Consider the following 57,671-nt stretch of genomic DNA (forward strand, 5'->3'; position numbering starts at 1 on the left):
TCGCGTCAAACTACTCGCGCCGGGTCATTCAGGCAAGCGGAATTCACCTTTTGCTGGTGCAAAAAAGGTGGTACTGTGCGCGCCTGTCCGGTGGTCACAATAAAGAGAGTCAGATGATGGAATGCCGTCCGGATTGTGGGGCGTGTTGTATTGCCCCTTCTATTTCCAGCCCCATCCCCGGTATGCCGCAGGGAAAACCGGCAAACGTCAGGTGCGCCCAGCTCTCGGATGATAACCTCTGCCGCCTTTTTGGCTCCCGCCTTCGCCCCAATGTCTGTCGCAGCCTCAAACCATCGCAGGAAATGTGCTTAACGAATCGCGACGAGGCGATAACCTGGCTTATTGATCTTGAAGCGCAGACCGCGCCCTAAACATCCTTAATGCGCGTCAGACAGACCATGGTGGCGATAATCATCACCAGTGCAAACCAGAAAACGGCATGGTAGTTCCAGATTTCAGCGGCAATGCCCGCCAGCGATCCGGCGATAATCCAGCCGACGCGGATGGTATTGGTATAGAGCGTGGTGGCTGAACCTGCCTGACCTGGCATCAGATCCTGAAAATAGAGCATACCGATGCCACCAAGAATACCGATATAGATTGCGTTCAGCAGTTGTAAACCTAATAGCACAACAGGAGCGTGCGCGACCAGCATTCCTGCGTAAAAGCAAAAACCGGCAGCGACCGCAATACACATCAGCAGGCGTTTACCCAGACGCTTTGCGAAGTATCCAGCAATCAGCATTGTTGGGATTTCCAGCCCGGCCGCTGTTCCCATCATCACGCCTGCCAGTTTCTCCGGCAGATGCAGCTCATTAATAATAAAAAGTGGCATATTAATGATATACAGGCTGTTGGTACCCCACATTAAGGTACAAATAACAAACAGCAACAGGGTATCGCGACGGTTGCGGCGCGGTGCTTCCAGCGTACCGGTCGTCAGCGTGGTCTCTTTGCGCATGGACGGTAAAAAAAACCACACTATCGCGCCGCAAACGACAAACGCCACGGCGGCGCTGAGATACATCACCGTAAAGCTGAAGCCCATCGCCAACGCATAAGCCAGCGGCGGACCGATCACCCACGCAAGTGAAACCTGGGCGCGCAGTATGGAGCTGAACATCACTGCTTCACGGCCTGTGCGATCGGCATGTTCACGGGCCAGGGCAAACATTTGCGGGTTGGCGGTCGACCCAAAGCTGCTGAGAAACACCCCGACAAACAGCAAAATAAAGTAGTTACGATTCCAGGCAAATAACACGCACGCCAGCATCCCCAGCGCACAGCAGAAGACGATCAGCTTTTTACGATCGCCCTTTTTATCTGAACGTCCCGCCAGGAACTGGCTCACCAGGATGCCGATCACCGCACTGCCGGTAAAAAAGAAACCGACCATTCCCGGGCGCGCGTGGACTTCATCGGTCAGAAAAAGGCTCAGCGTGGGGGTCTGTAGCGCACCGGCGATACCGGTGAGAAAGGCAACAATAAGGAAAGCCGTAGACGTCAGGTCAAACGTTTTTGGCGAGGCGGCAGCGGGGGTGTTGTGCATGTTTTGATATCAGTAGTGTGACGAGACGCGGAGTTTACGCCGCCTGGCGAGAAATAAACAGATGACCAAATCAAAATCGGCATGAAAAATCAAAATGGCATTTCACTCTGTTAATGCTGGTAGCTGACGCTGCTGAACCTTAAGCGAAATAGCACTGTATTGACTTCAGCAACTGACTGTCAATGAGGCAAAAATGTGCATTGCTTCTAAATTTTGCGATCAAAAATGCAACTTTTCTTGCGTGCTGAAGCAGAAAGCGCAAGACTTCTTGAAACGTTTCAGCGCTGTCGAGTTTCAGTTGAGGGAACCGTATAGCGTCTTTTTTCTCATGTAAGCTGAATCGTTTCAATTCAGCAGGAGAGGAGAACCATGTTTCAGTTATCCGTTCAGGACATTCATCCGGGCGAGCAGGCCGGAGATAAACAGGAAGCCATCCGTCAGGTTGCCGCTGCGTTAGTGCAGGCTGGTAACGTCGCGGACGGTTACGTAGACGGTATGCTTGCTCGTGAGCAGCAGACATCCACTTTTCTCGGTAACGGGATTGCGATTCCGCATGGTACCACCGATACCCGCGATCGGGTGCTGAAAACCGGCGTTCAGGTTTTTCAGTTCCCGCAGGGTGTAACCTGGGGTGAGGGGCAGGTGGCTTATGTGGCGATTGGGATCGCCGCCAGCTCAGATGAGCACCTTGGCCTGCTGCGTCAGCTAACGCACGTGCTGAGCGATGACTCGGTGGCTGAACAGCTTAAGTCAGCAACGACGGCTGAAGAACTGCGTGCGTTGCTGATGGGCGAAAAGCAGAGCGAGCAGCTGAAACTCGACAACGACACGCTGCTGCTGGATGTCGTCGCGACCGATTTAGTGACGTTGCAGGCGTTGAACGCAGCTCGCCTGAAAGAGGCCGGCGCAGTAGATGCGGCGTTTGTCGCGAATGTGATTAACGAACAACCGATGAACCTGGGGCAGGGGGTCTGGTTAAGCGACAGTGCTGAAGGCAATCTGCGCAGCGCCGTGGCGGTGAGCCGCGCGGCAAATGCTTTTGATGTACAAGGCGAAAAAGCGGCTCTGCTGGTGACCGTTGCCATGGCGGATGATCAGCCTGTCGCAGTGCTGAAGCGTCTGGGCGACCTGTTGCTGGAGACGAAAGCTGACCGTCTGCTGAACGCCGACGCGGCCACCGTTCTGGCGCTGTTAACCAGCGATGACGCACTGACTGATGATGTGCTGAACGCCGAGTTTGTGGTTCGCAATGAGCACGGCCTGCATGCCCGTCCGGGGACCATGCTGGTCAATACGATTAAACAATTCAACAGTGAAATTACCGTGGCAAACCTTGATGGAACCGGCAAACCGGCAAATGGACGTAGTCTGATGAAAGTGGTGGCTCTGGGCGTGAAGAAAGGACATCGCCTGCGCTTTACGGCGCAGGGGGCTGATGCTGAACAGGCGCTGAAAGCGATTGGCGATGCCATCGCTGCCGGTCTTGGGGAGGGCGCGTAATGAGCAGACGTGTTGCGACCATCACGCTAAACCCGGCCTACGATCTGGTGGGGTTCTGTCCTGAAATTGAGCGCGGTGAAGTTAACCTGGTGAAAACGACCGGTCTGCATGCGGCGGGGAAAGGGATTAACGTGGCCAAAGTGCTGAAGGACCTCGGGATCGACGTGACGGTCGGCGGGTTCCTCGGCAAGGATAACCAGGACGGGTTTCAGCAGTTGTTCAGCGAACTGGGAATTGCTAACCGTTTTCAGGTGGTGCAGGGGCGTACCCGCATCAACGTCAAGCTGACGGAAAAAGATGGCGAAGTCACTGACTTCAACTTCTCTGGTTTTGAGGTTACGCCTGCCGACTGGGAGCGTTTTGTTAATGATTCCCTGAGCTGGCTGGGTCAATTCGACATGGTGTGCGTCAGCGGCAGTCTGCCATCCGGCGTGAGTCCGGAAGCATTTACCGACTGGATGACGCGCCTGCGCAGTCAGTGTCCATGCATTATCTTTGATAGTAGTCGTGAAGCTCTGGTGGCCGGACTGAAAGCCGCACCGTGGCTGGTGAAACCGAACCGCCGAGAACTGGAAATCTGGGCCGGCCGCAAACTGCCGGAAATGAAAGATGTGATTGAGGCGGCGCATGCGTTACGTGAACAAGGTATCGCGCATGTGGTGATCTCCCTGGGGGCAGAAGGTGCGCTGTGGGTGAACGCTTCAGGAGAATGGCTTGCCAAACCGCCTTCGGTGGATGTGGTCAGCACCGTGGGCGCCGGGGATTCGATGGTTGGCGGCCTGATTTACGGTCTGCTGATGCGCGAATCGAGCGAACATACGCTGCGTCTGGCGACAGCTGTCGCTGCGCTGGCAGTCAGTCAAAGCAATGTCGGTATTACCGATCGTCCTCAGTTGGCCGCAATGATGGCGCGTGTCGACTTACAACCGTTTAACTGACAGCAGGAGAGGCATAATGAAAACGCTGCTGATTATTGACGCTAACCTCGGGCAGGCTCGCGCTTACATGGCGAAAACTCTGCTCGGTGCGGCGGCACATAAAGCAAATCTGGATATCATCGACAATCCAAATGACGCTGAACTGGCGATCGTATTGGCCGATGCTATCCCTAATGACAACGCGTTGAACGGCAAAAAAGTCTGGCTGGGTGATATTGCCCGGGCGGTGGCGCACCCTGAGTTGTTTCTTAGTGAAGCCAGGGGGCACGCAAAGCCTTACAGCGCACCGGCTGTTGCCGCTCCTGTTGCCACGACCAGCGGTCCCAAGCGTGTCGTTGCCGTGACGGCGTGCCCGACCGGCGTTGCGCATACCTTTATGGCAGCGGAAGCCATCGAAACCGAAGCGAAAAAACGCGGCTGGTGGGTAAAAGTCGAAACTCGTGGTTCTGTGGGCGCTGGCAATGCCATCACCCCGGAAGAAGTGGCGCAGGCGGATCTGGTGATTGTGGCGGCAGACATTGAAGTGGATCTGGCGAAATTTGCCGGTAAACCCATGTACCGTACCTCTACCGGTCTGGCACTGAAGAAAACCGTGCAGGAACTGGATAACGCGGTGGCGCAAGCCGTGGTATATGAGCCAACAGGCAAAGCGCAGACGGCGGCGAATGAAGGAAAAAAAGAGAGTGCAGGCGCGTATCGTCACCTGCTGACGGGCGTGTCGTATATGTTGCCGATGGTGGTTGCTGGCGGTCTGTGTATCGCGCTCTCCTTTGCCTTTGGTATCGAAGCGTTCAAAGTCGAAGGGACGCTGGCGGCAGCGCTGATGCAGATTGGCGGCGGTTCAGCCTTTGCGCTGATGGTGCCGGTTCTGGCAGGATACATTGCCTTTTCGATTGCTGACCGTCCGGGTCTGACGCCGGGTCTTATCGGCGGTATGCTCGCCGTCAGCACGGGTTCAGGCTTTATTGGCGGGATCATTGCGGGCTTCCTTGCAGGCTATGTGGCGAAGGGCATCAGCACGAAACTGAAGCTGCCACAGAGTATGGAAGCGCTGAAACCGATCCTGATTATTCCGCTGATCTCCAGCCTTGTGGTGGGTCTGGCGATGATCTACCTCATCGGTAAACCGGTCGCCGGGATCCTCGAAGGGTTAACGCACTGGCTGCAAACCATGGGCACGGCGAATGCGGTGCTGCTGGGCGCGATCCTCGGCGGGATGATGTGTACCGACATGGGTGGGCCGGTTAACAAAGCGGCATACGCGTTTGGCGTCGGTTTGCTGAGTACACAAACGTATGCGCCAATGGCGGCCATTATGGCGGCAGGCATGGTGCCACCGCTGGCGCTGGGTCTGGCAACCATTGTTGCGCGTCGTAAGTTCGACAAGGCGCAGCAGGAAGGGGGGAAAGCGGCGCTGGTACTGGGCCTGTGCTTTATCACCGAAGGGGCCATTCCCTTCGCTGCGCGCGATCCAATGCGTGTTCTGCCATGCTGTATCGTTGGCGGCGCGCTGACGGGGGCGATCTCAATGGCGGTTGGGGCGAAACTGATGGCACCGCATGGTGGTCTGTTTGTTCTGCTGATCCCTGGGGCGATTACCCCGGTGTTGGGATACCTGCTCGCCATTGTCGCCGGTACGCTGGTCGCGGGGCTGGCCTATGCCTTCCTGAAACGTCCGGAAGAGGACGCTGTCGCCAAAGCGGCATAATCTCACCACTTCACACCAGGGCAGAGATTTCTCTGCCCTTTTTTTGTTTTCGTTTTGTGTCCTTCCTCGCAATTTTTTTCTCTCCTGCAAACTGTATCTATAAAAAATTGTGATTCTGTTCATATCTGGCGGCTTTTGCCCTTGCCAGTGCGTTTACTTTCAAAAAAACAAGCTTACTATAAACACATGTTTGAATATAAACATGTGCTCTAATAAGTCGTTTGAGCCGTGAATAGTCTTAACAATCTCAATGTCATGGTATTTTCGTACCAGGAGATGTGCTATGCGCGAAAAGGAATACATCATCACGATTGGTTCCGCCAATATGGACGTTGCAGGATATTCGCATGCTTCCTTAAATTATGCGGACTCAAATCCGGGGAAAATTAAATTTACGCCTGGCGGAGTCGGTCGCAATATCGCCCACAATCTTGCTCTGCTCGGGAAAAATTCCTGGTTAATGACCGCAGTTGGCAATGATTTCTATGGGCAATCATTATTGGCGCAGACGAATCAGTCGGGCGTGCATGTGGATAATTGCCTGATTGTTGAGGGTGAGAACACCTCAAGTTATTTATCGCTGCTCGATAATACCGGTGAAATGCTGGTGGCAATCAATGATATGAGCATTACCGAACATATTTCGGCGGCGTTTCTGGCGCAGCATCTCGATTTTATCCGCGGTGCTCGTGTCATTGTGGCGGACTGTAACATTAGTGAGCAGACGCTGGCCTGGTTACTGGATAACGTGGGAGCTGTACCGGTGTTTGTTGACCCGGTATCAGCGTGGAAATGCGTTAAGATCCGCGAGCGTCTGGCCCAAATTCACACCCTCAAACCCAACCGTCTTGAAGCGGAAACCCTCAGCGGTATTGCGCTTTCAGGGCGCGAAGATGTCGCGAAAGTTGCCGCCTGGTTCCATGAGCGAGGGCTGCATCGCCTGGTTCTCAGTATGGGAGGCGATGGGGTTTATTACAGTGAAAAGGATGGCGACAGCGGCTGGTCGCTACCGATAAAAACCCATGTGGTTAACGTCACCGGAGCGGGAGATGCCATGATGGCGGGACTCGCTTCCTGCTGGGTCGAAGGCATGCCCTTCATTGATTCTATTCGATTTGCGCAGGGTTGTTCTTCCATGGCGCTGGCCAGTGAATATACCAACAACCCTGAATTATCTGTTGCGAACGTTAAAACCCTTGTGGAGAACACAGAATGTCTGAATTAACGCTTTCCTCTGAATTACTGCATATTTCGCCAGAAGTACAGGACGCTATTAACAGTAAAAAACCGATTGTTGCGCTTGAATCGACAATTATTTCTCACGGTATGCCTTTTCCACAAAATGCGCAGACGGCAATTGAAGTCGAAGAAACCATTCGTAAACACGGTGCCGTGCCGGCAACCATTGCTATTATTGGCGGAGTAATGAAAGTCGGCTTGAGTAAAGAAGAAATTGAATTATTAGGTCGCGAAGGACATAGCGTGACGAAAGTCAGTCGTCGTGATTTACCGTTTGTGGTCGCCGCAGGAAAAAATGGCGCGACCACTGTCGCTTCAACCATGATTATTGCCGCCCTTGCCGGTATTCATGTTTTTGCCACCGGGGGTATTGGCGGCGTTCATCGCGGGGCTGAACATACGTTTGATATTTCCGCCGATCTTCAGGAACTGGCGCATACCAATGTGACCGTGGTTTGTGCCGGCGCGAAATCTATTCTCGATTTAGGTTTAACCACGGAATATTTAGAAACGTTCGGCGTGCCATTAATTGGCTATCAGACCACTTCTTTACCGGCATTTTTCTGCCGTACCAGTCCGTTTGAAGTCAGCATTCGTCTCGACAGTGCAAAAGAAATTGCCCGTGCGATGGCAGTGAAATGGCAAACCGGCCTGAACGGCGGTCTGGTGGTTGCCAATCCAATCCCGGAAACCTATGCCATGGCGGAAGAGAAAATCAACGCGGCAATTGACCAGGCTGTCCGGGAAGCCGAAGAGCAGGGCGTTATCGGTAAAGAGAGCACGCCATTCCTGTTGGCGCGCGTGGCTGAATTAACCGGAGGCGACAGCCTGAAGTCCAACATTCAACTGGTGTTTAACAACGCCGTACTGGCCTGCGAGATCGCGAAGGAATATCAACGCCTCGCCTGATCTCAACGAACGGGCAGTTTGTGGTCGCCCGAAACCACCAAAACCTGGCTTCGCGCCGGGTTTCCTGGCATGAAGGGAAATCATTATGGATATAATGAGAAGTGTTGTGGGTATGGCGGTATTGCTGGTGATCGCATACTTACTGTCAGTGAATAAAAAACGCATCAGCTTACGTACCGTGGGCGCCGCGTTGGTACTGCAAATCGCGATTGGCGGGATCATGCTCTATTTCCCGCCGGGAAAATGGCTGGTAGAGCAGGCCGCGCTGGGCGTACATAAGGTCATGTCTTATAGTGACGCGGGCAGTGCCTTTATTTTTGGCTCTCTGGTTGGGCCAAAAATGGATGTGCTGTTTGATGGCGCTGGCTTTATCTTCGCCTTCCGCGTGCTCCCCGCGATCATTTTTGTCACCGCGCTTATCAGCCTGCTGTACTACATTGGCGTGATGGGTCTGTTGATTCGCATTCTGGGTGGGATTTTCCAGAAAGCCCTGAATATCAGTAAGATTGAATCGTTTGTTGCGGTCACGACGATTTTCCTTGGTCAGAATGAGATCCCGGCGATCGTGAAGCCGTTTATTGACCGTCTGAATCGCAATGAACTGTTTACTGCGATCTGTAGCGGGATGGCCTCGATTGCGGGTTCAATGATGATTGGCTATGCCGGTATGGGCGTGCCGATTGATTATCTGCTGGCAGCCTCGCTGATGGCGATTCCAGGTGGGATCCTGTTTGCCCGTATTTTGAGTCCGGCAACAGAAGCGTCAAAAGTCACTTTCGAAAACCTCTCTTTCACCGAGACGCCACCCAAAAGCATTATCGAAGCTGCGGCAAGCGGTGCGATGACAGGGCTGAAAATTGCCGCTGGTGTGGCAACGGTGGTAATGGCATTTGTCGCGATTATCGCGCTGATTAACGGCATTATCGGCGGAATTGGCGGCTGGTTCGGCTATGGACAGGCGACGCTAGAAGGGATCTTCGGCTGGGTGTTAGCCCCGCTGGCGTGGATCATGGGCGTTGACTGGAGTGATGCCACCCTGGCAGGGAGCCTGATTGGGCAGAAGCTGGCGATCAACGAATTTGTCGCTTACCTTAACCTCTCGCCTTACCTGCAGGATGGCGGCACCCTGGATGTGAAAACCATCGCCATCATTTCTTTTGCGCTGTGTGGGTTTGCCAACTTTGGTTCTATCGGCGTGGTGGTTGGGGCGTTCTCCGCCATTTCACCTCAGCGCGCGCCGGAAATCGCCCAGTTGGGTATGCGGGCACTTGCAGCCGCTACGCTCTCTAACCTGATGAGTGCGACCATTGCCGGATTCTTTATCGGTTTAGCGTAGCCATTGAGATTGCCGGATGGCGACGCTGTGCGTCTTATCCGGCCTACAGGGATAGGTCCTGTAGGCCGCGTCGCCTTCCAGTATTGCGTTCAGTTCTGGCTTGTTTTTAACAGATACTGCGCGTTATCAGCGGAAAGGGTGGGATTGTTGATACTGACGCTGGCGCGTGACAGGGCCGCACAGGCCATTGCGAAATTCGCGCTTTCACGAAACGCGCTTCCTTCCAGAAAGCAGTAGATTAGCCCGGCCATAAAGCCGTCGTCGGCGCCGAAGCTGTCGACCACCGTATGAACAGGCGGCGTGAGTAGGAACTGTTCGCCGTCTTTCTCGCTACAGAAGACGGATTCATCTTCCAGACAGACAAAAATCTGCTGAATCCCCTGCTGGTGTAGGGTGTTCACTGCATTGCGTCGTTCGGCATCGCTGTTGATAGGATGACCCGATAAGATCTCCAGCTCTTTTTGCGTCGGTTTCAGCGTATGGATGCGCGTAAACCAGGTTTTCACCTTCTCCGCCTTAAACTCGGAAACGGTATCAATAAATACCGGGATGTCATCGGCCACCGTAAAGACCCATTCGATGGCTTCAGGTGTCAGGTTACAGTCCGCCAGAACCACACCGGCGTGGCGGATTAAATCCCGCGAGCTGTTCAGTAACTGCGGCGTGAGCTGTTGCAGGATGTGGGTATCGTTAATCGCCAGCACGGTCTCTTCCTGCTGGTTGGCGATGGAGAGATACGTTGAGGTGTTATGTCCGTGCAGGCGAATGCAACTGGAGATATTGACGCCAGCCTGACGCGTTTGTTCCAGCAGCGTCTCGCCATAAAAATCACTGCCCACAGCGGAAATCAGATGTACATCGCGCCCCAGCAGGGCGAGGTTATGGGCAATATTGCGTCCAACGCCGCCCGCTGAACAGTGGATACTGCCCGGATTGGATGCGGCTTGCGGGTAGTGGATATCCGCCATCCCGCGAATATCCATGTTAATTGCGCCCACCACCACGCAATAGGCCTGCTCGGTGAGGATGTAACCTTTCCCTTTGATTGCCCCTTTACGCATCAGGTCCATGATGTGCGCGGCAACGCGAGAACGGCTGATCTGCAAAATATCGGCAATTTCGTTTTGCTGAATCAGCGGGTTGCGACGCAGAATTTTGAGTATCTGTTTTTCCCTGTCGTTCATGATTACGCAACCGCCTTTTCTGTCTGTTGCGCTTTCAGCCAGGCAATTTCTTCTGCCCAGATGTCGGGATTGATGGTTTCCAGCACCAGCGGGATACCGTCAAAACGGGCGTCCTGCATGATCCAGCGGAACGCATCGTGACCAATGTTGCCTTCACCCAGACTGTGGTGGCGGTCGACCCGACTGCCAAAGGCACTTTTGGCATCGTTCAGGTGCATACCGCGCAGATACTGGAAGCCAACGATACGCTCGAATTCGGCAAAGGTTTTTTCGCATTCAGCGGCGGAACGCAAGTCGTAACCCGCAGCGAAAGCGTGGCAGGTGTCGATGCAAACGCCGACGCGTGATTTGTCTTCTACGCCGTCGATGATGGCGGCAAGGTGCTCAAATTTGAATCCGAGATTGCTACCCTGACCGGCGGTATTTTCAATCACCGCGGTCACGCCTTCCGTCCGGGCGAGAGCGATGTTGATAGACTCGGCAATCTTCGCCAGACATGCGTCTTCCGATATTTGCATCAGGTGGCTGCCCGGATGGAAGTTAAGCAGGGACAGGCCGAGTTGTTCGCAGCGCTGCATTTCATCAAGAAACGCTTCGCGGGACTTTTCCAGCGCCTCGTTAACCGGGTGGCCCAGGTTGATCAGATAACTGTCATGCGGCAGGATCTGAGCAGCCGTGAAATGGTATTTCTCACAGGCGGCTTTAAAGTCATCGATGATTTGCGCGGTAAGAGGGGCGGCGCGCCATTGACGCTGATTTTTGGTAAAGAGTGCAAACGCGGTTGCCTCTATTTCAGCGGCGCGTATTGCGGCATTTGCCAACCCGCCAGCTGCGCTGACGTGTGCTCCGATGTATTTCATTAAAGACTCCTGTTAACCCGCCAGATTTGGCCTGGAGGATTTGTGTATCCGGAAATTGAATCTTGCCAATCATAGCGGGTTAACAGGGGCAGGATGTAGCGAATTATGCAATAACGTGCTGGACCAGGACGTTAATCACGCCACCGCCGACAATCAGCCAGATGAACAGCACCAGTGCCATCAACAGCGGTTTCGCCCCGGCTTTCTTCAGCGCGCTGACATGAGTCGTCAGCCCCAGAGCCGCCATTGCCATGGCCAGCAGTACCGTATCCAGTGTGACCAGCATGTTCACCACCGCCTGCGGTAACAGGTGGAACGAGTTGAAAATGGCGACCACAATGAACAGGATGGCAAACCACGGAATGGTGATTTTGCTTTTTTCCCCATCGCTGGCAGGTGACAATTGCTTAACGCGAGCGGCCATAAAGATGAGGAACGGAGCCAGCATCATGACGCGCAGCATTTTGGCAATCACTGCCGCGTTTTCGGCGTCCGGGTTAATCGCATGTCCCGCAGCAACGACCTGGGCGACTTCATGCATGGTAGAGCCAATGAAGATGCCGTAGGTTTCCGGGCTAAACCAGTGCGTCAGCAGCGGATACATCGCCGGATAGAGGAAAATCGCCAGCGTACCGAAGATCACCACGGTAGCGACGGCGACCGTGACTTTACTTGCTTCGGCTTTCACAACCGGTTCCGTCGCCAGTACCGCCGCCGCGCCGCAAATGCTGCTACCCGCGCCGATAAGCCAGCTGGTCTGGCGATCCAGCCCAAAGACTTTTTGCCCCAGAAAGCAGGCCAGCATAAAGGTGCTCGACAGCGTCAGGATATCGATCAGAATACCACTGACGCCTACGTCGGCAATTTGCGCGAAGGTGAGGCGAAAGCCGTAGAGGATGATCCCCAGGCGCAGTAAATGTTGTTTGGCAAACAGCACGCCGCCGTCACAGCTTTTCCAGATCTGGGGATAAACGGTGTTACCTGTCACCATCCCCAACAAAATCGCTAAGGTGAGGGCGCTGAACCCGGCACCTGCCACGGCGGGAATGGACCCGCCCCATAAGGCAACTCCGGTAATCACTGCACTCAGGGCAAGCCCCGGAATAAAATGCCACACTGTTCGACGATGATTCGTTAAGGTGAGTTCTGTCATTGCCTTCTCCTCTTTTATGGGCAAAAGGTTACGGCGAACTGGTTTAAAAATAAAATTGATTATATATTTATAATTAATCTTTATAAGTGGTAAGCGAACATGCACATCACCCTGCGACAGCTTGAAGTTTTCACCGAAGTTTTGAAAAGCGGCTCTACGACACAGGCATCGGTGATGCTGGCGCTGTCGCAGTCGGCGGTCAGCGCGGCGCTGACCGATCTGGAAGGTCAACTGGGCGTTCAGCTTTTCGATCGCGTAGGCAAACGGCTGGTGGTGAATGAACATGGGCGCTTGCTCTACCCGCGAGCGCTGGCGTTGCTGGAGCAGGCGGTGGAGATTGAGCAGTTGTTCCGCGAAGACAACGGCGCGATCCGCGTGTATGCCAGTAGCACCATAGGCAACTACATCCTTCCGGGGGTAATTGCCCGTTATCGTCGCGATTTCCCCGCGCTCCCGCTGGAACTCAGCGTCGGCAACAGCCAGGACGTAATAACGGCAGTGCTCGATTTTCGTGTCGACATTGGGCTTATCGAAGGGCCGTGCCACAATACAGAAATCATTTCAGAGCCGTGGCTGGAAGATGAACTGGTGGTATTCGCCGCGCCATCCTCGCCGCTCGCGCAGGGACCGGTGACGCTTGAACAACTCGCATCCGCCCCCTGGATCCTGCGCGAACGCGGTTCCGGTACGCGTGAAATTGTGGATTATCTGCTGTTGTCGCATTTACCCAAATTTGAAATGGCGATGGAACTGGGAAACTCCGAAGCCATCAAACATGCCGTGCGTCATGGGCTGGGCATTAGCTGCCTGTCGCGCCGGGTGATTGATGAACAACTCCAGGCGGGAACGCTGAGCGAAGTCGCGGTGCCGCTTCCGCGTCTGGTGCGTACGCTCTGGCGGATCCATCATCGCCAGAAACACCTCTCTAATGCGCTCCAGCGCTTCCTGAGTTATTGCGAATAAAGCCTCTGGAAACCAATCGCCTGAGGGGGGCCAGGTCCTGGGGGACAGTAAGTTCACCATTCTCTGCTATTACTTATAATCCGCGACCAGTCATGAAGGTCTCTTATAACAGCGCATTTGTGCCAGAAGGAGAGCGTTTCGTCTGTTACAATCGCGCCTCATTTTTTGAATGGATAGCATTTTCACATGGTTTCCGAAACTAAAACCACAGAAGCGCCCGCGTTACGTCGCGAACTGAAGGCGCGTCACCTGACGATGATCGCAATTGGCGGTTCTATCGGTACAGGTCTTTTCGTGGCATCTGGCGCCACCATTTCCGCAGCGGGTCCAGGCGGTGCGCTGTTTTCCTATATTCTGATTGGCCTGATGGTGTATTTCCTGATGACCAGTCTTGGCGAACTGGCGGCGTATATGCCGGTGTCCGGTTCGTTTGCGACCTATGGTCAAAACTACGTTGAAGAAGGCTTTGGTTTCGCGCTGGGCTGGAACTACTGGTACAACTGGGCGGTGACTATTGCTGTGGACCTCGTGGCGGCACAACTGGTGATGAGCTGGTGGTTCCCTGATACCCCAGGCTGGATCTGGAGTGCGCTGTTCCTCGGCGTGATTTTCCTGCTGAACTACATCTCGGTCAGAGGTTTTGGTGAAGCGGAATATTGGTTCTCACTGATCAAAGTGGCGACCGTGATTATCTTTATCATTGTCGGCGTCATGATGATCGTCGGTATCTTCAAAGGCGCTCAACCGGTGGGCTGGAGCAACTGGACGACGGGTGATGCGCCGTTTGCCGGTGGTTTTGCGGCGATGATTGGCGTGGCGATGATTGTCGGTTTCTCCTTCCAGGGGACAGAGCTCATCGGTATTGCTGCCGGTGAATCTGAAGATCCGGAGAAGAACATACCGCGTGCGGTGCGTCAGGTGTTCTGGCGAATCCTGCTGTTCTATGTCTTTGCGATTCTGATTATCAGCCTGATCATCCCGTACACCGATCCGAGCCTGCTGCGTAACGATGTGAAAGACATCAGCGTCAGCCCGTTCACGCTGGTCTTCCAGCATGCCGGTCTGCTCTCTGCGGCGGCGGTGATGAATGCGGTGATCCTGACGGCGGTGCTGTCGGCGGGTAACTCCGGGATGTACGCCTCAACCCGTATGCTTTACACCCTGGCCTGCGACGGCAAAGCCCCGCGTATTTTCGCGAAGCTGTCTCGCGGCGGTGTTCCGCGTAATGCGTTGTACGCCACGACGGTGATTGCCGGTCTGTGCTTCCTGACCTCAATGTTCGGTAACCAGACGGTTTACCTGTGGCTTCTGAACACCTCCGGGATGACAGGATTTATCGCCTGGCTGGGGATTGCCATCAGTCACTATCGTTTCCGTCGTGGGTATGTTCTGCAGGGGCATGACGTGAAGGATCTGCCGTATCGTTCCGGTTTCTTCCCACTGGGACCCATCTTCGCGTTTGTTCTGTGTCTGATCATTACGCTGGGCCAGAACTACGAAGCGTTCCTGAAAGACACCATTGACTGGGGCGGCGTGGCGGCAACCTATATTGGTATCCCGCTGTTCCTGATTATCTGGTTCGGCTATAAGTTCACCCGTGGGACGCACTTCGTCCGTTACAGTGAAATGCACTTCCCGGAACGCGTGAAGAAATAGTCATAAGCGCGTGAATGAAGCGATAAAAAAGCCTCCATTGCGGAGGCTTTTTGTTGGGGGAGACTCAGAAGTTGTACGTCAGACCTACCGTGTAGCGACGACCATCAAGGATGGTGTCGTAGGTATCGTAATCAATCTGTTTATCCAGCACGTTATACACCCCGGCTGTCACCAGCAGGTTTTTATTTGCGTTGTAACGCAGACCGACATCTACCTGCGTATAGGACGGTGTACCTTGCGACATTGAGGTACGGCTCAGGTATTCAGACGTTTTACCGCGGAAGTTCAAACGGCTCCAGACGCCGACGGTCTCCGTCGCCTGCCAGTCCAGCGTGGTGTTAAACATATGCTTTGGCATTTTGTTTAACGGTTTGCCCTCGAACTGACCGCTTTTCTGTTCTGACTCGGTATAGGTGTAGTTGGCCGTCCAGTTAAGGTCGCGGGTTATCTTCCAGCCGAATGTCGATTCCACGCCGCGCATGTTGGCTTTATCAACGTTCACACGGTCGCTGACAAAATCATAGCTTTCGCTGCCAATCGTACAGGCCGGATCGGCGCTGCTGTTACAGCGGCGAACTTCGGTGATCTTGTCTTTGAAATCGGTGTTGAACAGGGTAATACCGGCGTTGAGGTTGTCGCCGTTATCCCACAGCAGTCCCAGCTCTTCGCTCAGGCTCTTTTCCGGTTTCAGGTCCGGGTTGCCGACGATGATGCCATTCAGCCGACCGCCACCGGTGACTTGCCCCCAGCTTGCGGAGGATTGACGCAGATCGGGTGCGCGGTAGCCTGCGGAGACGCCGCCTTTCAAGGTCCATTGATCGTTCAGATGCCAGACGCCATAGCCGCGCGGCGTCCAGTTGTCGCCGTAGTTTTCGTCTTTATCCATGCGGATCCCGCCGGTCAGGGTGAAGCTATCGGTCATCGCCCATTCATCTTCTGCAAACAGTGCCCAGCTCCAGCGGGTCAGCTTATTCAGACCGTCAGCCGCTTCCAGCTGGTTACCGTTATCGCGAAGTTTTTCGTAACGATACTGACCGCCCAGCGTCAGGGTATGAGCGCCGAGGAAAATCTGGTTCTGGTTATTGAAGATCGTGTTGTACGACTTCATCTCACGGCCTGGGTTGTTGGTCTCTTCCTGCTGGATATAGCTGGTACTGTTGAAATCATCGTAATAGCCGCTGTGCGTTAACGAGTACGTCGTGTGCTCATAGCGGTTTTCACTTTTCGTGTTTGGCTTGCAGGTGCCATTCCGGCAGGTCTCTGCGGCCATGGATTTGCCCGGCGTACTGTCTCGGTCCTGCAATTCACGAGCGATATCAAAATCGATGTCGTTTTTATCATCGGGCGTAAAGTTAAGGGTCAGACCGCCGTTACGCAGGCGCTGCTCATTGTAACCGTTGAGGATCTGATCTTCTGCGCGGCGAGAAAGCAACCCTGTAACTTTCGCGCCCAGCAAACCGTCGATCAGCGGACCCGAGGCATAGGCGTTAGTCTGGAACAGATCGCCGGAGTCGCTGTTTTCCTGGAAGGTAGCATCGCCGTGCAGAGAGCCTGTCCAGCCTTTGGTGTTAGAGACTTTTTTGGTGATCACGTTAATCACGCCGCCCATTGCATCGGAGCCGTACAGTGAAGACATCGGGCCACGGATAACCTCGATACGCTCGATGGACTCCAGCGGCGGCAGCCAGCCCTGCTCAATCCCAGAATTATCGCTGTTCGGACGCGTACCGCGGGTGCTGATGCGTTTACCGTTCACCAGGAACAGCGTGTATTGTGACGCCATCCCGCGGATGCTGATATCACTGCTGCTGCCGCCGCCGGTGACGACCACGCCTGGCACATCTTTCAGCGCGTCGGTGACGTCACGGTAAGCTTTGTCTTCAATTTGTTGTTTGGAAATAACCGAAATCGAAGCCGGGGCATTCTGGATTTTCTGCTCAAATCCCGTCGCGGTAACCACAACGGTATCCTGATCGGCAGCATGAACGAGCGATGGGAGGCATGCCGCGCTGATTACGACAGCTATAGCCTTAACGTGAGGTATGGTCATTTTGTCATTCCATTAAACGAGTAAAAACCGCGTGTCATGTAAAAGGCCATGACAACTGTATGTGTTTGTCTTTTAAGAACTCTTAGCGGTAAAGAAGCGGGAGAAATTGTACAAAAGAATGAATATTTGTAAATACTAATGATAATTGAAATCATTTGCGTTTGTTTGAGTTGAAAGGGAAAACCTTTTAAGTCAATAAGATAGAGGAACGTAAATGTGAGGAAAAAATGAAGAAATGATGGAGGTGTGGACAAGACAAAGGAGGGCACATTGCCCTCCTGCGGTTATTTCATCAAATGTTCGGCATGGAAGCGCAGATGATCCTCAATGAATGAGGCAATAAAGTAATAGCTGTGATCGTAACCAGGCTGAATACGCAACGTCATCGGCCATGCGGTCTGGCGTGCGGCTTCAGCCAGAACGGCAGGTTGGAGCTGATCGGCCAGAAACTGATCGCTGTCGCCCTGGTCAATCAGGGTAGGGATGGCGTCTTCCGGCTGGCTGGCGTACATCAATGCACAACTGTCCCATTGGGCCCAGGTGGCGCGATCCTCGCCCAGATAGGCGAGAAATGCTTTTTCGCCCCACGGGACGCGGCACGGGTTGACGATGGGGGCGAAAGCGGAAACGCTGGTGTATTGACCCGGATTTTTCAACGCCATGATCAGCGCACCGTGGCCACCCATGGAATGCCCAGCGATAGCGCAGCGCTCGCTGACGTTAAAATGCGTCTGAATCAGCGACGGGAGTTCGTCCCGCACATAGTCATACATGCGGAAATGCGCAGCCCAGGGGGGCTGGGTCGCATTGAGATAAAAACCGGCCCCCTGACCCAGATCATAACTCTCATCGTTGGCGATTTGTTCGCCGCGCGGGCTGGTATCCGGCATGACTAAAACGATACCCAGTTCCGCCGCGATACGTTGCGCACCCGCTTTGGTGGTAAAGTTTTCATCATTACAGGTTAACCCGGACAGCCAGTACAGAACCGGCGGAGGCGTCGTATCGCGAGGGGGAGGGAGAAAAATGCTGAACGTCATTGCACAGTTCAGCGTGGTGGAGTCGTGACGCCAGCGTTGCTGCCAGCCTTCAAAACAGCGGTGCTCTTCGAGCATTTCCATGCGTGGCTCCTTGTTGTGTTGAACCTGTATGTGTTCGCAATCTCCCCATAATACAGATAATTCATGGCACTGTGAGTAACTTTCACTTCCGCATCGTGCAGACTTGCTTCATCATCAAGAACACGTCGATGTAACCCTTCCCGTCGCCTTTTGCGAAACACGGTTTGAAAGGCAACGGCGATTTCAATAATTATCGTTGTGAATACTGGATTATGTGCGCGGCCTCACGCACAATAATCAGGCTGTCAACAGCCTACAAACTTTGCCCCACGTAGGGCAGAGGCGCCACACCTGCAGGAGAAGAATAAATGTCATCACTCAGTAAAGAAGCGGCCCTGGTTCATGAGGCGCTGGTAGCGCGAGGGCTGGAAACGCCGCTGCGCCCGCCCGTGCATGAGATGGATAACGAAACGCGCAAACGTCTTATCTCAGGCCATATGACCGAGATCATGCAGTTGCTGAATCTCGACCTGAGCGATGACAGCCTGATGGAAACGCCGCATCGCATCGCCAAAATGTATGTTGATGAGATTTTCTCGGGCCTGGATTACGCCAATTTCCCGAAAATCACCGTCATTGAAAACAAAATGAAAGTCGATGAGATGGTCACTGTGCGCGACATCACCCTGACCAGCACCTGTGAACACCATTTTGTGACCATTGATGGTAAAGCCACCGTGGCCTATATCCCGAAAGAGTCGGTGATTGGTTTGTCGAAGATCAACCGCATCGTCCAGTTTTTTGCCCAACGTCCGCAAGTACAGGAGCGTCTGACGCAACAGATCCTGACCGCGCTGCAGACTCTGCTGGGAACCAATAACGTGGCCGTATCAATTGATGCGGTGCATTACTGCGTGAAAGCGCGCGGTATTCGCGATGCCACCAGTGCGACCACCACCACCTCGCTGGGCGGTCTGTTCAAATCGAGCCAGAATACGCGTCAGGAGTTTTTGCGCGCTGTCCGTCATCACAACTGATTAAGGCAGGAGCTATGGAGCGTAATGTCACGCTGGATTTTGTCCGTGGCGTCGCCATCCTCGGCATCCTGTTGTTGAATATGAGCGCCTTTGGTCTGCCAAAGGCGGCCTACCTCAATCCTGCCTGGTATGGAAATATCACCGCTTCAGATGCCTGGACATGGGCCATTCTGGATCTGTTTGCGCAGGTCAAATTCCTCACGCTGTTTGCACTGCTGTTCGGCGCGGGCCTGCAAATGCTGCTGCCACGCGGTAAGCGCTGGATCCAGTCTCGTCTGACCCTGCTGGTGCTGCTCGGTTTTATTCATGCTTTGCTGTTCTGGGATGGCGATATTCTGCTGGCCTATGGGCTGGTGGGGCTGATCTGCTGGCGACTGGTTCGTGATGCGCCGTCGGTGAAAAGCCTGTTTAACACCGGGATGTTGCTCTATCTGGTCGGCATTGGCGTTTTGCTATTGCTTGGCGCGATCTCCGGCAGTGAAACAAACCGCGCATGGACGCCGGATGCTTCAGCTTTACTGTATGAAAAATTCTGGAAAGTTAATGGCGGTATCGAAGCAATCAGCAATCGGGTGGAAGGATTATCAAACAGTCTGCTAGCGCTCGGCGCTCAGTATGGCTGGCAACTGGCGGGGATGATGTTGCTCGGAGCCGCACTGATGCGCAGTGGCTGGCTGAAAGGGCAATTTCGTCTTGCGCATTACCGGCGCAGCGGCTTTTTGCTGATCGTCGTGGGTTTGTTGATTAACCTGCCTGCCGTGGTCGCGCAGTGGCAACTGGACTGGAACTATCGCTGGTGCGCGTTCTTGTTGCAGGCCCCGCGTGAGCTCAGCGCACCGTTTCAGACGCTCGGCTATACCGCGCTGATGTTTGGTTACTGGCCACAGCTAAGCCGTAGTAAAATCGTGTTTGCGATTGCCTGCGTCGGGCGAATGGCGCTGACGAATTACCTGCTACAAACCCTGATTTGTACCACGCTGTTTTATCAATTTGGGTTATTTATGCAATTTGACCGACTGGAACTGCTGTTGTTTGTTGTCCCGGTGTGGCTGGCAAACCTGCTTTTCTCGGCGATCTGGCTGCGATTCTTTCCTCAGGGCCCGGTGGAGTGGCTCTGGCGGCAATTAACCCTGCGTGCGTCAGGGGCATTATTGTCCCATACATCCAGATAACGATCTGGATCACAATCATTAACAAAATGGATGTAAGCGCTTTCATCGCTGTGACCGCACTCACGTAGTCCTTTTCCCTCCGCTGACAAAATAGCCGCCAGTTATGCAGCGAGTGGCTGCAATTCCAGACAGGATAGTGAATATGATCACCATTCGTGATGTGGCGCGTCAGGCAGGCGTATCCGTGGCGACGGTTTCCCGCGTATTAAATAACAGCGCGCTGGTTAGTCCCGATACGCGCGAGGCGGTAATGAAGGCGGTGACGCTGCTGGGCTATCGTCCAAACGCCAATGCCCAGGCACTGGCCACGCAGGTTAGTGAAACCATTGGCGTAGTGGTGATGGACGTATCCGATGCGTTTTTTGGCGCGCTGGTGAAAGCGGTGGATCTGGTCGCTCAACAGCATCAAAAATATGTGCTGATTGGCAACAGCTATCATGAAGCCGAAAAGGAGCGTCACGCCATTGAGGTGTTGATCCGCCAGCGCTGCAACGCGCTGATCGTTCACTCCAAAGCGTTAAGCGACCGGGAACTGGGTGAGTTTATGGATCAGATCCCCGGTATGGTGCTGATCAACCGCATTGTCCCGGGCTACGCCCACCGCTGCGTCTGTCTGGACAATATCAGCGGCGCGAAAATGGCGACCCGTATGTTATTGAATAACGGTCATCAGCGCATTGGCTATCTGGCTTCCAGCCACCGCATTGAAGATGACGTCATGCGCCGGGAAGGGTGGAGCAGTGCGCTTAAGGAGCAAGGCATTGTTCCCCCGGAAAGCTGGATAGGCATCGGTTCGCCGGATATGCAGGGCGGTGAAGCGGCAATGGTTGAGCTGCTCGGGCGCAACTTACAGCTAAGCGCCGTGTTTGCCTATAACGACAATATGGCCGCCGGCGCACTGACGGCGTTGAAGGACAACGGTATCTCCATTCCGTTACACCTTTCAATCATTGGTTTCGACGATATTCCCATCGCCCGTTACACCGATCCCCAGTTGACAACGGTGCGCTATCCCATTGCTTCTATGGCAAAACTGGCGACAGAACTTGCCTTGCAGGGGGCCGCCGGAACGCTGGATTTATTCGCAACCCACTGCTTCATGCCGACCCTCGTTCGGCGTCATTCGGTTGCCATGCGACAGAATGCGGCGGCGATCACTAACTTATGATTTCGCTGGATGTAACCGCTTTCAATATGTGAGTAAATTCACAGTATCTTAACATTGTCGTCGCTATGATGGCACCGCTTGTCGCACTGTAACTACGATGTAACTGTGAGTAATCACTTTTACCGAGGTAAAAGCGCTTTAAGCGAAATTAAAGCCTATTTCTGGAGCGTTACCGGGCAAGGAAGAGAGATTTTTTAAAATGAGCTTCGGCGTTCGCATAACACTTTATTAACGTTTTGTCCCGCCGGGCATTTATCTTACGTACTACCCTGCATAATAAAACCGGAGTTACCATGAATAAGAAGGTGTTGACCCTTTCTGCCGTTATGGCAAGCATGTTATTCGGCGCGGCTGCGCACGCTGCTGATACTCGCATCGGTGTGACAATCTACAAATATGACGATAACTTTATGTCCGTGGTGCGTAAGGCTATCGAAGCAGACGCGAAAACGGCGCCAGATGTTCAACTGCTGATGAACGACTCGCAGAACGACCAGTCCAAACAAAACGATCAGATCGACGTGCTGCTGGCAAAAGGCGTGAAAGCGCTGGCCATCAACCTGGTTGACCCGGCGGCTGCCGGTACGGTTATCGAAAAAGCACGCGGTCAGAATGTGCCCGTGGTCTTCTTTAACAAAGAACCATCCCGCAAAGCCCTGGACAGCTATGACAAGGCTTACTACGTCGGTACTGACTCCAAAGAATCCGGTATTATCCAGGGCGATCTGATTGCCAAACACTGGGCGGCAAACCAGGGCTGGGATCTGAACAAAGACGGTCAGATTCAGTTCGTACTGCTGAAAGGCGAGCCGGGTCATCCGGATGCTGAAGCGCGCACTACTTACGTTATCAAAGAGCTGAACGACAAAGGCATCAAAACCGAGCAGCTGCAGTTAGATACCGCCATGTGGGACACCGCAATGGCGAAGGACAAAATGGATGCGTGGCTTTCCGGTCCGAACGCTAACAAAATTGAAGTGGTTATTGCCAACAACGATGCGATGGCGATGGGTGCCGTTGAAGCGCTGAAAGCGCACAACAAAACCAGCGTACCGGTATTTGGCGTCGATGCGCTGCCAGAAGCGCTGGCACTGGTGAAATCCGGCGCACTGGCGGGTACCGTGCTCAACGATGCGAACAACCAGGCAAAAGCGACCTTTGATCTGGCGAAAAACCTTGCCGATGGCAAGGGTGCCGCTGATGGAACTGAGTGGAAAATCGACAATAAAATCGTCCGCGTTCCTTACGTTGGCGTTGATAAAGATAACCTGGCCGAGTTCACCAAGAAGTAAGTTTGTGGGGCGCGATATTATCGCGCCCTTTCATCACGCACTCTGCGAGGCCAACAAGGTATAATTATGGTCAGCACAACTACTCAGCCGTCAGGCGAATTCTTGTTGGAAATGAGCGGCATCAACAAGTCTTTTCCCGGCGTTAAGGCACTTGATAATGTTAATTTAAAAGTCCGCCCACATTCGATTCATGCATTAATGGGAGAGAATGGTGCAGGAAAATCGACGCTATTAAAATGTCTTTTTGGGATCTATCAAAAAGATTCTGGCAGCATCTTATTTCAGGGTAAAGAAATCGATTTTCATTCAGCCAAAGAAGCGCTGGAGAATGGTATTTCAATGGTACACCAGGAGTTAAACCTGGTATTACAACGTTCCGTTATGGACAACATGTGGCTGGGCCGTTATCCCACTAAAGGCATGTTTGTCGATCAGGAAAAAATGTACCGCGATACCAAAGCAATTTTTGACGAGCTGGATATTGATATCGATCCGCGTGCGCGTGTCGGGACATTATCCGTGTCGCAAATGCAAATGATCGAAATTGCTAAAGCGTTCTCGTATAACGCGAAAATTGTGATTATGGATGAACCGACCTCCTCATTAACCGAAAAAGAGGTCAACCACCTTTTCACGATTATTCGTAAGCTGAAAGAACGCGGCTGCGGTATTGTCTATATTTCCCACAAAATGGAAGAAATTTTCCAGTTATGTGATGAGATTACCGTACTGCGCGACGGACAGTGGATTGCAACGCAACCGCTGGAAGGGCTGGATATGGACAAGATCATCGCCATGATGGTCGGTCGTTCCCTGAACCAGCGATTCCCGGATAAAGTTAACAAGCCGGGTGAAGTCATTCTGGAAGTGCGTAACCTGACCTCGCTGCGCCAGCCGTCGATCCGTGATGTTTCTTTTGATTTGCATAAAGGCGAGATCCTCGGCATCGCAGGACTGGTCGGCGCTAAGCGCACTGACATCGTGGAAACGCTGTTTGGTATCCGTGAGAAATCATCGGGTACGATTACGCTGCACGGCAAAAAGATTAATAACCACAGTGCGAATGAAGCCATTAACCACGGTTTCGCGCTGGTCACAGAAGAGCGTCGTTCCACCGGGATTTATGCTTATCTGGATATTGGTTTCAACTCCTTAATTTCCAATATTCAGAATTACAAAAATAAAGTTGGTCTGTTAGATAACTCGCGTATGAAAAGCGATACCCAATGGGTCATTGATTCCATGCGGGTTAAAACGCCAGGTCACAAGACGCAAATTGGTTCGCTTTCGGGTGGTAACCAGCAGAAGGTGGTTATTGGTCGCTGGCTGCTGACGCAACCGGAAATTTTAATGCTCGACGAACCCACCCGAGGGATCGACGTCGGTGCGAAGTTTGAAATTTATCAGTTAATTGCGGAACTGGCGAAGAAAGGTAAGGGGATCATTATTATCTCCTCCGAAATGCCGGAATTGTTAGGGATAACAGATCGTATTCTGGTCATGAGCAACGGCCTCGTTTCTGGAATTGTTGATACAAAAACGACAACGCAAAACGAAATTCTGCGTCTTGCGTCTTTGCACCTTTAAGATCAGGGGCTCCTCATGAGTGCGTTAAATAAGAAAAGTTTTCTTACTTATCTGAAAGAGGGCGGTATTTACGTCGTTCTTTTAGTCTTGCTGGCCATTATTATTTTCCAGGATCCCACGTTCTTAAGTCTGCTTAACTTAAGTAATATTCTGACTCAGTCTTCTGTGCGTATTATTATTGCACTTGGGGTTGCCGGTCTGATTGTCACCCAAGGGACAGACCTGTCAGCGGGGCGTCAGGTTGGTCTGGCGGCGGTGGTGGCGGCAACGTTGCTACAGTCGATGGAGAATGCCAATAAGGTGTTCCCCGAAATGGCGACCATGCCGATTGCGCTGGTTATTCTGATTGTCTGCGCTATTGGCGCGGTCATTGGTCTGGTGAACGGCATTATCATTGCTTACCTGAACGTGACGCCGTTTATTACCACGCTCGGCACGATGATTATCGTCTACGGGATCAACTCCCTGTATTACGACTTCGTGGGGGCCTCACCAATTTCGGGCTTTGATAGCGGATTCTCAACCTTTGCGCAGGGCTTTATCGCACTCGGCAGCTTCCGGCTTTCGTATATTACGTTCTATGCGCTGATCGCCGTCGCGTTTGTCTGGGTGCTGTGGAATAAAACCCGCTTCGGTAAAAACATTTTCGCTATCGGCGGTAACCCGGAAGCGGCGAAAGTATCAGGCGTGAACGTAGCGCTGAACCTGCTAATGATCTACGCGTTGTCCGGTGTGTTCTATGCCTTTGGTGGCCTGCTGGAAGCGGGGCGTATTGGCTCGGCGACCAACAACCTGGGCTTTATGTACGAACTGGATGCGATTGCGGCATGCGTGGTTGGTGGCGTGTCGTTTAGCGGCGGGGTGGGTACCGTGTTCGGCGTGGTGACCGGTGTGATTATCTTTACCGTCATCAACTACGGCCTGACCTACATCGGCGTTAACCCGTACTGGCAGTACATTATCAAGGGCGGCATCATCATCTTCGCAGTCGCGCTGGATTCACTGAAATACGCGCGTAAGAAGTAATCCCTTCAAGGCAGAATCAAACCGGTGCAGACGTGCTCTGCGCCGGTTTTTTATTTGATAAAAACCAACCAGATGCCGACCAGCAGCGCCCCGACCGAAAGGCCAAAGTAGACGCCAATATAGCTCCAGTAAGCGCCAGGTTCCACGGTACGTTGAATTAAGCGCGGTGTTTGCGAGCCTTTGACCGTTTTCTCAACAACGCCAGAACGTAACCCTTTAATGCCTTCCCGCAGGGTCCAGGCGACAATCATCAATACGCCAATCACGATAAAGAGGGTTTTGTCTTCCATGCTTATTTTCCTTGTCTCTTTTGCAGTTCAAGCAGTTGTTCCGGCGTCACGGCCGGATATCCCTGCGCATCGTCGGGAACCTGATGCAGGGTGGGGATTGGCACTAACGGGCCGAGGAACCGGGGTTCACGTTTAAACAGATAGAGATCGGCCAGCGCGCCAAAGCGTGCGCCAAACTCGCGTACCCGAACCGTCAGCATATCTTTTGGCGAAGGCACGGCGTAGCACTGCGCCTGAATACCCATATGCAGGGCGATAAACAAGGCGCGCTCGCAGTGGAAACGCTGAGTGATGATAATGAAATCATTCGTGTCAAAGACTTTACGGGTGCGGACAATCGAATCGAGCGTGCGAAATCCGGCGTAATCTAGCACGATGTCGGCAGGATCGACGCCCGCGGCAATCAGATCTTTGCGCATCGTCATCGGTTCGTTATAGCTTTGCATGGCGTTATCGCCACTGAGCAGCAGGTAGTTAACTTTGCCGCTGTTGTATGCGTTGAGCGCACCCTGAATACGGTAGCGGTAATACTGGTTGATCACCCCGGTGCGATAATATTTAGCCGTGCCGAGCACCACACCAACCTGACGGTAGGGCAGGTCCTGAAGCTCGTCGTAAATATAAGGGGCGGTTTTCCAGCTCATCCAGCGATCAAGGCCAAGCACGATCAACAGCAGCAAGCCGATCAGGACCAACAGGCTGTAGAGTGCGCGCTTTAGCATGAAGAAAACTCTGTCACTGGATGAAATTTCAATCAGGCTACTGTACCCGCTGGCGAAGCGCAAGAAACAGCAGTCTGATTGGGGGGATTTTCAACAATACGCCGTAATACCAGATGACGTGAAGGCAGACATGATAAGCGTAGCACCATCAGGCGATTAGGCCGGATGATGGCGAAAACGCCTTATCCGGCCAGCGTACTGACAACATCAGGCAATTAACTCAACAGCACGCGATCGATGTTATTGCAGCCCAGCGCTTTCAGCGTGGCGGCGGTGGCATCCCACTGGATCAGCGGCGCATCGGCTTTTTCCGCCAGAACCGCACGCTGAATATCGGTATAACCGTAGCCGTTCAGATTCAACATAATCAGGGCTCCCTGTAGCGGCGGCAGCGTTGGGTTAAACGCGGCGTTTTCGCCATAGCTTCCGCTAAAGATGCGCCCGTCTTTGCACTCCAGCGCCACACCGCTCGGTGACTGGCTGTATGGCATATGACTGCGGTTTGCGGCCGTGATTGCCGCTTGCGATAGCGTATCACCCTGGAGAGCAAAACCGTGATGCTCTTCATCCATTAGCAGCGTCTTGATATCGAGATCTTTCGGCCCGAATGCGTCCGGCAAATAGTCGCGCAGCGTATGGGGTTCCCGACCGGGCAGATGAATGCGCAGATCCAGTCCGCTGTTCAGTTCGTTCATAAACTGACGGCAGTGACCGCATGGGGTGTAGTTTACGGTGATCGCCGCGAGGCCTTTCTCGCCGCGCAACCAGGCGTGACTGATGGCGCTTTGTTCAGCGTGAACCGTTTGTTGCATCGTTGCGCCGAGGAATTCCATATTGGCGCCGAAATACCACGTTCCGCTCACGCCGCGTGCAATGGCGCCGACGTTGAAGTTCGACAACGGCGTACAGGCGCAGGCTGCAGCCAGCGGTAGCAGCGCGAATGCCAGCTCGTCTTCGTCCAGTCCCGTTGCGCTTTTAAGCATTGATACCTGCTCAGCCGTCAGCGAAGCGGGGAAATGCGTATCTGCCAGAATAGGCGCCAGCGCGGATTGCAGGTTGTCCGCAAGTTGGCTAAAGGCAGTTTGAAAACGTGGGTGCATGGCGTTGCCTCATAACAATGTATTGGGATCGTAGTGTACGAGCCTGTTACGGCTATATGTGTGACCTAATTCTCATTGTGTATGCAACTTATGAAACAAAAATTAAAAATGCGCGACGTATCGCAAATTTTAGCCTATAACCGCAAGGATAACCGGAAACAGGAACGGCGCGATAAGTGAGGTAATAATCCCGCAAATTACTAGTGCCAGCGAGCTGAAAGCACCTTCCTGATAATCCAGTTCCGCGCAACGGGCGGTGCCGAGGGCATGGGACGCGGTCCCCATTGCCAGTCCGCGTGCGGCTTTTGTTTTAATACGCATGGCGTTTAACAGCGTATGGCCAAAGACGGCGCCGAGAATACCGACGAAAATCACGCATACGGCGCTGACTGCCGGAATGCCGCCGATGCTGCCGCCGACGGCCATCGCAATCGGCGTGGTGACGGATTTCGGTAAGACAGAGGCCGCGATTTCAGGCGTAGCGCCCATCAGCAACGCTACCGAGGTGCCGGTCACCATAGCGACAATGCTGCCGACAAAGCAGATAGTAATGATCGACTTCCAGCGGGCGCGGATCTGATGCAGTTGTTCATACAGCGGATAGGCCAGCGCCACAACTGCCGGCTGCAGCAGATCGTTTAGCACCTCGCTACCTTTAAAATAGCGATCGTAGGAGATGCCGGTCAGCAGGAGGAACGGGATAATCACTACCATCGCCACCAGTAGCGGATTCAGTAAAGGAAATTTAAAACGTGCCGCCAGTTTGCGCGCGCCGAAAAAAACCGCCAGCGTCAGCGGTAAAGACCACCAGATTGACGACATCATTCTTTAGACCCTTCCTGACCAACCACTTTGCGTTCGCCGTGGATCAGGTGTGAACTCCAGCTCACCACCAGAAAAACTACCAGCGTACTGATCGCACACGATACCACCACCGGACCAAACTGCGCGCGCAGCAGATCGAAGTACTGCATCACGCCGACGCCAATCGGCACAAACAGCAGCGCCATGTAGCGAATCAGCACATAGCAGCCAGGATTAACCCATTTCGCCGGAATGATTTGCAGCGCCAGCAGCACAAACAGGATTAGCATCCCGATGATGCTGCCAGAAATCGCGACGGGCAGCAGGGACGCAATAAAAATGCCTGCATACAGACAGGCATAAATCAGCACGAAAGCGCGTAAGTATTGCCAGATGATATTCAGTGTCTTGCTCATGTTGAAATTCCTTGAAGCGACGTATTCATCATACAATTAAACTTTAAAACGTGCTATCGATCACATCATGAATTCTTAGCATACTGAAGATAGACAGCGGGAACATTGGGCAATGCCCCAATACGTGACGCTAAACTTGTGCCAGCAGTTGCAGGAAACGACTCAGCGCGCTGGACGGCGTCTCATTATTGCGCCAGAACACCCCCACGCTGCCTTTTTGTTCAATCTTTGGCAGGTTCAGGATCACCAGTTGTCCCTGGCTGGCATAGCGTTGTGCCAGCCGTAAAGAAAGGATAGAGATCATATCGCTGCTTTGCAGCAGGTTAGTACTGACGTTCATTGATGCCGATTCGATGGTGTTTTTCGGCAGCATCACTCCGTTGTCGACCAGCGCGTTATCAATACTCAGGCGGATGGGCGTTCCTGTCGGCCAGACAATCCAGCGCCAGTGTGCGAGATCGGCCCAGCTCAGGGTGTCAAACTTCGCTAACGGATGGTGGGGACGGGCAACAAAGCAGACGGGTTCGGTATACAGCACCTGATAATTGAGCGGGAGCTGCAGCGCTCGCCCACCGACGCGACCGACCACCACATCCACGGAACCGGCAAGCAGGTCATGAAGCAGCGGCGTCATGACCTTTTCTTCAATATTAAGATGTAGCGTTGGCATCTCAACAAGCAGATTGAGGATCGCCTGTGACACACAGTCGGTTGCCACCGGCGAGCAGCCGATTTTCAGGCTTCCTACCAGCCCGCCTTCTTTAAAGCGTGCCATTTCATACTGCGAACGCTCCATATCATTGATTAAACGCTGGGCATGTTGCAGTAGCAACTTGCCGCCTTCCGAGGGGCGCAGGCCTTTACTGTGACGTTCAAAGAGCGTGATCCCCATTTCATCTTCGAGTTGTGACAGCCATTTTGACAGCGCGGGCTGGGTGATATTCATCATTCGCGCAACGTGCGTGAGATTCCCTTGTTCGCCCAGCGCCACCAGCATTTGCAGATGGTGCAGCTTCAGTTTTTGTGCCCAGTTTGCCATCAGCGATAACCTCCAGGTTATGTCTCTGCATGAAATGCCATTGTACATTTTATCGCCCAGTCTACAAACTCGTAACATACCAAAAACAAAACAACATCTGTCCCTACCTGCACCGAGGCATTCACTATGACTCAACGACGTGAACTACAAGCCCTGATCGATGCTGCTCCTGTCAGCAAGACTCAGTGGCGGGTGATCATCTGCTGCTTTCTGGTGGTCATGCTTGATGGTTTTGATACCGCAGCCATTGGCTTTATTGCACCCGATATTCGTACCCACTGGCAGTTAACTGCCGGAGACCTGGCCCCGCTGTTCGGTGCGGGTCTGTTAGGCCTGACGGCAGGGGCGTTACTGTGCGGACCGCTGTCTGACCGCTTCGGTCGTAAACGGGTGATTGAACTCTGCGTGGCGCTGTTTGGCGCGCTGAGCCTGCTCTCCGCCTTTTCGCCAGACCTGCAAACGCTGGTTATCCTGCGTTTTCTGACCGGTCTGGGCCTGGGGGGGGCCATGCCAAACACCATCACGATGACTTCTGAATACCTGCCTGCCCGCCGCCGCGGTGCGCTGGTCACCCTGATGTTCTGCGGCTTTACACTCGGTTCAGCAATGGGCGGGATTGTCAGCGCGCAGCTGGTGCCGGTTATCGGCTGGCACGGGATTCTGGTCCTCGGCGGCGTGTTACCGCTGATGCTGTTTTTCGTCCTGCTCGCCGTCCTGCCGGAATCTCCGCGCTGGCAGGTGCGTCGCCAGTTGCCGCAGGCAACCATCGCCAGAACGGTCAGCGCGATTACCGGCGAACGTTACGACAATACGCAGTTTTACCTCCAGGAGGCCGCGGCGATTGCCAAAGGCAGCATTCGCCAGCTGTTTGTTGGCCGTCAGTTGCCCATTACCCTGATGTTATGGGTGGTGTTCTTCATGAGCCTGTTAATCATCTATCTGTTGTCGAGCTGGATGCCGACGCTGTTGAACCATCGTGGAATTGATCTGCAACAGGCGTCCTGGGTGACGGCGGCGTTTCAGGTCGGCGGTACACTCGGCGCGCTGGCGCTGGGAGTACTAATGGATAAACACAATCCGTTTCGGGTGCTGGCTGTCAGCTATGCGCTGGGGGCGGTTTGCATCGTCATGATTGGTCTGAGCGAAAACGGTTTATGGCTGATGGCGCTGGCGATCTTCGGTACCGGGGTGGGTATCAGCGGATCGCAGGTAGGCCTCAACGCCTTAACCGCCACGCTCTATCCCACACAGAGTCGGGCGACGGGCGTGAGCTGGTCTAACGCGGTGGGACGCTGCGGCGCGATTGTCGGTTCGCTTTCCGGTGGCGTGATGATGGCGATGAATTTCTCTTTCGACACTCTGTTTTTCATTATCGCTGTTCCGGCGGCCATCAGCGCGGTGATGTTAGCCGTACTGACAGTCGTTGTCCGCCAGTCAGCCTCTGTCCCTGACGTTTTGCCGCACGCAAGCGTCGTGAACGAATAAGGAGAATCCCTATGTCAGACCATAATCAGGATGTTAAAAACAGCCGCCAGCAGTTTTACCAGCATATTTCGGGGCAGAACCTGACTCCGCTGTGGGAATCGCTGCACCATCTGGTGCCGCAAACGCCGAATCCGACCTGCGCGCCAGCGTACTGGAATTACCAGGAAATTCGCCCGCTACTGCTGGAAAGCGGCAACCTGATTGGCGCGAAAGAGGCGATTCGTCGCGTGCTGGTGCTGGAAAACCCGATGTTGCGCGGCCAGTCCTCTATTACGTCAACGCTGTACGCGGGATTACAGTTGATCATGCCGGGGGAGGTTGCACCCAGTCATCGTCATAACCAGTCGGCGTTACGCTTTATTGTGGAAGGGAAAGGCGCGTTCACTGCCGTGGACGGCGAGCGCACCCAGATGCACACCGGTGACTTTATTTTGACCCCACAGTGGCAATGGCACGATCACGGCAACCCTGGCGATGAGCCGGTGGTGTGGCTGGACGGTCTGGATCTGCCGCTGGTTAACATTCTGGGCTGCGGCTTTGCCGAGGATTACCCGGAAGATCAGCAGCCGGTCTCGCGCAAAGAGGGCGACTACCTGCCGCGCTATGCCGCCAACATGCTTCCGTTACGCCATCAGAAAGGCAACTCCTCGCCGATTTTTAACTATCGCTATGACCGTAGTCGCGAAGCGCTACACGACCTGACCCATCTCGGCGATGCCGACGAGTGGGATGGTTACAAAATGCGCTATGTCAACCCGGTAACCGGTGGCTACCCGATGCCATCAATGGGGACGTTCCTGCAACTGTTACCAAAAGGCTTCACCTCGCGGGCGGCGCGTACTACTGACAGCACCATTTACCACGTGGTTGAAGGAGCGGGAGACGTCACCATCGGCAATGAGACGTTCCATTTCTCAGCCAAAGATATTTTTGTCGTTCCGACCTGGCACAGTGTGTCGTTCAAAACCACCGATGAGACCGTTTTATTCAGTTTCTCGGACCGACCGGTACAGGAAGCCCTCGGGTTGTTCCGCGAAGCCCGTTATTAATTTGGGAGAGAGCCATGACTCAGTATGTATTTGCACCACAGGCCCCGATCACCGTACCGGTTGTCGGCAGCGATGCGCAGTTCCCCGTCCGTCGCGTGTACTGCGTGGGGCGCAACTATGCCGCCCATGCTCGCGAAATGGGCTTTGATCCGGACCGCGAGCCGCCGTTCTTTTTCTGTAAGCCTGCCGATGCGATTGTGCCGGTTGCCGCTGGCGAAACGTTAGCGCTGCCATACCCGTCGCAAACGGATAACTATCACTATGAAATTGAGCTGGTGGTCGCCATCGGGAAAAAGGGCAGCGATATCCCGCTGGAAAACGCCCATGAGTATATCTGGGGCTATGCCACCGGCCTGGACATGACCCGTCGCGATCGTCAGATGGAAATGCGTCAGATGGGACGTCCGTGGGAAATTGGTAAAGCGTTCGATCTCTCTGCGCCCATTGCACCGCTGCATAAAGCGGATGAGATTGCGGATATCACCTCAGCGCCTATCTGGTTACAGGTAAATGGCGACGATCATCAGCGCAGCGACATTCGCCATCTGATCTGGTCGGTGAATGAAACGATCAGCTATCTGTCCGGCTTCTTCGAACTACAACCGGGCGACCTGATCTTCACCGGCACGCCGGAAGGCGTCGGCGCCGTGGTGAAAGGCGATGTGATCACCGGTGGCGTGGACGGACTGACGCCTATCGCTGTGAAGATTGTCTGAGGTGATGTATGAAGCTGTACAGTTTTTTTAACAGTTCGGCATCGTACCGCGTGCGTATCGCGCTGGCATTAAAAGGCATCGATTACCAGACGGTGGGGGTCAACATTCGTATTGGGCAGCAACACGAGTTGTCTTACCGGCGGATGAACCCCGTCGGCCTGGTGCCGACGCTGGTGACCGATGACGGCGAAGCGCTGGGGCAGTCGCTGGCGATTATCGACTGGCTGGACCGGCATTTTCCTCAGTCGCGCCTGCTTCCGGTGAGCGATCCGGCGCGCTCGCAGGTACTGGAAATCGTCTATGCCATTGCGTGCGATATTCATCCGGTAAACAACCTGCGGGTGCTGCGCTATCTGAGCGAGGAACTGAAGGTCAGTGAAGAAGCGAAAAAACGCTGGTATGCGCACTGGATCCAGCAGGGGTTAAGCGCCGTCGAACAACTGCTGCGTCAGAGCCAGTCGCATAACTACTGCGTGGGTAATGCACCGACGCTTGCCGACTGCTGCCTGGTCCCGCAATGGGCGAATGCGTTAAGAATGGGGTGCGATCTGAGCGGCTATCCGCGCTGCAAAGCCGTGTATGACGCTTGCACACAGCTACCGGCGTTCATTGCCGCCGCCCCGGAAAATCAACAAGATAAAATCTCAGCCTGAGAAGGAGAATGACAATGGCTAAAGTAATGAGAGCAATTATTGTCGGTGGCGGAATTGGCGGGGCGGCCACCGCGCTTTCGCTGGCGCGTCAGGGCATCAAAGTGATGCTGCTGGAAAAAGCCCATGAAATTGGCGAGATCGGGGCGGGCATTCAGCTCGGTCCAAACGCCTTCTCTGCGCTGGACAGCCTCGGCGTCGGCGAAGTGGCGCGCCAGCGTGCGGTGTTTACCGATCACATCACCATGATGGACGCTGTGAACGCGGAAGAAGTGGTGCGCATCGAGACCGGAGAGGAATTTCGCGACCACTTTGGTGGCCCGTACGCGGTCATCCACCGGGTGGATATTCATGCCTCCGTCTGGGAATCGGTGTTGACCCATCCGAACGTTGAATACCGGACCTCGACCAACGTGGTCGACATTCGCCAGACGGCGGATGACGTAACGGTGTTCGACGAACAGGGGAACAGCTGGACCGCCGACATTCTGGTCGGTTGTGACGGTGTGAAGTCGGTGGTGCGGCAGAGTCTGCTGGGCGATTCACCGCGCGTGACCGGACACGTCGTCTACCGTGCGGTGATTGACTGTGCAGATATGCCGGAAGACCTGCGCATCAACGCGCCGGTGCTCTGGGCCGGGCCGCATTGCCACCTCGTGCACTACCCGCTTCGCGGCGGCAAGCAGTACAACCTGGTCGTCACCTTCCACAGCCGTCAGCAGGAGGAGTGGGGCGTTAAAGACGGGAGTAAGGAAGAGGTGCTGTCGTATTTCGCCGGGATCCATCCACGTCCACGACAGATGCTGGATAAACCTACGACGTGGCGTCGCTGGTCCACCGCCGATCGCGAACCGGTGGAAAAATGGGGCACTGAACGCATCACGCTGGTGGGCGATGCTGCGCACCCGGTGGCGCAGTACATGGCGCAAGGGGCCTGTATGGCGCTGGAGGATGCCGTCACGCTGGGTAAAGCGCTGGCGCAATGCGACGGCGATGCGGCGAAAGCCTTTGCGTTGTATGAGTCGGTGCGTATTCCACGCACGGCGCGCATTGTCTGGTCGACCCGAGAAATGGGGCGCGTCTATCATGCGGCAGGCGTGGAGCGTCAGGTGCGAAATCTGTTGTGGAAAGGCAAATCACAGGCGGAGTTTTATCGCGGCATGGAATGGCTGTACGGCTGGAAAGAAGATAACTGTCTGCTACCACGCTAACAAGCAAGGACGTTTGCCGGGGGCGCTTCGCTTGCCCGGCCTACCGTCATGCTGGGGTGGAGATGTAGGCCGGATAAGGCGCTTTGCTTGCCCGGCCTACTGTCACGATGGGGTGTAGGTGTAGGCCGGATAAGGCGCTTTGCGCCGACATCCGGCAAAAGGTTTTGCTCATCCCGGATAGGCGCTATGATAGCGCCTCTTTTTTTTGCGGATGACGATATGCGTGTTTTACTGGCGCCGATGGAAGGCGTGCTCGACTCACTGGTGCGCGAACTTCTGACGGAAGTGAATGATTATGATCTTTGCATCACCGAGTTTGTGCGCGTGGTGGATCAACGCCTGCCGGTAAAAGTCTTTCATCGTCTCTGCCCTGAGTTGCTCAACGGCAGTCGGACGCCTTCCGGCACCTTAGTGCGTGTGCAACTGTTGGGACAGTATCCCCAGTGGCTGGCGGAAAATGCGGCCCGCGCCGTGGAACTGGGATCGTACGGCGTCGATTTGAACTGCGGCTGCCCGTCAAAAATGGTGAACGGCAGCGGCGGCGGTGCGACGTTACTGAAGGATCCCGAGCTCATCTACCAAGGGGCGAAAGCGATGCGTGAGGCGGTGCCATCGCATCTGCCGGTGACGGTGAAAGTGCGTCTGGGCTGGGACAGCGGTGATAAAAAATTTGAAATCGCCGATGCCGTGCAGCAGGCTGGTGCAACTGAGCTGGTCGTTCATGGGCGTACCAAAGAGCAGGGCTACAAAGCGGAACATATTAACTGGCAGGCAATTGGCGAAATTCGCGAGCGGCTGTCTATCCCGGTGATTGCTAACGGAGAAATCTGGGACTGGCAAAGTGCTCAGGAATGTCTGGCCATCAGCGGCTGTGACGCGGTCATGATAGGTCGTGGGGCATTAAACATTCCTAACCTCAGTCGGGTGGTAAAGTACAACGAGCCGCGAATGCCGTGGCCGCAGGTCGTCGATCTATTAAAAAAGTATACCCGTCTGGAAAAACAGGGCGACACCGGGTTGTATCACGTCGCACGCATTAAGCAGTGGCTGGGTTATTTGCGTAAGGAATACCGTGAGGCCACGGGCGTCTTTCAGGATATTCGTGCGTTAAATCATTCAGCGGATATTGCCCGCGCGATCCAGTCTATTGAAATTTAATATTATTGAAATGCCTGTATTCTGCTGGTGTATATTTTTCCAGTTGTGACTTTTCATTGCCGAAGATGTTATGCCACGCGTAACTAAAAAACCGGTCACAACAATGGATAAGCTCCGCACACCTTTTTTTATCAGAATATCTTCATGACTCGTCACTCTTTTTACGCACTGAAAGCGTGCGTTCCGCTGGCTATTTTGCTTGCGGGATGCGCCCCCATGCATGACACCCAACGGACGCTGGTCCAGCAACCTCCCGCCTCTCACGTGGATTCCGCGCTGCCGCCAGCGCTGAATAACGGGTGGCCCGGAAGTCAGTGGTGGCAGGATTATCATGACGTACAGTTGAACGAGTTAGTGAAGAACGCACTCGCCAGTTCTCCGGATATGCAAATAGCGGAACAGCGGATCAAGTTGGCTGAAGCGCAGGCCAAAGCGGTCGAAACCCAGGATGGGCCGCAGGTTGATTTCTCGGCGGAGGCTGAACGGCAAAAAATGTCTGCAGAAGGGGTCATGGGGCCGTTTGCGGTCACCGATCCGGCCGCAGGCACGACCGGGCCGTGGTATACCAACGGATCGTTTGGCCTGACCGCCGGTTGGGATCTCGATTTGTGGGGCAAGAACCGTGCGGAAGTGACGGCGCGAATTGGGGCGGTGAAAGCGCGGGAAGCTGAACGTGAACAGACTCGCCAACTGCTAGCCAGCGGCGTTACGCGGCTTTACTGGCAATGGCAGACCGAGGCGGCGCTCAGCAAACTGCTGACCCAAATTGAACGAGAGCAGCGCAATATTATTGATACCGATCGCCAGTTGTACCAGAACGGCATTACCTCTTCGGTGGAAGGGGTGGAAACGGATATTGATGATGGTAAAACTCAGCAGCAGTTGAATGACATCGCCGGGAAGATGAAGGTGATTGAGGCGCGTCTGAGCGCGCTGACCAACATGCAGTCGGCGTCGCTTAAACTGCACGAAGTGAGCCTGCCGCAGGTGGAGAGCCAGCTTCCAACGCAACTGGGCTACGCTCTGTTGGCACGCAGAGCAGACTTGCAGGCTGCACACTGGGTGATCGAATCCTCCATGAGCCGCGTGGAGGCGGCGAAAGCGGCATTCTATCCCGATATCAATCTGATGGCCTTTTTGCAACAGGATGCGCTGCATCTGAGCGATCTGTTCCGCAGTTCTGCCCGGCAGACAGGGGTGACCGCTGGCCTGACGCTGCCTGTCTTCGACAGTGGCAGACTGAATGCAAATCTTGATATCGCTCAGGCGCAGAACAATCTGTCGATTGCCAGCTATAACAAAGCGGTGGTTGATGCAGTGAACGACGTGGCGCGCACGACCAGTCAGGTGGCGACGCTGATGCAGAAAAATCAGCATCAGCAGCAGATTGAACATGATGCCGAACGGGTGGTCACCCTGGCGCAGGCGCGCTATGACGCCGGGCTCATTGCCGGTTCTCTGGTCAGCAAAGCCAGAATACCGGCGTTGCGCGAGCAGGCTAACGGGCTGATTTTACAAGGCCAGTGGCTGGATGCGTCTATCCAGCTCACCAGCGCGCTTGGCGGCGGCTATCATCACTCCTGAGGGTTCTTCGCCTGATTGCGGCGCTTTAGCCACCAGCGAGCGCCGATCACCAGCACCAGCGCCAGAATCAGCCAGATCCAATGTTTGAGATGCTGATCGAGGTGATGTAACCACGGCGCGATGACTTCACCTCCCACATAACCCAGGGTGGTGAAGATCAGCGCCCAGACCAGCGCGCCGAGGATATTCAATGGTAAAAAAACCGTTGGCGGCAGATGGCTGGCGCCAATCAACAACGGGCCGATCACGCGAAACCCGTACATGAAACGGGTGCCGATCACGAACAGGTATGGGCGACGCTGGATCATCTTCTGCGCCAGACGAATTTTATCCCGATGACGTGCAAATCGGCGCAGGATCCTGCCACCATAGCGACGACCCAGCAGATACAGCAACTGATCGCCAATCATGCCGCCTAAGGCCACCGCCACGACCACGAGGGGGAACTTGAGTAACCCCTGATGTGCGGCGACGCCCCCCAGCAGGGTGATGGTCTCGCCTTCCGCCAGGCTCCCGATCACCAGCGCGGCATAACCGTATTGCGCAATAAGACTGTTTATATCCATACGACTGTATGACCTCCACGAATGTAAGCATACACCCTCTGAATTCGGGATGCTCAAAAAGGGCTGTCAGACATGGCGGCATTTCTTTGTCTGTACAATAAATAATCGCAAAGCTGAATTATACTTGATGTGTTAGGTTCACAGCTGACAACAAGGGGGCGGTATGAACCATGTCTGGGGGCTGTTTTCCCATCCCAATCGTGAAATGCAGGTGATCAACAGCGAGAACGAAACGGTTTCGCATCACTACACCCACCATGTGCTTTTGATGGCGGCCATCCCGGTCATTTGCGCCTTCATTGGTACAACACAAATCGGCTGGAATTTTGGTGACGGCAATATCCTGAAGCTTTCTTTGTTTACGGGACTGGCGCTGGCTATCCTGTTCTATGCCGTGATGTTGGCGGGCGTAGCGATCATGGGGCGTGTGATCTGGTGGATGGCGCGGCGTTATCCGCAGCGTCCGTCTTTGACGCACTGTATGGTATTTGCCGGCTATGTGGCGACGCCGCTGTTTCTCAGCGGTCTGGTGGCGCTTTATCCACTGGTGTGGCTTTGCGCTTTTGTCGGAACGGTGGCGCTGTTTTATACCGGTTATTTGCTCTATCTGGGCATTCCGACATTCCTGAATATCAATAAGGAAGAGGGGTTAAGTTTCTCCAGCTCGACCCTGGCTATCGGTGTACTGGTACTGGAAGTGCTGCTCGCGCTGACCGTCATCCTGTGGGGATACGGCTACCGCGTGTTCTGATTACCGTGCTGCATTGTTGGTGTAAAAGCCAGCAATGCAGCATTTGCTGACGATTCTCTTATGGCGGCAAGGTCATTAGCTCGCTATGATTCCTCTGCTAGCCGGAGCCATCCTGACTTCGGCGGTGCGTGTCATCACGCGTGAATCATTTTCTGAAATCTCATCATGCTGAAATTCCGAGTTTCCATACTGAGCCTGGCGCTGATGCTGGCTGTGCCTTTTGCGCCGCAAGCGCTGGCAAAAACGGCGGCGACTGCCGCGGCGTCTCAACCTGAGATCGCCTCCGGTAGTGCGATGATCGTGGATCTGAACACCAATAAGGTGATCTATTCGAACCATCCGGACCTGGTGCGTCCGATTGCGTCGATAACCAAATTAATGACGGCGATGGTAGTGCTTGATGCACGACTGCCGCTGGACGAAAAGCTGAAAGTGGATATCAGCCAGACGCCTGAGATGAAAGGGATCTACTCGCGCGTTCGACTGAATAGTGAAATCAGCCGTAAAAATATGTTACTGCTGGCGCTGATGTCCTCGGAAAACCGGGCCGCAGCAAGCCTGGCGCACCATTATCCTGGTGGGTATAACGCCTTTATTAAAGCGATGAACGCGAAGGCAAAAGCGCTGGGAATGACTCAGACCCGTTTTGTGGAACCCACGGGGCTGTCTATTCATAACGTGTCGACCGCGCGCGATCTCACCAAACTACTGATCGCCAGCAAGCAGTATCCGCTGATTGGGCAACTGAGCACCACGCGTGAAGATATGGCGACCTTCGCCAATCCGGCATATACGCTGCCGTTTCGCAATACCAACCATCTGGTCTATCGTGACAACTGGAATATTCAGCTCACCAAAACCGGCTTCACCAACGCCGCAGGGCATTGTCTGGTGATGCGCACGCTAATCAATAACAAGCCGGTGGCGCTGGTGGTGATGGATGCGTTCGGCAAGTACACCCATTTTGCCGACGCAAGTCGTTTACGCACGTGGATTGAAACCGGCAAAGTGATGCCGGTTCCGGCGGCGGCGTTGAGTTATAAAAAGCAAAAAGCAGCGCAGATGGCCGCCGCGGGTGGTAATGCAGGTGAGCAAACCGCGCAAAACGACTGATGCCTGTAGAAAATAGCCTGATTGCGCTTCGCTTATCAGGCCTACGAAAATATCTCACCCGTAGGCCGGAGAGTGGAAAAATAGCCTGATGACATTTCGTTTATCAGGCCTGCGAGAATATCTCACCTGTAGGCCGGATAAGGCATTTATGCCGTCATCCGGCATGGATAACAAAACCTTACTCCGGCAGCGTCCAGTCACCTTCGTTGAGCGGGCGCTGCATAATCAAGGTATCCCGCCAGTTTCCCTTCTTGTATCCGACGCTACGCAACTGTCCGGCGATCTCGAAACCGTGCTTTTTATGCAGTCGCAGCGAACCCGGATTGTTATGTCCATCGCCAATCACCGCCACCATTTGCCGCCACGGTCCTTCCTCGCAGCGGGTAATTAGCGTATGCATTAACAGGCTACCGATGCCGCGTCCGGTCATGCTTGCATCGACATAAATCGACTCTTCCAGGGTAAAGCGGTAGGCAGGGCGTGGGCGATACTGCGTGGCGTAGCAATAACCGACCACCACGCCGCGATAGAGCGCCACCAGCCACGGCAGACCATACTGTGCGACTGTACGCATACGTCGGCGCATTTCATCGATCGTCGGAGGCGTTTCTTCAAAAGAGGCGCGGCCATTCAACACATGCCACGCATACAACGAGGAGATCGCCTCTACGTCGTCGGGCAGTGCGTCGCGCACCGCAATATCGTTATCAGAAAGCGTATCGGCAACAGACATGGTTCTCACCTTTGCGAAGATAAACCGGAGTCATGACGACTCCGGTACATCTCATTACTTTTGCACGATATTTCGCGCAAATCCAGCCCATGCCAGCAGGCTATTTACTGGAGTTAATCAGAAGTGGGGGCTTTCCAGAATTTCTGCTTGCTGGTCTTGCCTATTCCGGGATTCATACTGTTGGTAGGGTCATTTTCGCGATAAAAACGGGTCAGCGCGGGTGGGGCTTCATACAGATGTCCGACGTTATGCTCCGCCGGGTATTGCGCGCCACGCTGTTGCAGCAGCTCCAGCATTTGCGCTTTCAGCGAGTGAGCATCCACGCCTTTCTTCACGATATAATCCTGATGGAAGACGTAGCACATAAAGTGACCGTAATAGAGCTTATGCACCAGTTGGCTGTCAATTTCCGCCGGCAGATGTTCATACCATTCTGTGTCATTGCGGCGCAGGGCGATATCCAGCGCCAGAATATCCTCCACCTCATCGGCATGAACCGCCTGGTAGCGAATGGCCGCACCCGCTGCTGCGAAGCGGTGCAGGAAGGCTTTGCTGCCTTCTTCCGGCGTGCAGACAAAGAAGTCGCCTTCTGCGGTTTTAAAGAATTCCGTGAGCCAGTTTTGCGCTTCAGCAATGCCATCGCCCGCCATTTTTAACAGCAGATGATGTTCATATTTATCGCGCCAGCTTTTCATGCGCGGCGGCAAATGACCTGGAAACAGATGACCAAACTTTTGCATCGCGCGATCGGTAAAGTGTGGACGGAAGAATTTCACCTTTTCCAGCATCGCGTCGGTGCGTCCCTTCAGGGTAAAGAAAAACGGCATTTTGTCGGTGCCGAGTTTATCTATCATCAGAAAGGTGTCTTTACCGTACTGCTCCGCAATGTCGTAAATGTCGCGGTGCATGTATTCCCCTGCCACCGGCAGATTGTCGAACTTCGCCAGAATATGACGGCGGATCTCCGTCAGCACCTCGGGTTGGTTGGTACCAATGTAAAACACCTGCTGGTTTTTTTCCGCTTCGAAGGTGTCGAGACGCACCGCGAAGACCGCCAGTTTCCCGGCGCAACCAGACGATTCGAACAGGCGATCCGGGTCAGCGTTATAACGCGCGGGGGTGTCGGCGTCGATGTCTCTGACGCGAGTGATGTAGTCGTGATCGTGCGCATGACGCCCGTCGTGACGCACATTTTCTTCTTTAATTCGTTCATCATCCAACTGGCTGAGGATTTGCTCTGGCGTTTGTCCCAGGTCAATCCCCAGATGGTTAACCAGCTGCAGCTTGCCGGTTTCATCAATACGGGCAAACAGGGACATTTCGGTATACGCCGGACCTCTTTGCACCAGCGAGCCGCCGGAGTTATTGCAGATCCCACCAATGACCGACGCGCCGATGCACGATGAACCAATCACCGAGTGCGGTTCGCGCCCCAGCGGTTTTAGTGCTTTTTCCAGTGAATACAGCGTCGTGCCGGGATATGCCAGCACCTGTTCACCTTTTCCCAGCACGTGGAGTTTGTCGAGACGCAGGGTGCTGATGATCACAATCTCGCGGTCATAATCATTGCCGTTCGGCGTGGAGCCTTCGGTCAGGCCGGTATTGGCAGCCTGCATGAGGATAATTTTATCGGCATTGACGCAGGCGTTCAGAACGCGCCAGAGTTCCAGCAGCGATCCGGGAAAGACCACCGCCAGGGCGTCGCCCTGACCGGAACGGAAGCCCTTGCGATAGCGGGCGGTTTTAGCCGGTTCAGTCAGCAGGTGCGAATGTCCCACCAGGCGGGCGAGTTCATTCAGGAAGGTTTTATTATCAGTTGTTGTAATGGAAGACATTCTCCACTCCTTGTGGTGGGACAAAATATCAGGTTCAAGCATAGCGCTTTGTATGACAATACGCTTTCTCATTCACGCTGTCTTTGAATTGGCGGCGTTGAAAATTAAGAGAATAACCTTAGCTTTCTGCCGCGCTGCCGTTTAGGCTTATGGCAAAATGCGGTTTTTGTTATATTTTCGCTGCCACGTCGGGCTTTAGAGAAAGAGAGAATCAACATGAAATGGCTATGTTCTGTAGGTGTAGCAGTCAGTCTGGCGTTGCAGCCAGCGCTGGCGGAGGAACTGTTCGGTAACCATCCGCTGACGCCGGAGGCGCGGGATGCGTTTGTCACCCAGTTGCTGACGAAAATGACCGTCGATGAAAAAATTGGTCAGTTGCGTCTAATCAGCGTCGGCCCGGATAACCCTAAGGAAGCGATCCGCGAGATGATCAAAGACGGCCAGGTGGGGGCGATTTTTAACACCGTCACCCGTCAGGACATCCGCAAGATGCAGGATCAGGTGATGGAACTGAGCCGCCTGAAAATCCCTCTCTTTTTTGCCTACGACGTGCTGCATGGCCAGCGTACTGTCTTCCCGATTAGCCTCGGGCTGGCGTCCTCTTTCAATCTCGACGCGGTCAAAACCGTCGGACGTATCTCGGCGTATGAAGCCGCCGACGACGGCCTGAATATGACCTGGGCGCCGATGGTCGACGTCTCCCGCGATCCGCGCTGGGGACGCGCCTCGGAAGGTTTTGGTGAAGATACGTATCTGACCTCCATCATGGGGAAAACGATGGTGGAAGCGATGCAGGGCAAAAGCCCGGCGGATCGCTATTCGGTGATGACCAGCGTGAAGCATTTCGCCGCCTACGGTGCCGTGGAGGGCGGTAAAGAGTACAACACCGTGGACATGAGTCCGCAGCGCCTGTTTAACGACTATATGCCGCCGTACAAAGCCGGTCTGGATGCGGGTAGCGGCGCGGTGATGGTGGCGTTGAACTCACTGAACGGCACGCCAGCGACCTCTGATTCCTGGCTGCTGAAGGACATTCTGCGCGACAAATGGGGCTTTAAAGGCATTACCGTCTCTGACCATGGTGCTATCAAAGAGCTGATTAAACACGGCACCGCCGCCGATCCGGAAGATGCCGTGCGCGTGGCGCTCAAGTCCGGTATTAACATGAGCATGAGCGACGAGTATTACAGCAAGTACCTGCCGGGACTGATCAAATCCGGCAAAGTGACGATGGCGGAGCTGGATGACGCGACGCGTCACGTACTCAACGTGAAATATGACATGGGGCTGTTTAACGATCCTTATAGCCATCTTGGGGCGAAAGAGTCGGATCCGGTAGATACCAATGCCGAAAGCCGTTTGCACCGCAAAGAGGCGCGTGAAGTGGCGCGTGAAAGTCTGGTGCTGCTGAAAAACCGCCTCGACACGCTGCCGTTGAAAAAATCGGGGACGATTGCGGTTGTCGGCCCGCTGGCGGACAGCAAGCGCGACGTGATGGGCAGTTGGTCCGCTGCCGGAGTCGCCGATCAGTCCGTCACCGTGCTGACCGGCATTAAAAATGCCCTGGGTACAAAGGGTAAAGTGGTGTACGCCCATGGGGCGAACGTCACCAATGATAAAGATATCGTCACCTTCCTCAATCAGTATGAAGAGGCGGTGAAGGTGGACTCGCGTTCTCCTCAGGAGATGATTGATGAAGCCGTCAAGGCGGCGAAGCAGTCTGACGTCGTTGTCGCCGTGGTGGGTGAGGCGCAGGGCATGGCGCATGAAGCGTCAAGCCGTACCGATATCACGCTGCCACAGAGCCAGCGTGATTTGATTGCGGCACTGAAAGCGACCGGCAAACCGCTGGTGCTGGTGCTAATGAACGGTCGTCCGCTGGCGCTGGTGAAAGAAGATCAACAGGCCGATGCGATTCTGGAAACCTGGTTTGCCGGTACGGAAGGCGGCAACGCGATTGCTGACGTCCTGTTTGGCGACTACAACCCATCGGGCAAACTGCCGATGTCCTTCCCTCGTTCGGTGGGGCAGATCCCGACCTATTACAGTCACCTCAACACCGGACGTCCGTACAACGCTGATAAGCCGAACAAATACACTTCTCGCTACTTTGACGAAGCCAACGGCCCGCTCTATCCATTTGGTTATGGTCTGAGTTACACCACGTTTGACGTTTCTGACGTGACGCTCTCTGCGCCAACCATGAAACGTGACGGCAGCGTGACGGCAAGTGTGAAGGTAACCAACACCGGCAAGCGTGAGGGTGAGACGGTGATTCAGCTGTACGTGCAGGACGTCACGGCTTCTCTGAGTCGTCCGGTGAAAGAGCTGAAAGGCTTTAAGAAAGTGAACCTGAAACCTGGCGAAACGCAGACCGTCAGCTTCCCGATTGATCTCAATGCGCTGAAATTCTGGAATCAGCAGATGAAGTTTGATGCCGAACCTGGCAAATTCAACGTCTTTATCGGCGTCGATTCTGCCCGCGTGAAGCAGGGATCGTTTGAATTGTTGTAACCGTTACGGGGGAACTGACTACTGGGTTCCCCCTTGTTGGTACCGTGAAAAAACGGAAATGTTGGGTTAACAGAACACTTTTCGACTATGCTTTCCCCTCAAGTGGCTGAAAAAGGCGGCAAAAAGATGAGGAAAGCATCATGACAATCTCAAAGATTTGGGCCGGTTCGCTGGCGCTGTTCGCGGCAGTGAGCTTACCCTTGCAGGCGGCGTCGCCGGTGAAGGTCGGGTCGAAAATTGACACCGAAGGCGCGCTGCTCGGCAACATCATTTTGCAGGTGCTGGAAAGCCACGGCGTCAAAACGGTCAATAAAGTCCAGTTAGGTACCACACCGGTCGTGCGCGGCGCGATCACTTCGGGCGAACTGGATATCTACCCTGAATACACCGGTAACGGCGCGTTCTTTTTTAAAGATGAAAACGATCCGGCGTGGAAAAATGCGCAAGCAGGCTTTGAGAAAGTCAAAAAACTCGATGCAGAGCAGAATAAACTGGTCTGGTTAACGCCTGCTCCCGCCAACAATACATGGACTATCGCGGTACGTAGCGATGTCGCCGAAAAGAATAAACTCACCTCCCTGGCCGATCTCGGGCGTTATCTGAAAGCGGGCGGCACCTTCAAACTGGCCGCCTCCGCTGAATTTATCGAGCGTGCTGATGCGCTGCCGGCGTTTGAAAAAGCCTACGATTTCACGCTCAGTCAGGCGCAACTGCTTTCGCTGGCGGGGGGTGACACCGCCGTGACCATTAAAGCGGCCGCGCAGCAAACGTCTGGCGTCAACGCCGCGATGGCCTACGGTACGGATGGTCCGGTCGCCGCACTGGGGCTACAGACCTTAAGCGATCCTAAGGGCGTTCAGCCCATTTATGCGCCAGCGCCTGTGGTGCGTGAGGCGGTACTGAAGGCGTATCCGCAGATGACGGAATGGCTGCAACCGGTGTTTGCCAGCCTCGATGAAAAAACGTTGCAACAACTTAATGCCAGCATTGCCGTTGAAGGGTTAGACGCCAAAAAAGTGGCGGCTGATTATCTGAAACAAAAAGGATGGGTGAAGTAAAAGGACGACAAAAGGTTGGGTGACGTGTCCAAAGTCAGTATTCAGCGCGTATTGTTGCTGCTGGTGATTCTTTCAGCCGCTGCCGTCGCGCTGCCGTTTGTGAACTATGCGCCGAATCGCCTGGTATCGGGAGAGGGACGACAGATCTGGGCTCTCTGGCCGGGTTCGGTGTCGATGCTCACCGGTGCAGGCTGCGCCCTGCTGGCATTGTGCTTTGTGCCAGGAAGAAAAGGGGCCGTGTGTACGCTGGTGGTGACGCAACTACTGGTGATCCTGATGCTGTGGAGCGTAGGCCGGGCAGCGACGTATCTGGCGGAAACCGGGACACCGCTGGCGCGAACCAGCGTAGGAAGCGGTTTGTGGCTGGGGCTCGCGCTGGGATTACTGGCCTGCAGTGACGCTATCCGGCGGATTACCGCGCAACCACTCTGGCGCTGGGTGTTACATGCGCAGATGGCGATTATTCCCGTCATACTCCTGTTGACGGGGACGTTCGACGACCTTTCATTACTCAAAGAGTACGCTAACCGCCAGGATGTCTTTGATGATGCGCTGGCTCAGCATCTGACGCTGCTGTTGGGGACCGTATTGCCCGCGCTGGCGATTGGCATTCCGCTCGGTATGGGATGTTATTTTTCACCCTCTCTGCAGGGGCCGGTATTTACCGTCCTCAATGTGATCCAGACCGTTCCTTCTGTCGCCCTGTTTGGTCTACTGATTGCGCCGCTTGCCGGACTGGTAAAAGCGTTCCCCTGGCTTGCCACGGTGGGCGTGGCGGGAACCGGTTTGACGCCTGCGCTGATCGCGCTGGTGCTGTATGCACTTTTGCCGCTGGTACGTGGTGTCGTGGCCGGGCTGAATCAGGTTCCCCGCGATGTTCTGGAAAGCGCACGCGCGATGGGCATGAGTACCGCTCAGCGATTCCTTCACGTGCAGTTGCCGCTGGCGTTGCCGGTCTTCTTACGGAGTCTGCGCGTGGTGATGGTTCAGACCGTCGGGATGGCCGTCATTGCGGCGCTGATTGGCGCTGGCGGTTTCGGCGCGCTGGTGTTTCAGGGACTGCTCAGCAACGCCGTGGATCTGGTGTTGCTGGGGGTGATCCCGGTTATCGCGCTGGCGGTACTGATTGATGCTCTGTTTGACTTAGGAATTGCTCTGCTGAAGGTAACCCACCATGATTGAATTTAGCCACGTCAATAAAACCTTTGGTGAGCACAACGCGGTTAGCGACCTGAATCTGCACATTAAAGAAGGCAGTTTCTCGGTACTGATTGGCACCTCGGGATCGGGAAAATCCACCACCCTGAAAATGATTAACCGGCTGGTGGAACATGACAGCGGCAGGATCCGCTTTGCTGGCGAGGAGATTCGCCGTCTGCCGGTGCTGGAACTGCGTCGACGAATGGGTTATGCGATTCAGTCGATTGGCCTGTTTCCGCACTGGATGGTGGCACAGAACATCGCCACCGTGCCGCAACTGCTGAAGTGGCCGCGCAGAAAAATTGATGAGCGGGTGGATGAATTAATGGCGTTGCTCGGGCTGGAAGAGGGGTTGCGCGAGCGCTATCCGCACCAGCTTTCCGGTGGACAGCAGCAGCGCGTGGGCGTGGCGCGTGCGCTGGCCGCCGATCCGCAGGTGCTGCTAATGGATGAACCGTTTGGCGCGTTGGATCCGGTCACGCGCGGGGCGCTGCAGCAGGAGATGACCCGTATCCATCGTTTGCTGGGGCGAACCATTGTGCTGGTGACGCACGACATTGATGAAGCGCTGCGGCTGGCAGAGCATCTTGTACTGATGGACAGCGGTAAGATTGTCCAGCAGGGGACGCCATTGGCGATGCTGACGGCCCCGAACAATGACTTTGTGCAACAGTTTTTCGGTCGCAGTGAACTGGGGGTGCGACTGCTGTCGCTGCGAACTGTAGCAGATTATGTTCGCCGGGATGAGCATATTGACGGAGAGGCGCTGACGGAAGAGATGACCCTGCGCGATGCGCTTTCGGCGTTTGTCGCGCGTGGCTGTGAGGTGTTACCGGTGGTTAACCCGCAGGGCATTGTGTGCGGGACGCTGCATTTTCGCGATCTGTTATCGGAGACGCTGGCGCATGAAACGACTGCGTGACCCGCTGCTCTGGCTGATCGCGCTTTTCCTGCTGATGCTGGCAGGTTTACCGCACAGCCAGGCCATTTTCGCCAGCCTGTTTCCCGAGCTTCCACGTCCGGTTTACCAACAGGAGAGTTTTCTCGCGCTGGCGCTGGCCCATCTCCGGCTGGTGGCCGTGTCGAGCCTGTTTGCCGTGGTGATTGGCGTGGGGGCCGGGATTGTAGTGACACGGCCGTGGGGAAGAGAATTTCGTCCGCTGGTGGAGACCATTGCCGCCGTTGGACAAACCTTTCCGCCCGTCGCGGTACTGGCGATTGCGGTGCCGGTGATGGGGTTTGGTCAGCAACCGGCCATAATAGCGTTGATTTTGTACGGCGTGTTACCCATTCTGCAGGCGACGCTGGCGGGGATAGGCTCGATCCCGGAAAGTGTGTGCAGCATTGCCTGCGGTATGGGGATGAGTCCGGGACAACAGTTACGCAAGGTTGAGCTGCCGCTGGCGGCACCGGTGATTCTGGCTGGTGTACGAACGTCGGTGATTATCAATATTGGCACCGCGACCATCGCGTCGACGGTGGGCGCCAGCACGCTCGGCACACCGATTATCATTGGGCTGAGCGGATTCAACACAGCGTATGTCATTCAGGGCGCGCTACTGGTCGCGCTGGCAGCGATCATCGTTGACCGCCTGTTCGAACGGTTAGTGCGACGCCTTAGCCGGCACGCAGAATGAAGGTATAGCCTGCAAGCATCACGCCGCCAATGCCACCGATGGCCATGAGTAAAAAGAGGGTGATCACACCGATTTTTGCTACGCTCATGATGTTCTCCTTATGTTAACTCAGAGATTATACAGAGAAGCGTAGGTGTTAATGAATCATTAAATGCCAAGTGGGTAAATATCGTGTCCTTCCGCGCGCCAGACATTCAGCTGCTGCTGCTGTGCCGACGTCTGATTTTCACCGCACCACACCAGTAAAGTACGTCCTTCGAACAGATCCGGGCGAAACTGGCTCAGTGAATGGGCCAGTACGTCAACCCGCCATCCTTGTTGACTGGCGACCCAGCCTTCCAGCCACAGACGGGTGGTATCGTGAATATTCCAGCCCACCACCAGCGCATCTTTACCCTGTTTTTTTCTGGCTGAGGCGAGGCAAATGGCGATGTAATTGATCAGTACGCCATCAAGGATCCCCAGTAGCGCCAGGAGGGTCGGTTGTTGGCACTGCAATCGCCGACGTAGCGGAAGAAAAAGATGAGTGGTCAGCGTTTGCGCCGGGTAATCCTGGCCACGCTCTTTCAGCCAGACCCGCAGGCTGTGCAGGTTGTTATTTTGCAGGTAGTGCAGCAGGGTTTCCTGTTGTTCACGCCAGCCGTTTTGCAGGTCCACGTTTTCATTGCTCAACAGCATTTTGACTTTGCTGACCTGCACTCCGTTATCTATCCAGCGCTTGATTTCGCGGATCCTGTCGATATCCGAATCATTGAACAGGCGATGTCCCCCGTCGGTACGCTGGGGTTTCAACAATCCATAACGCCGTTGCCATGCGCGAAGCGTAACGGGGTTAATATCACAAAGCAAAGCCACTTCACCTATGGTGTAAAGCGCCATCATTTTATCCTTGCTCGCGAGGTCCCAGTCTAACTTTAGTCGCTCTTTTTCGAACCAGGTAGTTTTGTCTGTTTATTGTTCAAATGAGGGGCGGTTTTAGCAGCCCACCAGCACTTTTGTGTGATTTCTCTTACGAATTTCTCATTTTATGCAACAGTTCAAAGACAGCTCCCGCGAGTCGATGTATGTTACGCCGTTTACTTCGATGTGTGGTCTGCAGGTATGTACGAGTTTAATCTGGTGTTGCTGCTGCTTCAGCAGATGTGCGTGTTTTTGGTTATCGCATGGCTGATGAGTAAAACTCGTTTATTCATACCGTTGATGCAGGTTACTGTCCGCTTGCCGCACAAACTGCTGTGCTACGTGACCTTCTCCATTTTCTGTATCCTCGGCACCTATTTTGGTCTGCATATTGACGATTCCATCGCCAACACACGGGCGATTGGCGCGGTGATGGGCGGTCTGCTTGGCGGACCGGTCGTGGGTGGACTGGTGGGGCTGACCGGAGGCCTGCACCGCTACTCAATGGGCGGCATGACGGCGCTCAGTTGTATGATCTCCACCATCGTTGAAGGATTGTTGGGCGGTCTGGTGCACAGTGTGCTGACACGGCGAGGACGCACCGATAAAGTTTTTAATCCGCTGACGGCCGGGGCAATTACCTTTGTCGCCGAAATGGTACAGATGCTGATCATTTTGCTGATCGCCCGGCCGTTTGACGATGCTTACCGACTGGTCAGCAATATCGCCGCCCCTATGATGGTCACCAACACCGTCGGCGCGGCGTTGTTTATGCGTATTTTGCTCGACAAGCGGGCGATGTTTGAAAAATATACCTCCGCGTTTTCCGCCACCGCGCTGAAAGTGGCGGCCTCCACCGAGGGGATCCTGCGCCAGGGATTCAACGAAGTGAACAGCATGAAGGTGGCGCAGGTGCTGTACAAAGAACTCGATATTGGCGCGGTGGCAATTACTGACCGCGAGCGGCTGTTGGCCTTTACCGGTATTGGCGACGATCACCACCTGCCGGGCAGACCCATCTCCTCCGGTTATACGCTGCGGGCCATCGAGACGGGCGAGGTGGTTTACGCTGACGGCAACGAAGTGCCGTATCGCTGCTCGTTGCATCCGCAGTGCAAGCTCGGCTCCACGCTGGTCATTCCCTTACGCGGTGAAAACCAACGGGTGATGGGCACCATCAAACTCTATGAAGCGAAAAACCGGTTGTTCAGTTCTATTAACCGAACGCTGGGTGAGGGGATTGCGCAGTTACTCTCCGCGCAGATCCTCGCCGGACAATATGAACGTCAGAAAGCGATGCTGACGCAGTCCGAAATTAAACTGCTGCATGCGCAGGTCAATCCGCATTTTCTGTTTAATGCGCTCAACACTATCAAAGCGGTGGTGCGTCGCGACAGTGAACAGGCGAGCCAACTGGTTCAGGACCTTTCCACCTTTTTCCGTAAGAACTTAAAGCGTCCGTCGGAGATCGTCACGCTGGCCGATGAAATTGAGCACGTCAATGCCTATCTCCAAATTGAGAAAGCGCGATTCCAGGCGCGGTTGCAGGTGAGTTTAAACGTGCCGGAAGCGCTGGCTCATCAACAGTTGCCAGCCTTCACCCTGCAACCCATCGTCGAAAACGCGATTAAGCATGGGACGTCGCAACTGCTGGGAACCGGGGAGGTGTCCATCACCGCCCGTCAGGAAGGGCAGTACCTGATGCTGGATATTGAAGATAACGCCGGGTTGTATCAGCCTTCCGCAAACGTCAGCGGCCTGGGTATGAATCTGGTGGATAAGCGCCTGCGTGAACGGTTTGGCGATGATTATGGTATTAGCGTAGTCTGCGAACCGGATTGCTTTACCCGAATAACCCTACGATTGCCCCTGGAGGAGACGCATGATTAAAGTGCTGATTGTGGATGATGAACCGTTAGCGCGGGAAAATCTGCGGATCCTGTTACAGGAACAAAGTGATATTGAAATCGTAGGCGAGTGCGCCAACGCCGTTGAAGCGATTGGCGCGGTGCATCGACTGCATCCGGACGTGCTGTTTCTGGATATTCAAATGCCGCGTATCAGCGGGCTGGAAATGGTCGGGATGCTCGACCCGGAGCATCGTCCGTACATTGTTTTTCTGACCGCTTTTGACGAATACGCGATTAAGGCCTTTGAAGAGCATGCCTTTGATTATCTTCTCAAACCGATAGAAGAGGCGAGGCTGGAGAAAACCCTTAGCCGTCTGCGCCAGGAGCGGAGCAAACAGGACGTATCAGTATTGCCGGAAAACCAACAGTCGCTGAAGTTTATCCCCTGTAGCGGCCATAGTCGGATCTATCTGCTGCAAATGGATGATGTCGCTTTTGTCAGTAGTCGCATGAGCGGTGTTTTTGTCACCAGCAGCGAAGGCAAAGAAGGCTTTACGGAACTGACGCTCAGGACGCTGGAAAGTCGCACGCCATTGCTGCGCTGCCATCGACAGTATTTGGTTAACATGGCGCAGTTACAGGAAATTCGCCTGGAAGATAACGGTCAGGCGGAGTTGATATTGCGTAATGGGTTAACCGTTCCGGTCAGCCGCCGCTATCTTAAAAGTTTGAAAGAGGCGATTGGCCTGTAAAACTGATACACTGCGCGCCATTGCATCATCGACAGTTGAAGGCTCTATGCTTAGTAACGATATTCTTCGTAGCCTGCGCTACACCCTGAAAGCCAATAATAACGACATGGTGCGCATTCTTGCGCTGGCTGATATGGAATCCACCTCGGCGGGTTTCGATACCTGGATGACCAAAGAAGATGAAGACGGGTTTGTCCGCTGCCCGGATATTATTCTCTCCGGATTTCTGAATGGTCTGATCTACGAGAAGCGCGGCAAAGATGATTCAGCGCCTGAACTGGCGCTTGAGCGTCGGGTGAATAACAACACGGTGCTGAAAAAACTGCGTATCGCCTTTTCGCTGAAAACGGATGATATTCAGGCGATCATGACCCAACAGAACGTTCGCGTTTCAATGCCGGAAATTACCGCCATGATGCGTTCTCCGGACCATAAAAATTACCGCGAGTGCGGTGACCAGTTCCTGCGTTATTTTCTGCGCGGATTGACGGCGCGTCTGCACGGCACTAAAGGCTGAACTGAAAGCGACGACCAGGCCGGATGCCTGGTCGTCGTCGTTTGATTATTTCACTTCTTTAAAACCTGAGGCTTCCAGCATTTTCTGGCTCTGTTTCATGCTGATACCGTTGCTCGGGTCACCCGAGAATTGCGTGCCCATCACGCCCTGCAACTTTTTAAAGTCAACTTTTTCCATGTCAACAGACACGCTTTCTTCAGCATAACCGTCCTTATAGGTCAGCTTCTCTTCCACGCCGGGAATGTTTTGATATTTTGCACTGATCGGATCAAGGATCTTCGCTGCGTCTTCTTTGGTTTTTACCCCTAAAGATGCAAAGTTGATTTTATTTTGCGAAGTCTGCTTAATGACTTTGTCACCCTTGTAGGTATAGGTCATTACGATCTCAGTGCCATTGACGTCTGCTTTGAATGTTTTGCTTTCTTCCTTGTCGCCACATCCTGCCAGAGAGAAAACGAGAACTGACGCGAAAACGACCGAAAAAAACGTATTTAATGCTTTCATGTAAAACTCCATTTTATTAAACAGCTGGTGCTCAAAAAAATCGCACCGGATATGTATACCAGAGAGAGACAGGAAAGGGGAAAGAAACACAGGAGATATGTCTGAAAATGAAATGTGAAACATCTGAAAATCACCCGGTCTGGCGCCCGAGGACGATATCGCAAAAAAAGCGCCGCGAGAGCGGCGCCTGAGGGATGACTTATTTAACCTGATGTCCTGGTTTCGCGCCTTCATCCGGGCTCAGCAGGAAGATATCTTTTCCGCCAGGACCGGCAGCCATCACCATCCCTTCTGAGATACCGAAACGCATTTTGCGCGGCGCCAGGTTTGCCACCATGACCGTATGACGGCCAATCAGCACCTGCGGATCCGGATAAGCAGAACGAATACCGGAGAAGACGTTACGCTTCTCGCCGCCCAGATCCAGCGTCAGGCGTAGCAGCTTGTCCGAGCCATCAACCAACTCGGCGTTTTCAATCAATGCCACGCGCAGATCGACTTTGGCGAAATCGTCAAAGGTAATGGTTTCCTGAATCGGGAAGTCCGCCAGCGGGCCGGTTACCGGAGCAGTCATCGCTTTCACCTCTTCTTTCGAGGCTTCTACCAACGCTTCCACCTGCTTCATATCGATACGGTTATACAGGGCTTTGAACGTGTTGACCTTGTGGCCAAGCAACGGTTGCGCAATAGCATCCCAGCGCAGTTCCGTATTGAGGAACGCTTCGACGCGCTCGCTCAGGGTTGGCAGAACCGGCTTCAGGTAAGTCATCAGCACGCGGAACAGGTTGATGCCCATTGAGCAAATTGCCTGCAGATCGGCATCGCGACCTTCCTGTTTCGCCACAACCCATGGCGCCTGCTCGTCCACATAACGGTTTGCGACATCAGCCAGCGCCATGATTTCACGAATCGCTTTGCCGAATTCACGACTTTCCCAGGCTTCGCCAATCACCGCCGCCGCATCGGTAAAGGTTTTATACAGTGCTGGATCGGCCAGTTCAGCCGCCAGCACGCCATCAAAACGCTTGTTGATAAAGCCAGCGTTACGGGAGGCGAGGTTTACCACTTTATTGACGATATCGGCGTTTACGCGCTGGACGAAGTCTTCCAGGTTCAGGTCGATATCATCAATGCGCGAAGAGAGCTTCGCGGTGTAGTAGTAGCGCAGGCTGTCAGCATCAAAATGGCTCAACCAGGTGCTGGCCTTAATAAACGTGCCTCGGGACTTGGACATCTTCGCGCCGTTGACCGTGACATAGCCATGCACGAACAGGTTAGTCGGTTTGCGGAAGTTACTGCCTTCCAGCATGGCCGGCCAGAACAGGCTGTGGAAGTAGACGATATCTTTGCCGATGAAGTGATACAGCTCAGCGGCTGAATCTTTCTTCCAGTATTCGTCGAAGCTAACGGTATCGCCGCGCTTATCGCACAGATTTTTGAAAGAGCCCATGTAGCCGATTGGCGCATCCAGCCAGACATAGAAATATTTACCGGGTGCATTCGGGATTTCAAAACCAAAGTAAGGGGCATCGCGGGAGATATCCCACTGCTGCAGGCCGGATTCAAACCATTCCTGCATTTTGTTCGCTACCTGCTCCTGCAGCGCGCCGCTACGGGTCCACGCCTGCAGCATTTCGCTGAAAGAGGGCAGGTCAAAGAAGAAGTGTTCGGAGTCACGCATCACCGGCGTTGCGCCAGAGACCACGGATTTCGGCTCGATCAACTCGGTCGGGCTGTAGGTCGCGCCGCACACTTCGCAGTTGTCGCCGTATTGATCCGGAGATTTACATTTCGGGCAGGTGCCTTTCACAAAACGATCCGGCAGGAACATGCCTTTTTCCGGATCATAGAGCTGAGAAATGGTACGGTTCTTAATAAAACCGTTCTCTTTCAGACGGGTATAGATAAGCTCAGACAACTCCCGGTTCTCATCGCTGTGCGTGGAGTGGTAGTTGTCATAGCTGATGTTGAACCCGGCGAAATCCGTCTGGTGTTCCTGACTCATTTCACCAATCATCTGCTCCGGGGTAATGCCAAGCTGCTGTGCTTTCAACATGATTGGCGTGCCGTGGGCGTCGTCGGCGCAGATGAAGTTGACCTCGTGGCCGCGCATTCGCTGGTAACGGACCCAGACATCAGCCTGGATGTGCTCCAGCATATGGCCGAGGTGGATTGAGCCGTTGGCGTACGGCAGCGCGCACGTTACCAGAATTTTCTTCGCGACTTGAGTCATAGTAGGTATTACTTCTTCTCTGTTGAAAGGGGGTTCTGATGTTACCTGAAAGGTAATAACTACGCCAAGAATTAAGGGCATCAAACCACAAATGAATAATTGTTACCGCTGGAGTACACTACCTCACTACAATTGACCTTTTCAGAACAACAAAAAGGAGTCGGGATGAACGTACAATCCCAGGCCAAATCACCAGAAACCCTGCGCGCAATGGTCGCCGGGACGCTGGCGAATTTTCAGCACCCCACCCTGAAGCATAATCTGACGACACTCAAAGCGTTGCACCACGTCGCCTGGATGGACGATACGTTGCACGTTGAACTGGTCATGCCGTTCGTCTGGAACAGCGCGTTTGAAGCGTTAAAAGAGCAATGCAGCGCCGATTTGCTGCGCATTACGGGCGCGAAGGCAATTGACTGGAAGCTTTCGCACAACATTGCCACCCTGAAGCGCGTGAAAAATCAGCCGGGCGTGAACGGCGTGAAGAATATTATCGCGGTGAGTTCCGGTAAAGGCGGCGTCGGTAAGTCCTCAACTGCGGTCAATCTGGCGCTGGCGTTAGCGGCGGAAGGGGCGAAAGTGGGGATTCTGGACGCCGACATTTATGGTCCGTCGATCCCGACTATGCTGGGGGCTGAAAATCAGCGTCCCACTTCACCGGATGGCACTCATATGGCGCCGATTATGTCCCACGGGCTGGCGACGAACTCCATTGGTTATCTGGTCACCGATGACAACGCGATGGTGTGGCGTGGGCCGATGGCCAGTAAAGCGCTGATGCAGATGCTACAAGAAACGCTGTGGCCGGATCTGGATTACCTCGTACTGGATATGCCGCCGGGCACCGGTGACATACAGCTGACTCTGGCGCAAAACATTCCGGTCACGGGAGCCGTCGTGGTCACCACGCCGCAGGACATCGCGCTGATCGACGCCAAAAAAGGCATCGTCATGTTTGAAAAAGTTGAAGTGCCGGTTCTGGGTATCGTCGAAAACATGAGCATGCATATCTGCAGCAACTGTGGTCATCATGAGCCGATCTTTGGTACAGGTGGCGCGCAAAAACTGGCTGAGCAGTATCACACGCAGTTGTTAGGCCAGATGCCGCTACATATCAGTCTGCGTGAAGATCTCGATCGCGGCACACCGACCGTTGTCAGTCGTCCGGACAGTGATTTCACTGCAATGTATCGTGAACTTGCCGATCGTGTCGCCGCACAACTTTACTGGCAGGGCGAAGTGATTCCGGGGGAAATTGCCTTTCGCGCGGTTTGATATTTCGTGATCTTTGTTCACCGCATGAGAAGCCAATGGCTGCGGTGAACAAATACGTTTAACGATTTTATCTGTGTGCTCACTTTTCGCTAAGAGAAGGGCGTCTGCTGTCAGCGGTGATAAAAAATCTCGCCGTCGTAGGCTTTGAGAATTTTGCCGTCAGCATCATTGATCAGTACATACGCCCCGCCCATATAGGTCCAGTGTGTCCCGGCATCCGGTGCGGGTAAATTTCGCAACTTCCACTGCTTGATGCTGTACTCGTCGGTACGATACATCTCTGGCACTGTATCGCCTGGTTTGAAATGGGTGAAGTCAGCGATGAAGCCGCTGAGTTCGTACTGATCAATCCCCTTCGCGGCGACGGTTGTGGCGGGTGCGGCCCAGACCGCACTGGTTGCGAGCAGCAGCGCGCCCATCACCAATTTATTCTTCATACTTCTACGCTCCACTGTTAGGACCTTCAAAATCAATCGTATATCTTTCCCGGCCTTCATGATAACTGACAAGTGCTGGTTTGTTAGATTCCCGGAAATTTCGTAAAAAATGTAAACGGTTTTTTGTCTGACAACTGCACTATAGAAGAATACGGCCAAAAATGATGGTGTCAGACAGCGTTTT

General features: G+C 54.1%; 53 protein-coding genes. 33 read left to right on the top strand and 20 right to left on the bottom strand.

Annotation, left to right across the window (positions count from 1 at the left end):
- The first annotated feature begins 116 nt into the window (after positions 1 to 116).
- Positions 117 to 371 (top strand): YkgJ family cysteine cluster protein, encoded by a 255-nt coding sequence (locus tag KE671_RS19530; protein ID WP_206164387.1) that lies wholly within the window; start codon positions 117 to 119, stop codon positions 369 to 371.
- On the opposite strand, the gene setB is transcribed toward KE671_RS19530, so the two are convergent.
- On the bottom strand, positions 368 to 1,549 hold the full coding sequence (gene setB, locus KE671_RS19535; RefSeq protein ID WP_206164227.1) for a sugar efflux transporter SetB: 1,182 nt from the start codon (positions 1,547 to 1,549) through the stop codon (positions 368 to 370). The genes KE671_RS19530 and setB overlap by 4 nt on opposite strands.
- Positions 1,550 to 1,918: 369 nt before the next feature.
- Between setB and fruB the strand changes: the two genes are divergently transcribed.
- The 6 genes from fruB (at position 1,919) to KE671_RS19565 (ending at position 9,179) form a co-directional block, all read left to right on the top strand.
- Complete coding sequence (gene fruB / locus KE671_RS19540; RefSeq protein WP_206164228.1) at positions 1,919 to 3,049, top strand: fused PTS fructose transporter subunit IIA/HPr protein; 1,131 nt, start codon at positions 1,919 to 1,921, stop codon at positions 3,047 to 3,049.
- Positions 3,049 to 3,987: a 1-phosphofructokinase gene (fruK, locus tag KE671_RS19545; RefSeq protein ID WP_042317960.1), complete on the top strand. Its 939-nt coding sequence runs from the start codon at positions 3,049 to 3,051 to the stop codon at positions 3,985 to 3,987. Before fruB ends, fruK begins: the two co-directional genes overlap by 1 nt.
- 16 nt (positions 3,988 to 4,003) lie before the next feature.
- Positions 4,004 to 5,695 carry a PTS fructose transporter subunit IIBC gene (gene fruA, locus KE671_RS19550; RefSeq protein WP_206164229.1) on the top strand — a complete coding sequence of 564 codons (1,692 nt, stop codon included), beginning with the start codon at positions 4,004 to 4,006 and terminating at the stop codon, positions 5,693 to 5,695.
- A 283-nt stretch (positions 5,696 to 5,978) separates the two neighbouring features.
- Positions 5,979 to 6,920, top strand: a complete 942-nt coding sequence (locus tag KE671_RS19555; RefSeq protein ID WP_206164230.1) for a pseudouridine kinase — start codon at positions 5,979 to 5,981, stop codon at positions 6,918 to 6,920.
- On the top strand, positions 6,908 to 7,843 hold the full coding sequence (locus tag KE671_RS19560) for a pseudouridine-5'-phosphate glycosidase (protein WP_206164231.1): 936 nt from the start codon (positions 6,908 to 6,910) through the stop codon (positions 7,841 to 7,843). The genes KE671_RS19555 and KE671_RS19560 overlap by 13 nt, the downstream gene beginning before the upstream one ends.
- Before the next feature lie 85 nt (positions 7,844 to 7,928).
- On the top strand, positions 7,929 to 9,179 hold the full coding sequence (locus tag KE671_RS19565) for a NupC/NupG family nucleoside CNT transporter (RefSeq protein ID WP_206164232.1): 1,251 nt from the start codon (positions 7,929 to 7,931) through the stop codon (positions 9,177 to 9,179).
- Between the two features lie 89 nt (positions 9,180 to 9,268).
- Here KE671_RS19565 and KE671_RS19570 read toward each other — a convergent pair whose 3' ends face one another.
- The 3 genes from KE671_RS19570 to KE671_RS19580 form a co-directional block, all read right to left on the bottom strand.
- Positions 9,269 to 10,363, bottom strand: coding sequence for a sugar kinase (locus KE671_RS19570; protein WP_206164233.1), 1,095 nt, complete (start codon positions 10,361 to 10,363; stop codon positions 9,269 to 9,271).
- A 2-nt stretch (positions 10,364 to 10,365) separates the two neighbouring features.
- Positions 10,366 to 11,223, bottom strand: coding sequence for a deoxyribonuclease IV (nfo, locus tag KE671_RS19575; RefSeq protein WP_206164234.1), 858 nt, complete (start codon positions 11,221 to 11,223; stop codon positions 10,366 to 10,368).
- 103 nt (positions 11,224 to 11,326) lie between these two features.
- Complete coding sequence (locus KE671_RS19580; RefSeq protein WP_206164235.1) at positions 11,327 to 12,376, bottom strand: YeiH family protein; 1,050 nt, start codon at positions 12,374 to 12,376, stop codon at positions 11,327 to 11,329.
- 99 nt (positions 12,377 to 12,475) lie between these two features.
- Between KE671_RS19580 and yieE the strand changes: the two genes are divergently transcribed.
- Together yieE and lysP are read left to right on the top strand one after the other, a co-directional pair.
- Positions 12,476 to 13,339, top strand: a complete 864-nt coding sequence (gene yieE, locus KE671_RS19585) for a DNA-binding transcriptional regulator YeiE (RefSeq protein WP_061074714.1) — start codon at positions 12,476 to 12,478, stop codon at positions 13,337 to 13,339.
- 186 nt (positions 13,340 to 13,525) lie between these two features.
- On the top strand, positions 13,526 to 14,995 hold the full coding sequence (lysP, locus tag KE671_RS19590; RefSeq protein ID WP_206164236.1) for an amino acid permease: 1,470 nt from the start codon (positions 13,526 to 13,528) through the stop codon (positions 14,993 to 14,995).
- A 64-nt stretch (positions 14,996 to 15,059) separates the two neighbouring features.
- Here the strand turns inward: lysP and KE671_RS19595 are convergent, their stop codons facing one another.
- The gene (locus KE671_RS19595) at positions 15,060 to 17,045 is read right to left on the bottom strand and encodes a ligand-gated channel protein (RefSeq protein WP_206164237.1); all 1,986 of its coding nucleotides are present in this window, start codon (positions 17,043 to 17,045) and stop codon (positions 15,060 to 15,062) included.
- A 284-nt stretch (positions 17,046 to 17,329) separates the two neighbouring features.
- On the bottom strand, positions 17,330 to 18,166 hold the full coding sequence (gene fghA, locus KE671_RS19600) for an S-formylglutathione hydrolase (RefSeq protein ID WP_206164238.1): 837 nt from the start codon (positions 18,164 to 18,166) through the stop codon (positions 17,330 to 17,332).
- Between the two features lie 308 nt (positions 18,167 to 18,474).
- Between fghA and folE the strand changes: the two genes are divergently transcribed.
- The 6 genes from folE to mglC all read left to right on the top strand — a co-directional run bounded on the left by folE (position 18,475) and on the right by mglC (position 25,388).
- Complete coding sequence (gene folE / locus KE671_RS19605) at positions 18,475 to 19,143, top strand: GTP cyclohydrolase I FolE (protein ID WP_043000121.1); 669 nt, start codon at positions 18,475 to 18,477, stop codon at positions 19,141 to 19,143.
- Between the two features lie 14 nt (positions 19,144 to 19,157).
- A complete protein-coding gene (gene yeiB / locus KE671_RS19610) occupies positions 19,158 to 20,315 on the top strand; it encodes a DUF418 domain-containing protein YeiB (protein WP_206164239.1) in 1,158 nt (385 codons plus the stop codon).
- Positions 20,316 to 20,457: 142 nt separating this feature from the next.
- Positions 20,458 to 21,483 carry an HTH-type transcriptional regulator GalS gene (gene galS, locus KE671_RS19615; RefSeq protein WP_206164240.1) on the top strand — a complete coding sequence of 342 codons (1,026 nt, stop codon included), beginning with the start codon at positions 20,458 to 20,460 and terminating at the stop codon, positions 21,481 to 21,483.
- Positions 21,484 to 21,776: 293 nt separating this feature from the next.
- Positions 21,777 to 22,775 carry a galactose/glucose ABC transporter substrate-binding protein MglB gene (gene mglB / locus KE671_RS19620; RefSeq protein WP_206164241.1) on the top strand — a complete coding sequence of 333 codons (999 nt, stop codon included), beginning with the start codon at positions 21,777 to 21,779 and terminating at the stop codon, positions 22,773 to 22,775.
- Positions 22,776 to 22,841: 66 nt separating this feature from the next.
- Complete coding sequence (mglA, locus tag KE671_RS19625) at positions 22,842 to 24,362, top strand: galactose/methyl galactoside ABC transporter ATP-binding protein MglA (RefSeq protein WP_042317980.1); 1,521 nt, start codon at positions 22,842 to 22,844, stop codon at positions 24,360 to 24,362.
- A 15-nt stretch (positions 24,363 to 24,377) separates the two neighbouring features.
- Positions 24,378 to 25,388, top strand: coding sequence for a galactose/methyl galactoside ABC transporter permease MglC (gene mglC / locus KE671_RS19630; protein WP_043000126.1), 1,011 nt, complete (start codon positions 24,378 to 24,380; stop codon positions 25,386 to 25,388).
- Positions 25,389 to 25,438: 50 nt separating this feature from the next.
- On the opposite strand, the gene KE671_RS19635 is transcribed toward mglC, so the two are convergent.
- The 6 genes from KE671_RS19635 to KE671_RS19660 form a co-directional block, all read right to left on the bottom strand.
- The gene (locus tag KE671_RS19635) at positions 25,439 to 25,678 is read right to left on the bottom strand and encodes a DUF2542 family protein (protein WP_206164242.1); all 240 of its coding nucleotides are present in this window, start codon (positions 25,676 to 25,678) and stop codon (positions 25,439 to 25,441) included.
- A gap of 2 nt (positions 25,679 to 25,680) precedes the next feature.
- A complete protein-coding gene (gene sanA / locus KE671_RS19640) occupies positions 25,681 to 26,400 on the bottom strand; it encodes an outer membrane permeability protein SanA (RefSeq protein ID WP_206164243.1) in 720 nt (239 codons plus the stop codon).
- Between the two features lie 215 nt (positions 26,401 to 26,615).
- On the bottom strand, positions 26,616 to 27,500 hold the full coding sequence (gene cdd / locus KE671_RS19645; RefSeq protein ID WP_206164244.1) for a cytidine deaminase: 885 nt from the start codon (positions 27,498 to 27,500) through the stop codon (positions 26,616 to 26,618).
- A 129-nt stretch (positions 27,501 to 27,629) separates the two neighbouring features.
- Complete coding sequence (locus KE671_RS19650) at positions 27,630 to 28,325, bottom strand: CidB/LrgB family autolysis modulator (protein WP_206164245.1); 696 nt, start codon at positions 28,323 to 28,325, stop codon at positions 27,630 to 27,632.
- Positions 28,322 to 28,720: a CidA/LrgA family protein gene (locus KE671_RS19655; protein ID WP_206164246.1), complete on the bottom strand. Its 399-nt coding sequence runs from the start codon at positions 28,718 to 28,720 to the stop codon at positions 28,322 to 28,324. The genes KE671_RS19650 and KE671_RS19655 overlap by 4 nt, the downstream gene beginning before the upstream one ends.
- 130 nt (positions 28,721 to 28,850) lie before the next feature.
- Complete coding sequence (locus KE671_RS19660; protein WP_206164247.1) at positions 28,851 to 29,759, bottom strand: LysR family transcriptional regulator; 909 nt, start codon at positions 29,757 to 29,759, stop codon at positions 28,851 to 28,853.
- 126 nt (positions 29,760 to 29,885) lie between these two features.
- Here KE671_RS19660 and mhbT point away from each other — a divergent pair, with 126 nt between their 5' ends.
- The 7 genes from mhbT (at position 29,886) to mdtQ (ending at position 37,612) form a co-directional block, all read left to right on the top strand.
- Positions 29,886 to 31,244 (top strand): 3-hydroxybenzoate transporter MhbT, encoded by a 1,359-nt coding sequence (gene mhbT, locus KE671_RS19665; protein ID WP_206164248.1) that lies wholly within the window; start codon positions 29,886 to 29,888, stop codon positions 31,242 to 31,244.
- Positions 31,245 to 31,255: 11 nt separating this feature from the next.
- Positions 31,256 to 32,293 (top strand): gentisate 1,2-dioxygenase, encoded by a 1,038-nt coding sequence (gene gtdA, locus KE671_RS19670; protein WP_206164249.1) that lies wholly within the window; start codon positions 31,256 to 31,258, stop codon positions 32,291 to 32,293.
- A gap of 14 nt (positions 32,294 to 32,307) precedes the next feature.
- Positions 32,308 to 33,009, top strand: a complete 702-nt coding sequence (locus KE671_RS19675) for a fumarylacetoacetate hydrolase family protein (protein WP_206164250.1) — start codon at positions 32,308 to 32,310, stop codon at positions 33,007 to 33,009.
- 8 nt (positions 33,010 to 33,017) lie between these two features.
- Positions 33,018 to 33,662 carry a maleylacetoacetate isomerase gene (gene maiA / locus KE671_RS19680; RefSeq protein WP_206164251.1) on the top strand — a complete coding sequence of 215 codons (645 nt, stop codon included), beginning with the start codon at positions 33,018 to 33,020 and terminating at the stop codon, positions 33,660 to 33,662.
- 14 nt (positions 33,663 to 33,676) lie between these two features.
- On the top strand, positions 33,677 to 34,870 hold the full coding sequence (locus KE671_RS19685) for a 3-hydroxybenzoate 6-monooxygenase (protein WP_206164252.1): 1,194 nt from the start codon (positions 33,677 to 33,679) through the stop codon (positions 34,868 to 34,870).
- Between the two features lie 219 nt (positions 34,871 to 35,089).
- Positions 35,090 to 36,028, top strand: a complete 939-nt coding sequence (gene dusC / locus KE671_RS19690) for a tRNA dihydrouridine(16) synthase DusC (RefSeq protein WP_206164253.1) — start codon at positions 35,090 to 35,092, stop codon at positions 36,026 to 36,028.
- Positions 36,029 to 36,172: 144 nt separating this feature from the next.
- Complete coding sequence (mdtQ, locus tag KE671_RS19695) at positions 36,173 to 37,612, top strand: multidrug resistance outer membrane protein MdtQ (protein ID WP_206164254.1); 1,440 nt, start codon at positions 36,173 to 36,175, stop codon at positions 37,610 to 37,612.
- Here mdtQ and KE671_RS19700 read toward each other — a convergent pair.
- Positions 37,603 to 38,178: a DedA family protein gene (locus KE671_RS19700; protein WP_206164255.1), complete on the bottom strand. Its 576-nt coding sequence runs from the start codon at positions 38,176 to 38,178 to the stop codon at positions 37,603 to 37,605. The genes mdtQ and KE671_RS19700 overlap by 10 nt on opposite strands.
- A 163-nt stretch (positions 38,179 to 38,341) precedes the next feature.
- Between KE671_RS19700 and KE671_RS19705 the strand changes: the two genes are divergently transcribed.
- Positions 38,342 to 38,929: a Yip1 family protein gene (locus KE671_RS19705; protein WP_206164256.1), complete on the top strand. Its 588-nt coding sequence runs from the start codon at positions 38,342 to 38,344 to the stop codon at positions 38,927 to 38,929.
- 165 nt (positions 38,930 to 39,094) lie between these two features.
- Positions 39,095 to 40,042 (top strand): D-alanyl-D-alanine endopeptidase, encoded by a 948-nt coding sequence (gene pbpG / locus KE671_RS19710; RefSeq protein ID WP_206164257.1) that lies wholly within the window; start codon positions 39,095 to 39,097, stop codon positions 40,040 to 40,042.
- A gap of 178 nt (positions 40,043 to 40,220) precedes the next feature.
- Here pbpG and KE671_RS19715 read toward each other — a convergent pair whose 3' ends face one another.
- Complete coding sequence (locus KE671_RS19715; RefSeq protein WP_206164258.1) at positions 40,221 to 40,775, bottom strand: GNAT family N-acetyltransferase; 555 nt, start codon at positions 40,773 to 40,775, stop codon at positions 40,221 to 40,223.
- 113 nt (positions 40,776 to 40,888) lie between these two features.
- Entirely contained in the window at positions 40,889 to 42,610 is a 1,722-nt protein-coding gene (gene dld, locus KE671_RS19720) for a D-lactate dehydrogenase (protein WP_206164259.1), read from the bottom strand.
- A 216-nt stretch (positions 42,611 to 42,826) separates the two neighbouring features.
- On the opposite strand from dld, the gene bglX reads away from it, so the two are divergent.
- The 5 genes from bglX to KE671_RS19745 all read left to right on the top strand — a co-directional run bounded on the left by bglX (position 42,827) and on the right by KE671_RS19745 (position 49,019).
- Positions 42,827 to 45,124 carry a beta-glucosidase BglX gene (bglX, locus tag KE671_RS19725; RefSeq protein WP_206164260.1) on the top strand — a complete coding sequence of 766 codons (2,298 nt, stop codon included), beginning with the start codon at positions 42,827 to 42,829 and terminating at the stop codon, positions 45,122 to 45,124.
- Positions 45,125 to 45,264: 140 nt separating this feature from the next.
- Entirely contained in the window at positions 45,265 to 46,182 is a 918-nt protein-coding gene (osmF, locus tag KE671_RS19730; RefSeq protein WP_206164261.1) for a glycine betaine ABC transporter substrate-binding protein OsmF, read from the top strand.
- A gap of 15 nt (positions 46,183 to 46,197) precedes the next feature.
- Positions 46,198 to 47,364, top strand: coding sequence for an ABC transporter permease (locus KE671_RS19735; RefSeq protein ID WP_206164262.1), 1,167 nt, complete (start codon positions 46,198 to 46,200; stop codon positions 47,362 to 47,364).
- On the top strand, positions 47,357 to 48,304 hold the full coding sequence (locus KE671_RS19740; RefSeq protein ID WP_206164263.1) for an ABC transporter ATP-binding protein: 948 nt from the start codon (positions 47,357 to 47,359) through the stop codon (positions 48,302 to 48,304). The genes KE671_RS19735 and KE671_RS19740 overlap by 8 nt, the downstream gene beginning before the upstream one ends.
- Entirely contained in the window at positions 48,288 to 49,019 is a 732-nt protein-coding gene (locus KE671_RS19745) for an ABC transporter permease (RefSeq protein WP_206164264.1), read from the top strand. Before KE671_RS19740 ends, KE671_RS19745 begins: the two co-directional genes overlap by 17 nt.
- On the opposite strand, the gene KE671_RS19750 is transcribed toward KE671_RS19745, so the two are convergent.
- Positions 49,000 to 49,107, bottom strand: coding sequence for a protein YohO (locus KE671_RS19750; RefSeq protein WP_042318015.1), 108 nt, complete (start codon positions 49,105 to 49,107; stop codon positions 49,000 to 49,002). The two genes, KE671_RS19745 and KE671_RS19750, sit on opposite strands and share 20 nt — an antisense overlap.
- A 59-nt stretch (positions 49,108 to 49,166) precedes the next feature.
- Positions 49,167 to 49,898 (bottom strand): HTH-type transcriptional regulator MlrA, encoded by a 732-nt coding sequence (gene mlrA, locus KE671_RS19755; protein WP_206164388.1) that lies wholly within the window; start codon positions 49,896 to 49,898, stop codon positions 49,167 to 49,169.
- A gap of 222 nt (positions 49,899 to 50,120) precedes the next feature.
- On the opposite strand from mlrA, the gene KE671_RS19760 reads away from it, so the two are divergent.
- The 3 genes from KE671_RS19760 to KE671_RS19770 are packed head-to-tail and all read left to right on the top strand — an operon-like array spanning position 50,121 to position 53,038.
- Complete coding sequence (locus KE671_RS19760) at positions 50,121 to 51,809, top strand: sensor histidine kinase (RefSeq protein ID WP_206164265.1); 1,689 nt, start codon at positions 50,121 to 50,123, stop codon at positions 51,807 to 51,809.
- A complete protein-coding gene (gene btsR / locus KE671_RS19765) occupies positions 51,802 to 52,521 on the top strand; it encodes a two-component system response regulator BtsR (RefSeq protein ID WP_152403628.1) in 720 nt (239 codons plus the stop codon). Before KE671_RS19760 ends, btsR begins: the two co-directional genes overlap by 8 nt.
- Before the next feature lie 46 nt (positions 52,522 to 52,567).
- A complete protein-coding gene (locus tag KE671_RS19770) occupies positions 52,568 to 53,038 on the top strand; it encodes a DUF1456 family protein (RefSeq protein ID WP_206164266.1) in 471 nt (156 codons plus the stop codon).
- Between the two features lie 45 nt (positions 53,039 to 53,083).
- On the opposite strand, the gene KE671_RS19775 is transcribed toward KE671_RS19770, so the two are convergent.
- On the bottom strand, positions 53,084 to 53,542 hold the full coding sequence (locus KE671_RS19775) for a YehR family lipoprotein (protein WP_206164267.1): 459 nt from the start codon (positions 53,540 to 53,542) through the stop codon (positions 53,084 to 53,086).
- Between the two features lie 199 nt (positions 53,543 to 53,741).
- Positions 53,742 to 55,775 carry a methionine--tRNA ligase gene (gene metG, locus KE671_RS19780; protein WP_206164268.1) on the bottom strand — a complete coding sequence of 678 codons (2,034 nt, stop codon included), beginning with the start codon at positions 55,773 to 55,775 and terminating at the stop codon, positions 53,742 to 53,744.
- Positions 55,776 to 55,940: 165 nt separating this feature from the next.
- Between metG and apbC the strand changes: the two genes are divergently transcribed.
- On the top strand, positions 55,941 to 57,050 hold the full coding sequence (gene apbC / locus KE671_RS19785; protein ID WP_206164269.1) for an iron-sulfur cluster carrier protein ApbC: 1,110 nt from the start codon (positions 55,941 to 55,943) through the stop codon (positions 57,048 to 57,050).
- Between the two features lie 110 nt (positions 57,051 to 57,160).
- On the opposite strand, the gene rcnB is transcribed toward apbC, so the two are convergent.
- Positions 57,161 to 57,487: an RcnB family protein gene (gene rcnB / locus KE671_RS19790; RefSeq protein ID WP_206164270.1), complete on the bottom strand. Its 327-nt coding sequence runs from the start codon at positions 57,485 to 57,487 to the stop codon at positions 57,161 to 57,163.
- Between the last annotated feature and the right edge of the window lie 184 nt (positions 57,488 to 57,671).

Origin of the sequence: Citrobacter amalonaticus, from assembly GCF_018252635.1 — a bacterium.
Lineage (GTDB): Bacteria > Pseudomonadota > Gammaproteobacteria > Enterobacterales > Enterobacteriaceae > Citrobacter_A > Citrobacter_A amalonaticus_E.

Bases quoted from the DNA above. Each gene is read 5' to 3' on its own strand.
- folE (WP_043000121.1), top strand. From the start codon at position 18,475: ATGTCATCACTCAGTAAAGAAGCGGCCCTGGTTCATGAGGCGCTGGTA.
- osmF (WP_206164261.1), top strand. From the start codon at position 45,265: ATGACAATCTCAAAGATTTGGGCCGGTTCGCTGGCGCTGTTCGCGGCA.
- mglB (WP_206164241.1), top strand. From the start codon at position 21,777: ATGAATAAGAAGGTGTTGACCCTTTCTGCCGTTATGGCAAGCATGTTA.
- pbpG (WP_206164257.1), top strand. From the start codon at position 39,095: ATGCTGAAATTCCGAGTTTCCATACTGAGCCTGGCGCTGATGCTGGCT.
- KE671_RS19580 (WP_206164235.1), bottom strand. From the start codon at position 12,376: ATGACAGAACTCACCTTAACGAATCATCGTCGAACAGTGTGGCATTTT.
- KE671_RS19635 (WP_206164242.1), bottom strand. From the start codon at position 25,678: ATGGAAGACAAAACCCTCTTTATCGTGATTGGCGTATTGATGATTGTC.
- mlrA (WP_206164388.1), bottom strand. From the start codon at position 49,898: ATGGCGCTTTACACCATAGGTGAAGTGGCTTTGCTTTGTGATATTAAC.
- KE671_RS19775 (WP_206164267.1), bottom strand. From the start codon at position 53,542: ATGAAAGCATTAAATACGTTTTTTTCGGTCGTTTTCGCGTCAGTTCTC.
- KE671_RS19685 (WP_206164252.1), top strand. From the start codon at position 33,677: ATGGCTAAAGTAATGAGAGCAATTATTGTCGGTGGCGGAATTGGCGGG.
- KE671_RS19565 (WP_206164232.1), top strand. From the start codon at position 7,929: ATGGATATAATGAGAAGTGTTGTGGGTATGGCGGTATTGCTGGTGATC.
- yeiB (WP_206164239.1), top strand. From the start codon at position 19,158: ATGGAGCGTAATGTCACGCTGGATTTTGTCCGTGGCGTCGCCATCCTC.
- mhbT (WP_206164248.1), top strand. From the start codon at position 29,886: ATGACTCAACGACGTGAACTACAAGCCCTGATCGATGCTGCTCCTGTC.
- fruB (WP_206164228.1), top strand. From the start codon at position 1,919: ATGTTTCAGTTATCCGTTCAGGACATTCATCCGGGCGAGCAGGCCGGA.
- KE671_RS19555 (WP_206164230.1), top strand. From the start codon at position 5,979: ATGCGCGAAAAGGAATACATCATCACGATTGGTTCCGCCAATATGGAC.
- nfo (WP_206164234.1), bottom strand. From the start codon at position 11,223: ATGAAATACATCGGAGCACACGTCAGCGCAGCTGGCGGGTTGGCAAAT.
- KE671_RS19530 (WP_206164387.1), top strand. From the start codon at position 117: ATGGAATGCCGTCCGGATTGTGGGGCGTGTTGTATTGCCCCTTCTATT.
- KE671_RS19660 (WP_206164247.1), bottom strand. From the start codon at position 29,759: ATGGCAAACTGGGCACAAAAACTGAAGCTGCACCATCTGCAAATGCTG.
- sanA (WP_206164243.1), bottom strand. From the start codon at position 26,400: ATGCTAAAGCGCGCACTCTACAGCCTGTTGGTCCTGATCGGCTTGCTG.
- fghA (WP_206164238.1), bottom strand. From the start codon at position 18,166: ATGGAAATGCTCGAAGAGCACCGCTGTTTTGAAGGCTGGCAGCAACGC.
- KE671_RS19595 (WP_206164237.1), bottom strand. From the start codon at position 17,045: ATGACCATACCTCACGTTAAGGCTATAGCTGTCGTAATCAGCGCGGCA.
- cdd (WP_206164244.1), bottom strand. From the start codon at position 27,500: ATGCACCCACGTTTTCAAACTGCCTTTAGCCAACTTGCGGACAACCTG.
- KE671_RS19560 (WP_206164231.1), top strand. From the start codon at position 6,908: ATGTCTGAATTAACGCTTTCCTCTGAATTACTGCATATTTCGCCAGAA.
- KE671_RS19570 (WP_206164233.1), bottom strand. From the start codon at position 10,363: ATGAACGACAGGGAAAAACAGATACTCAAAATTCTGCGTCGCAACCCG.
- KE671_RS19750 (WP_042318015.1), bottom strand. From the start codon at position 49,107: ATGAGCGTAGCAAAAATCGGTGTGATCACCCTCTTTTTACTCATGGCC.
- mglA (WP_042317980.1), top strand. From the start codon at position 22,842: ATGGTCAGCACAACTACTCAGCCGTCAGGCGAATTCTTGTTGGAAATG.
- maiA (WP_206164251.1), top strand. From the start codon at position 33,018: ATGAAGCTGTACAGTTTTTTTAACAGTTCGGCATCGTACCGCGTGCGT.
- rcnB (WP_206164270.1), bottom strand. From the start codon at position 57,487: ATGAAGAATAAATTGGTGATGGGCGCGCTGCTGCTCGCAACCAGTGCG.
- KE671_RS19655 (WP_206164246.1), bottom strand. From the start codon at position 28,720: ATGAGCAAGACACTGAATATCATCTGGCAATACTTACGCGCTTTCGTG.
- KE671_RS19705 (WP_206164256.1), top strand. From the start codon at position 38,342: ATGAACCATGTCTGGGGGCTGTTTTCCCATCCCAATCGTGAAATGCAG.
- KE671_RS19675 (WP_206164250.1), top strand. From the start codon at position 32,308: ATGACTCAGTATGTATTTGCACCACAGGCCCCGATCACCGTACCGGTT.
- galS (WP_206164240.1), top strand. From the start codon at position 20,458: ATGATCACCATTCGTGATGTGGCGCGTCAGGCAGGCGTATCCGTGGCG.
- yieE (WP_061074714.1), top strand. From the start codon at position 12,476: ATGCACATCACCCTGCGACAGCTTGAAGTTTTCACCGAAGTTTTGAAA.
- KE671_RS19740 (WP_206164263.1), top strand. From the start codon at position 47,357: ATGATTGAATTTAGCCACGTCAATAAAACCTTTGGTGAGCACAACGCG.
- KE671_RS19745 (WP_206164264.1), top strand. From the start codon at position 48,288: ATGAAACGACTGCGTGACCCGCTGCTCTGGCTGATCGCGCTTTTCCTG.
- mglC (WP_043000126.1), top strand. From the start codon at position 24,378: ATGAGTGCGTTAAATAAGAAAAGTTTTCTTACTTATCTGAAAGAGGGC.
- fruK (WP_042317960.1), top strand. From the start codon at position 3,049: ATGAGCAGACGTGTTGCGACCATCACGCTAAACCCGGCCTACGATCTG.
- dld (WP_206164259.1), bottom strand. From the start codon at position 42,610: ATGTCTTCCATTACAACAACTGATAATAAAACCTTCCTGAATGAACTC.
- KE671_RS19650 (WP_206164245.1), bottom strand. From the start codon at position 28,325: ATGATGTCGTCAATCTGGTGGTCTTTACCGCTGACGCTGGCGGTTTTT.
- setB (WP_206164227.1), bottom strand. From the start codon at position 1,549: ATGCACAACACCCCCGCTGCCGCCTCGCCAAAAACGTTTGACCTGACG.
- KE671_RS19770 (WP_206164266.1), top strand. From the start codon at position 52,568: ATGCTTAGTAACGATATTCTTCGTAGCCTGCGCTACACCCTGAAAGCC.
- apbC (WP_206164269.1), top strand. From the start codon at position 55,941: ATGAACGTACAATCCCAGGCCAAATCACCAGAAACCCTGCGCGCAATG.
- bglX (WP_206164260.1), top strand. From the start codon at position 42,827: ATGAAATGGCTATGTTCTGTAGGTGTAGCAGTCAGTCTGGCGTTGCAG.
- metG (WP_206164268.1), bottom strand. From the start codon at position 55,775: ATGACTCAAGTCGCGAAGAAAATTCTGGTAACGTGCGCGCTGCCGTAC.
- mdtQ (WP_206164254.1), top strand. From the start codon at position 36,173: ATGACTCGTCACTCTTTTTACGCACTGAAAGCGTGCGTTCCGCTGGCT.
- gtdA (WP_206164249.1), top strand. From the start codon at position 31,256: ATGTCAGACCATAATCAGGATGTTAAAAACAGCCGCCAGCAGTTTTAC.
- KE671_RS19760 (WP_206164265.1), top strand. From the start codon at position 50,121: ATGTACGAGTTTAATCTGGTGTTGCTGCTGCTTCAGCAGATGTGCGTG.
- fruA (WP_206164229.1), top strand. From the start codon at position 4,004: ATGAAAACGCTGCTGATTATTGACGCTAACCTCGGGCAGGCTCGCGCT.
- lysP (WP_206164236.1), top strand. From the start codon at position 13,526: ATGGTTTCCGAAACTAAAACCACAGAAGCGCCCGCGTTACGTCGCGAA.
- dusC (WP_206164253.1), top strand. From the start codon at position 35,090: ATGCGTGTTTTACTGGCGCCGATGGAAGGCGTGCTCGACTCACTGGTG.
- KE671_RS19715 (WP_206164258.1), bottom strand. From the start codon at position 40,775: ATGTCTGTTGCCGATACGCTTTCTGATAACGATATTGCGGTGCGCGAC.
- btsR (WP_152403628.1), top strand. From the start codon at position 51,802: ATGATTAAAGTGCTGATTGTGGATGATGAACCGTTAGCGCGGGAAAAT.
- KE671_RS19700 (WP_206164255.1), bottom strand. From the start codon at position 38,178: ATGGATATAAACAGTCTTATTGCGCAATACGGTTATGCCGCGCTGGTG.